Source organism: Streptococcus suis (assembly GCF_016743335.1).
Taxonomy (GTDB): domain Bacteria; phylum Bacillota; class Bacilli; order Lactobacillales; family Streptococcaceae; genus Streptococcus; species Streptococcus suis_Y.
Genome location: NZ_WCJE01000005.1, coordinates 1 through 57,671, shown reverse-complemented (window position 1 = coordinate 57,671; position 57,671 = coordinate 1). Strand labels below are relative to the sequence as shown.

The following is a 57,671-nucleotide window of genomic DNA, read 5'->3' as shown; positions in this document are numbered from 1 at the left end:
ATTGTAGGTTGTAGAGGCAGTGTCTGGACGAACTTGGCTGAAAAATGCATAAGGGTCAGCCTTATATATTTCACGCCCATCGTGTGTGATAATCAGGTATTTATAATCTTCAAGGGATTTTAATCCATCTACATAAAGTTGAAACACTCCATCAATTTCACGCTCCATAGAGTGACTGCGTTGCCACTCGTTAAAGTTGCCAACTAAGAATATTTCTCTGGCATTTGGGGCATAGACACGAAATTGGGTTCCGATAATTTTGTTTCGTTCTTTTATAATGTGAGCACCCATTTTTTCGTAAAGAGTGGTATGCTCACCAGCATTCATATAATATAAATCTAGGTCAGTAAATTCTGTCATAGCAATCTCCTTGTTGAAAAGGAGTGGACCTTGGTCGCACTCCCCTTCAGTTTGTTGTCAAATCTTACCTAGCCACTAATTTCACGGTAGAGCCAGATGTATTTCTCTGCCGAAGCTGTCCAACTAAAATCACGCGTCATAGCTTGTTCAACCATGGCATACCAGTCATCGGGACGGTCATAGTAGGTTTGAAGGGCTAAATCATAGACTTGTCGCATATTGTAAGCGTCACGCCCTCCAAAGCTAAAACCAGTTCCTTCCTTGGTAGACATATTGTATGGTGCTACAGTATCAACCAAGCCACCTGTTTCACGCACTAGAGGGAGTGTTCCGTAGTGCATTGAAATCAACTGGCTAATGCCGCATGGTTCAAACATAGAAGGCATGAGGAAGAGATCGCTTGCTGCATAAATTTGGTGGGCAAGTGGTTCATTGTAACCACGGTAGAATGCAAATTTATCAGGATAGGCGTGTTTAAAGTGATTAAAGGCATTTTCAATGTCTTCCTCACCATTGCCTAAGATAACAAATTGGACATGGGCTTGAAGAAGATGGCCAAGTACCTCGGTCAAGAGATAGAACCCTTTTTGCCATGTCAAGCGAGAGACGATACCTATCAATAGGACATTCTCATCTTGTGGAAGGGCAAATTGTGCTTGCAGGGCCAGTTTATTAGCCTTTTTACTTTCAATCGTTTCAAGACTATAATTTCTCACAAGGTACTGGTCTGTTTGACTATCCCAACTATCATAGTCGATACCATTGACAATGCCAACCAAGTCATATTTGCGCAACTCTAGTACATGTTGCATGTTTTCGCCGAATTCTTCCGTTAGGATTTCGCGAGCATAAGTTTCAGAAACTGTAGTAACCTTGTCAGCGTATAGGATACCAAGCTTCATGAAGCTGATACATTCATCATGAAAACGTGCAATACCATCCAAATAGTAGCTATAGTCCATGCCAAGGGCTGACCAAAGCGCTTGTTTATGGAAAATTCCCTGAAAAGCCAAGTTATGAATAGTGAATACATGCTTGATATTGCGGAATTCTTCGCGGTAGCTATAGAAAGTACGGCAAAGAAATGGAAGGGCAGCAGTGTGCCAGTCATGTGTGTGCATGACATCCGGGAAGAAATGAAGTGCTTCCAACAGACGACATGTAGCATGTTGGAAATAGCCAAAACGCATGGCATCATCGTCATATCCATATAGTTCATCACGTTCAAAGAAATCGCGGTGCTCAATAAAATAGAATGTTACTCCATCAACAACCTGACTGTAAACATTTGCCATAGATTGGATGTCGCCAGCCCGCACATCAAAACTTGATACGTAATCGAAATCAGAGTGATTATTTACTGCAATTTTTTTGTAGAGTGGTAGAACGACTCGGACATCTAAACCCTGTTTTACCAATTCTTTTGGCAAAGAGCCAATAACATCAGCCAATCCGCCAGTCTTGATGAACGGAAGTCCCTCGGATGCTACAAAGAGAACAGATTTTTTTGTCATGTTAGCTCCTAAATGATTTGGTGTGGTTTCAAGTATGAAGGCGAAGTTTCGCTTCCCTTGATGTCAATTGGGTGAATAATTTTAGTTGCTTTATCGATAATTGCATTTTCAATATTCGCCCCACTCTTGATTGTCACGCCATTGAGAATGATTGAGTTTTTGATAACAACACCTTCTTCAATGATAACATCGCGGTCAATGACTGAATTTTCGACTTGACCATTGATATTCGCTCCATTTGAAATTAGGCTACGTTTGACCTCTGCCAATGGACCATACAAACATGGTGAGCTATCACTTGTTTGGGTATGGATTGGCCAATCATGTTTGAAGAGGAGTTTGCGGGTATCTTGGTCAATCAATTCAATTTGAGTATTGAAGTAGGAAGCTGTCGTATTGATACATGCGACATAATCACGATGTGCATAGCCCATAATCTTGTACTGGTCAACTGTATCACGTAAAATATCTTTTAACCAGTAGAGAGACGACACTTTGTTAGCACGTTTAATCAAGTCGATAAATGTAGTCCGTTTCATAATGTAGGCTTCAAGGGAAACGGGACGGTTTTTATATTTACCGTGGTTTTCCTCAAAAGCTACGACACGACGATCTTCACCAAATTTGAGAGTTTGGCAGCCGATGAAATTTTCTTTAGCATCTGAAACGTTTTTATAAAGAACGGTAATATCAGCATCCGTTGCAATATGGTCATCCATGACTTTTGAAAAATCCTGGCTATAGATGAAGTAAGATGGAGCAACTAGCACATAATCTTTTGTAGACTTTTCGATGTAGTGGATGTTTTCTGTGAAGGCATTAATATCGTGACGATAGACACTATTTGGGTCTGTTGCGCTATTGAGCAAGCGAAGGGTACCGCGTTTGCTGTTGATATTATAGTGTTTTCCTGTACCAACGTGCTGAATTGTTGAACGCATTTCGGCAGGCATGTATACTTGGAATTCTGTAATTCCAGAGTTTGACATATTGGATAGAGCAAAGTCAATTAGGCGATAACGACCTAAGAAACCGAAAGCTTGTACGCCACGGTGCTTCATCACGTCACCAAAATGTACGTTGTTTCCTTCAATATTTACAATTCCGAGAGTATTTCTTAGCATAGCAGTCCTTTCTTACTTGGTTACATTCTTGTCGATCAAGAGGATATGGTCGATGTCTCCTGTGAGTTTAACTCCGTCGGCAATTTTAATATTTTCAGCGACGATGACGTAGTCAAGCTCAACACCTTCGCCGATAATAGCACCAGGCAGGACGACAGAATTTTTTACTACGGCATCTTGGTTGACCTGTACATCTGTTGAAATAACAGAATGTTCTACTGTACCATCAATAACTGCTCCTTTATCAATATAGGCAGATTTAACAGTTGCAGTCGCACCAATGACTTGGGCAGGAGAACCCTTGTCCTCTGAATAGATTCTCCATGAGCGATCAGAAAGGTCCAAATCTCCAGCGTGATCAATCAAGTCCATATTGGATTCCCAGAGGCTGTTAACGGTTCCTACGTCTTTCCAATAACCACGGAATGGATGGGCAATGAGAGTGCGGCCATCTTCTAAGTATTTCGGAATGATGTCATGCCCAAAATCGTGAGATGAAGTGTCCAATTTGTCATCTTCTTGAAGGTACTTTTTCAAGGTCTTCCAAGTGAAGATATAGATACCCATTGATGCCAAATTGCTCTTAGGATTTTCTGGTTTTTCTTCGAATTCTTCAATGCGATAATCTTCATCCGTATTCATGATACCAAAGCGAGAAGCCTCTTTGATTGGCACTTCAATAACCGCAATTGTAGCGTCGGCTTTTTTCTGAATATGAGTATCAAGGAGTTTGTCGTAATTCATCTTGTAGATGTGGTCACCTGAAAGAATGAGGACGTATTCTGGATCATGAAGATCGATGAAGTCAATATTTTGAGTGATTGCATCAGCGGTGCCTTTGTAAAGACCAAAACCTTCAATCTTCTCACTTGGTGGCAGGACAAAGATACCAGAACCTTGTACGTCCAATCCCCAACGTTGGGATTGTGCAACATAAGAGTTTAATAATACAGGTTCATACTGGGTCAATACACCGACAATATCGATACCAGAGTTGGCACAGTTACTGAGAGGAAAGTCAATAATGCGGTACTTTCCGCCAAATGCGACTGCTGGTTTGGCGACTTTTTTTGTCAACCCTTCTAAACGCGTACCACGTCCACCAGCAAGAATCATAGCTAACATTTTATTTTGAGCCATCTAACCACTCCTTAATATATATGATATGTGTATTATAGCATAAACTATAAAAAAATGAAAGCGTTTCCTAGAAGAAAAGTGAAATATTCCAAATTTCTTTTCAAAAGCTTTCATAAATATATTATAACATATTGTTTTGTGTATGTCTATATAAGAATAGATTTATTTTTTACCAAATTTTACTTCTTCTAGCAAGTAATTGATAAATTTTTCACCCATGTCCGATAACATGGATTTTTCATGTTGGATATAAACCAATTCAATCTCATCATCAAATTCAAGTGGAATAGATACGATGTTATCCCCATTGAGATTTGAATTTAAGATACCAGTCGCAATTGTATAGCCATCTAGACCAATTAAGAGATTAAAAAGGGTGGCTCGGTCAGAAACAACGATCGATTTTTTATGGTGTTCCTGAGCCAAAATCTCTTCGGCAAAGTAGAAGGAGTTGTGGATACCTTGCTCATAGCTGAGATAGGGGAAATCGGCTAGTTCTTCAAGGCTAATGGATTTCTTACTTGCTAGTGGATTGGTCTTGCTGACAAATACGTGTGGTTTCGCAGTAAATAGATGTGTATAAGATAGGCGGTTATCGTCCAAGAGTTTTAACAAAACATCTCGGTTGAAATGGTTGAGGAAGAGGACACCGATTTCTGAACGGAAGTTCTTAACGTCATCAATGATTTCCCATGTCCGCGTTTCTCGTAGAAATAGTTCGTAATCTTCCAAGTCCGTCTCTTTCAATAGAGAAACGAATGCGTTGACCACAAAGGCATAGTGCTGGGAAGATACACTAAACAGTTGTCGCTTGGCATTTGGGTTTTTATAGCGGTCTTCCAACAGTTCAGTCTGTTCTACGATTTGACGGGCATATGAAAGAAATTCCATACCATCTTTTGTCAATGTAATCCCTTTTGAATTGCGTAGAAAAATTTTGATATTCATCTCTTTTTCCAAGTCTCGAACGGCGTTGGAAAGGCTGGGTTGGGTAATGAAGAGTTGCTTGGCAGCCTCATTCATACTGCCAGTTTCTGCGATTTTGATAATATAGTACAATTGTTGAATTCTCATACTTCTATTGTAACATGATTTGACAAATTATTTTAAAAAATGTATAATTCTAACAATTTATCCTTTAATTGAGTCCAGAGAGGCGAAAAAGGGAACGTGATAAATAGGGCAAATGTTGCCTTCTTTTCGTGTAACCTTGCTAGCCAGCAAGGTTTTTTCTCTTATATCGACTTTCTTGCTTTCTGTGTTTCATAGAATAGGAGAGAAGATGATTTTAAAAGAACAGATGTTGCTAGTTGATCAAGTCCAGCTTGCTCCACGTATTTTTGCCATGACCTTGCAAGGTGAGATGGTTCAGGATATGAAAATGGGTCAGTTTATCCATATTCGTGTTCCTGATGATTCCATGCTCCTGCGAAGACCGATTTCTATTTCAGAGATTGATAAAATCAAATCGCACTGTCGGATTATTTACCGAGTGGAAGGTCAGGGGACGGAAGTCTTTTCAAAAATGCCAAATGGTCACTTTTTGGATGTCATGGGACCGCTTGGGAAAGGGTTTGAAATAGACTTTCTCAAGGAAGGAGACCACATTCTCATCATTGGTGGAGGTATCGGAGTTCCTCCCTTGGTGGAAGTGGCGAAACAGGCGGCGAACCGTGGTGTCAATGTCACGTCAGTCATTGGCTTTGCCACCAAAGAGGCTGTCATTTTGGAAGAAGAATTGGCAAATTATGGCCAAGTCCATGTCACAACGGATGATGGCTCCTATGGGCAGAAAGGCACGGTTGCACGTGTGGTGGAAGAGCTAACAGACGAGTTTGCTGCCATCTATTCATGTGGGGCTCCAGCTATGATGAACTATGTTGACCAACGCTTTCAGGACCATCCTCATGCCCACATCTCCCTGGAAGCCCGCATGGCCTGTGGCATGGGAGCATGCTACGCCTGTGTGGTCAAACCTATAGAGGGCCAGGAGCATGAAAACAAGCGTGTTTGTAAAGAAGGTCCTGTTTTCGCTACTGGCAGTCTGATATTATAGGAGGTTGATATGACAAAACGATTAGCGATTTCCTTACCAGGCTTGGACTTGAAAAATCCCATCATTCCAGCCTCTGGCTGCTTCGGTTTTGGTCAGGAGTATGCGGACTACTATGACCTTAACCAGCTTGGTTCCATTATGATTAAGGCGACTACCCGTCGTGCCCGTTATGGAAATGCGACTCCCCGTGTGGCCGAAACACCAGCAGGTATGCTCAATGCCATTGGACTTCAAAATCCAGGTGTTGATGCCGTCTTATCCGAAAAATTACCATGGCTAGCGCAACATTTTCCAGATTTGCCAATCATTGCCAATGTAGCAGGCTTTTCCAATGAAGAATATGCCTATGTGTCAGGGGAAATGTCAAAGGCTTCAAACGTGAAAGCCATCGAGCTGAATATTTCCTGTCCTAATGTGGACCATGGCAATAATGGTCTTTTGATTGGACAGGTGCCTGAATTGGCTTACCAGGCTGTAAAAGCAGCAGTCGAAGCCTCATCTGTACCTGTTTACGTTAAGTTGACACCAAGTGTGGCAGACATAACCCTGTTGGCCAAGGCTGCTGAGGATGCTGGAGCGACTGGCTTGACGTTGATAAATACTTTGGTTGGTATGCGATTCAATCTTAAAAATCGCCAGCCAATCTTGGCAAATGGTACAGGAGGAATGTCAGGCCCAGCAGTTTTTCCGATTGCTCTCAAACTCATTCGTCAGGTAGCTCAGATGACCAACCTTCCTATCATTGGCATGGGTGGTGTGGATTCGGCTGACAAGGCTTTAGAGATGATGATTGCAGGAGCTTCAGCGATTGGAGTTGGAACGGCCAATTTTACAGACCCATTTGCCTGTCCAACTATTATCAAGGATTTACCCGAACGCATGGATGTTTATGGGATGGACACCCTAGAAAATTTACGCCAAGAAGTTAGAGAAAGCTTGGGTAAGCGTTGACAAAGGTAAAATAAAAGAGTAATATAAAGAAAATATCTCCTTTAACTAAGTCCAGAGAGGCTAGGAAGGTGTCATGTAATATGCTTGAAAGGTGATTTTCAAGCTGAATTCGTGCACATCCCTGACCGATTTGGCAGGGATTTTTGTGTATAATGAAAGGATTTTATGAAAGAAACAAGACCAATTATTGCCCTTGACTTTGCAGGTAAAGAAGAAGTTCAGTCTTTTCTGGAACAGTTCCCACCAGATGAGAAACTCTATGTAAAGGTTGGAATGGAGTTGTATTATGCGGAGGGACCAGGTATTATCAATTATTTGAAAGGCTGCGGTCATAGTATTTTTCTAGATTTGAAACTGCATGATATTCCTAATACCGTCGAGTTTACTATGAAAGTCTTGGCAAAACTCGGTGTGGATATGACCAACGTTCACGCTGCTGGTGGTGTTGAGATGATGCGGGCAGCACGAAGGGGATTGGGTAAGGATGCTGTTTTAATAGCGGTCACTCAGTTGACCTCTACCTCAGAGGAGCAGATGAGAACAGACCAGAATATACAGACTAGTTTGCAGGAAGCGGTTGTTCATTATGCTCAAAGAGCACAAGAAGCTGGTCTTGACGGGGTGGTTTGTTCAGCGCATGAGGTGGCTTTGATTAAAGGTGCTACGAGTTCTGATTTTGTGTGCCTGACGCCAGGGATTCGTCCGACTGGCGGTGAAGTAGGCGATCAGAAACGAGTTATGACACCCGCAGATGCTGCTCGAATCGGTAGTGATTACATTGTGGTAGGTCGCCCGATTACAAAATCAGAACATCCTTACCAGACCTATTTGTCTATTAAAGAGGAATGGAATCGTGGATAAGGTTTATCAGGTTATCATCGATAGACCTATCGGGTATATTGATAAATTTGGCAACCAGTACCCCATCAATTACGGCTACATTCCAAATCTATTGGCTGGAGATGGTGAAGAGCAAGATGTTTACATCATTTCCAAAGATGTTCGGCAGTCTTTGACAGCTTTCGAGGGGAAATTGGTCGCTATTATCCATCGCAGAGATGATGTTGAGGATAAATGGGTTCTGACAGGTCTTGATGAAAAACTTACCGTGACAGAAATAAAAGAGAAAACCGATTTCATTGAACAGTATTTTAATTCATGGATTGAAATGGTGGACTAGGAGAAGTCTGTAAGAATTCAACAGGGATAAATATAGTTTTTTATAGGGTTCATAGATTGAACCAGTACTTTAGGAGTGACAGACTATTCGGCGGGATGGTCATGTTGGAATGGTACGCATTTAGAAGGAGGTCTATTATGACACTAGCAACAGAAATCGCATCACACTTATTGGATATTAAGGCAGTTCATCTGCGCCCTGAAAAGCCGTTTACATGGGCATCAGGTATCAAATCCCCTATCTATACAGATAATCGTATTACACTATCTTATCCTGAAACTCGAAATCTGATTGAAGATGGCTTTGTCCAACGCATTGAAGAAGAATTTCCTGAGGTTGAGGTGATTGCCGGAACGGCCACAGCAGGTATTCCCCATGGTGCTATCATTGCAGATCGGATGAATTTGCCATTTGCTTACATCCGTAGCAAGCCAAAAGACCATGGTGCAGGGAATCAATTAGAGGGGCGCATCGTCAAGGGACAAAAAATGGTTGTCGTTGAAGATCTGATTTCTACTGGAGGGTCTGTTCTAGATGCCGTAGCAGCAGCTGAGCGTGAAGGCGCTGACGTTATTGGTGTTGTGGCAATCTTTACTTATGAATTGCCAAAGGCAGATCGTAATTTTGACAATGCTGGCGTGAAATTGGTGACGCTCAGCAATTATTCAGAGTTAATCAAAGTCGCAAAAGTACAGGGATATATCAATGCAGATGGTTTGAATCTGCTTAAAAAGTTCCGTCAAAATCAAGAAACTTGGCAGGAAGACTAGATTTAAAACGAGCCCACGCACGATTTCTGGGAACTTATCCTGTAAAATGGTATAATAGTCTCCAACGTATTTTGAGAATACAATAATTGACCGTATGAGGAGAAGAACATGATTTCAGTTATCGTGCCTTGTTTTAATGAAGAAGAGGCAATTCCCTATTTTTACGATGCTATGGAGAAAGTTCGTAAGGAGATGGGGGAACAATTTGAGTATATTTTTGTCAATGATGGTTCAAAGGATAGGACATTAACGGTTTTACGCCAATTGTCTGGTCAAGACCGAGCTGTTCGCTATCTTTCCTTTTCAAGGAATTTCGGGAAAGAAGCTGCTCTCTATGCAGGTCTACAAGCTGCGCAAGGGGATCTTGTAACCGTTATGGATGTTGATTTGCAAGATCCACCCGAAATGTTGATGGAAATGAAGGCTATGTTGGATGGAAATCCAGATTTAGATTGCGTTGGAACCCGTCGTGTCAGTCGTGATGGTGAGCCACCGATTCGAAGCTTTTTTGCGAAATTATTCTACAAATTGATGAATAAAATCAGCCAGGTCGAGGTAGTAGACGGTGCCCGTGATTTCCGTCTCATGCGTCGTCACATGGTAGATGCTATTCTATCTGTGTCTGAATACAATCGCTTTTCAAAAGGCATTTTTGCCTGGGTTGGATTTGAGACAGAATACTTGCCATATGAAAATGTTGAGAGGGTTGCTGGTGAAACTAGTTGGTCTTTCTGGAAATTGCTTTCTTATTCTATTGAAGGAATCATCAATTTTTCAGATACACCTTTGAATATTGCCTCCTATACAGGTTTCTTCACCTTCCTATTGTCGCTAGTTCTAATGGTTTTTGTGGTTTTCAAAACCTTGGTGTTCGGAGATCCTACAATTGGCTGGCCGTCGACTATTTGTATCATCCTATTTTTGGGAGGTTTGCAGTTGATGACCATTGGTATTCTCGGTAAATATTTGGCAAAAGTTTTCTTGGAAACGAAGAAACGTCCGATTTATATTGTTAAAGAGAAAAGTTCAAACTAGGAGCAGTTTATGGAACATTCAGCTTGGCACGAATTGATAAAGGCACAGTTGCCAGAGCATTATTTTGGTAAAATCAATCAGTTTTTAGATCATGTTTATTCTGGTGGAACCATTTATCCGCCTCGTGAGAAGGTATTTGCTGCCATTCAAACAACGGATTTGGAAGAGGTTAAAGTAGTTATTTTGGGACAGGATCCCTATCACGGACCTGGTCAGGCACAGGGCTTGTCATTTTCTGTTCCGAACTCGGTACCAGCTCCGCCATCTCTTCAAAACATCTTAAAAGAATTGACGGATGATATTGGCGTCAAACAAGATCATGATTTGACAGCATGGGCGGAACAAGGTGTGCTTTTGCTCAATGCTTGTTTAACTGTGCCAGCAGGTCAGGCAAATGGACATGCAGGGCAAATCTGGGAGCCTTTTACGGACGCTGTTATTAAGGTGGTCAATAGCTTAGACCAGCCTGTTGTCTATATTCTTTGGGGTGCTTATGCTCGCAAGAAAAAGGCGTTGATAACCAATCCAAAACATCTGGTTATCGAATCTGCTCATCCAAGCCCTCTTTCAGCCTATCGAGGTTTCTTCGGAAGCAAGCCCTTTTCACAAGCAAATGCCTACTTGACTTCACAAGGTAGAACAGGAATTGATTGGCTGCGATAGTAGATGGTAATGGCTTTGGTACTACAAAGGAGAATATGAATGTTATTAGTGAAAAATGGTCGTGTATTGGATCCGCAATCTGGTTTAGACAAGGTTTGCGACATCTTGATGGACGGAAGTAAGATTGTTAAGATTGCGGGGTCTATTTCAGAAGAAGTTGAGCAAGAAGTGATTGATGCGACAGGATTAGTCGTTGCTCCTGGTTTGGTCGATGTTCATGTGCATTTTCGGGAGCCTGGTCAGACCCATAAAGAAGATATTCATACAGGAGCTCTTTCTGCAGCAGCGGGTGGTTTTACTTCTGTTGTCATGATGGCTAACACTAATCCGACGATTTCAAATGTTGAAACCTTAAAAGAAGTATTGGATTCCGCTAAAAAAGAAGCTATTCACATTTATAGTGTGGCAACCATTACAGATCATTTCGACGGTCAAAATCTGACCGATTTTCCTGCTTTGCTAGAGGCGGGAGCGGTGGCCTTTTCGGACGACGGTATTCCTTTGACAAATGCTGGCGTGGTTAGAAAAGCTATGAAATTAGCCAAAGAGCAGGGCTGTCTCATCAGTCTGCATGAAGAAGACCCTGACCTGAATGGTGTCTTGGGACTCAACGAGCAAGTAGCTGAAAAACATTTTCATGTTTGTGGAGCAACAGGCGTAGCAGAATACAGTATGGTCGCTCGCGATGTCATGATTGCCTATGAAACGGGAGCGCGTGTTCATATCCAGCATCTATCCAAAGCCGAGTCGGTCAAGGTGGTTGAATTTGTTCAAGGTCTCGGAGCAAACGTCACGGCAGAAGTAGCACCCCAACATTTTTCACGAACTGAGGACTTACTTCTAACAAAAGGTGCCAATGCTAAAATGAATCCGCCATTACGCTTGGAAAGTGACAGATTAGCGGTTATTGAGGGATTGAAATCTGGTGTTATCTCTGTCATTGCGACGGACCATGCACCTCATCATGCAGATGAGAAAAATGTAGAGGATCTTACGCAAGCTCCTTCAGGAATGACAGGCTTGGAAACCTCGCTTTCACTTGGTTTGACGCATCTGGTGGAAGAAGGGCATCTGACCCTCGTGCAATTGTTGGAGAAAATGACTATTAATCCAGCCAAGCTCTATGGTCTTGATGCTGGCTATCTTGCTGAAAATGGCCCAGCTGATCTTGTTATTTTTGACCCAAATGCAAATCGGTTGGTCACAGCAGATTTTGCCTCGAAGTCTGCTAATTCTCCGTTTGTTGGTGATAGTCTGAAAGGACAGGTCCTTTACACCATTGCAAATGGACAAATAGTATTTGGTAAATAGGAAATGGAGGCTGGGCAAAAAGCTTAACCTCGCTTCTCAGGGTTCGTGTCAACATCTCAGCGCAGTGGTTGATTGGGTTTAACAGTCCAGTGGACTGTTAAAGGTTGGAGATAGGATTTGCGAAGCAAATCTCAGCAATTCGTGTTTTACACTCCAAATCTGACCTCTACGACTGATGCGAACAGAGTTCGCCTTATCTCCAACCTCAAACTGTCTCCCAGACAGTTTTGTAGCGAACTCTGTTCGCTCTATCTCCGACCTCCAAAGGTTCCCCAAACCTTTGGAGCTATGCGGGGGTGGGAGTTTAAAAGGTCTGGGAGACCTTTTAAAGTGGGAGATATAAGCTGACGGCAGTCAGCTCACATAAATTGATGTCTGGGGATAGACTGTTTTAGCTCAACAACTAGAAATAAAGACTTGTTGACGAACTCTTTTTTGACCAGTCGAGTTCTTTTCTGCTCCCTTATTTCGAACCTTTTTGGCATGTAAGCGATTTTAATGTTTTTGTTTTTTGATAAAAAGTGTATAATAGAGATATAAAAAATGCCGAAGAAAGGTCTATTTATGAAAAAGAAAAAAATCTTGTTGCCTGTAATGTCCACACTCTTGTTGGCGCCATTTGTTTTAGCTCAACAAGTACAAGCTGCTGAGACAACGACTGCAGCTACCACAACCAATCAGCCAGCAACGTCAGTTGAAAATGTAGCAACGGAGGAAACTGTTGTTCCTGCTGCGGAAGAAACAGTAGAGGCAGTCATTATCCACACAAACGACGTTCACGGTCGCATTCTTGAAGAAAAGAATGTCATCGGTGACGCTAAGGCTGCAGCAGTCATTGAAGAAGAACGTGCCAAAGTAGAAAATACAATTGTAGTAGATGCTGGTGATGCCTTCCAAGGACTTCCAATTTCCAACTCTACAAAAGGTGAAGACCGCGCCAATATCATGAACCAAGTCGGCTATGATGCAATGGCTGTTGGTAACCATGAATTTGACTTTGGGATGGATCAAGCAATCAAGTACAAGGAAACTTTGAACTTCCCGCTATTGAGTGCTAACACTTACGTTAATGGTGCTCGTGTTTTTGAAGCTTCAACTATTGTCGATAAAACTCCAACTGTTGTAGGCGATGAATTTGTAGTTATCGGTGTAACAACACCTGAAACTGCTACAAAAACCCATCCGAAAAATGTTGAGGGAGTAACGTTTACCGACCCAGTCACAGAAGTCAATAAAGTGATTGACGAAGTGGAAGCGCGTGCTCTAGCAGATAATCGTGTTTACAAGAACTATATCATTCTAGCTCACCTAGGTGTCGATTCTACAACACCTGTTGAATGGAGAGGTTCAACTCTTGCTGAAGCACTTTCTAAAAATAGTAAATTAGCTGGTAAACGTGTTATTGTTATTGATGGTCATTCCCACACGGTAGAAGCGACTACCTATGGAGATAACGTTACTTATAATCAAACAGGCTCTTACTTGAACAATATTGGTAAAGTAACCTTGAAATCCGATAAATTATTGGGTGAAGCTAGTTTGATTTCTGCTGAGGATACTAAGAACGTGACGCCAAATGCTAAAATCGCAGCCTTGGTTGATGAAATTAAAGCAAAATATGAAGCTGAAAATGCTCAAGTAGTTATTGAAAATAACCCAGTGGAATTAAACGGAGACCGCTCAAACGTGCGTGTTCGTGAAACCAACTTGGGGAATGCAGTGACGGATGCGATCTATGCCTATGGTCAAACAGGATTTTCAAACAAAACTAGCCTTGCTGTGACTAACGGTGGTGGTCTACGTGCAACAATTGCTAAAGATCAGCCTGTTACAAAAGGTGATATTATTGCAGTCTTGCCATTTGGTAACATTGTTTCTCAAATCACTGTGACTGGTCAGCAAATTTATGATATGTTTACCAAGTCTTTATCATCTACATTGCAAGTGAATCCAGAAACTGGCGAGATGCTTTTAGATGAAAATGGTATGCCGCTCTTTGAAGCTAGTGGTGGATTCCTACACATTTCAGGAGCAAATGTATTCTACGATCCAACTCTTCCTGTAGAAGAACGTGTTCTTCTTATCGGTATTCTTAATCCAGAGACTGGCGAATATGACGCCTTGGATCTTGAAAAAACGTACTATTTAGCAACAAATGACTTCCTTGCTGCTGGTGGTGATGGCTACACAATGCTTGGCGGAGCACGTGAAGAAGGTCCTTCAATGGACAGCGTCTTTGCTGAATACCTAAAGACAGCTGACTTATCAGCTTATGAGGTTGTCAACCCATATTCACGTATCATTCCTGTAAATTCAAGCATTGATACGGATGAAGATGGCTACCCAGACTTTATCGAAATTTTATTGGATACTGATCCAGAAAATCCAGCCTCAAATCCAGAAACTGTTCCAGCCGAAAATACGGATTCACCATCTAATCAAGTACAAAATACTTCAGCAACGGACAAGAAGGCCCCAGTTGATTCTCCGAAAGTAGGAGATAAAAAACCAGAAGTAGCAAGTCCAGTAAAAACTACAAAAGCAGGAGTCTTGCCAAATACTGGTGATCAGATGAATCTGACGCTCAGCCTGTTTGGTTTAGGTCTTGCAGGACTGGCCATGGCAGTAGGTCGTAGAAAAGAAAATTAATCAATCTTCTGAAAACAGGGTCTTCGGACTCTGTTTTTGACTGGAGGAAACATGCAAACTGTATTTCAATATCAAAAAGAGGGGGATCGTGAGCAGATTAGTTCTTACGTTCTGCTTAGTAACTCCCCGCGTCGTAAACAATTATTGGGATTTTTACAACCACAAATTGCATCAGTTGAAGTGGATGAGCGTGGTATCGAAAAACATTTTATGAAACAATTCGCTACAGATGATTTTCTCACTCGAGCTGCAAAAACCTGTTGTGAAATTTCCAAAGCCAAATCGGACATGGATTTGGTAACTGGTCATCTCTACATTTCTGCGGATACAATCGTCGTGTCAGATGGGCAAATTTTTAACAAGCCTCAAGATTTGACAGAATCCGAAACCATATTACGTTCCTATTTTGGAAAGAGTCATCACGTTGTTACATCTGTCTGCCTACGGACAAGACACTCACTGGATGTTTTTTATACGGTTGCCCAGATTGATTTTGTTGACTATTATCCAGCCCTTGAAGAGGTTATTCAATCATATATTCGTGAAAAGCAGCCACTGGATAAGGCCGGTGCCTACGGTATTCAGGAGCTGGATCCACGCTTTGTAGCAGGTATTTCTGGGGATATTCACACCATTATTGGTCTGCCCGTAGCCGAAGTTTCCCGCAGGATTTTTTCTGAAGAAGGTTTTGAAAAATAGCAGAGCTCAATAGCTAGTTTGTGGTATAATAGTGGTCGAAAAGGAGAGTTTATGACCGTCGACATTGAAAGATACAAGCAATTGGCCCAGCAGAAGCAAGGAGAACATCGAAAATTTCTAGCAAATTTGAAGAAAAAAGCACCTAAAAATTTGGATAGAATTGTTCAAGATATTCATGCCGAAGTATTTTCTGAAATCGACTGTACAGAGTGTGCCAACTGTTGCAAAACGTTGGGACCGCTCTTTACAGAAGCAGATATTACCCGAATTGCCAAGCATTTGCGCATGAAACTTCCAGTTTTTGAGGATATGTATTTGCGTGTGGATGAGGACGGAGATAAGGTATTTCAATCCATGCCCTGTCCCTTCCTTGGAGGCGATAATCTATGTAGTATCTATGATGCTCGTCCCAAAGCCTGTCGAGAATTTCCGCATACTGACCGCAAGAAGATTTATCAAATCAACAATTTAACAATAAAAAATACTCTGATTTGTCCCGCAGCCTATCTCTTTGTCGAAAAGTTACGGGAGAGAATTTAGGAGGAACAAGTAAGACAAAATATTGATTTTCTGCTATAATAATAAAAAAATAAGCCGTTTTTACAGCTTCAGAACGTAGACAAACTCCTAAAAATATAAAAACTTGAAGAAGTTTGCGAAAGATAGCAAGTTATTAAACTCTTAGAAACATTGATATTTCGGCGTTTCTGAGAGTTTTTAATTTTCAACACAAAGAAAAAAGATTGAAAAAAATTGTCCAAAATGGGCTTTTTCTTCAATCTAAAGCCGTTTTTACGGCTTTTTTCAATGAATCATATTTAGGAGGACCCCATGGCAATTATTCAATGGTTGAATTATTACCATGGTTTGAGTGAAAAAGTAAATCAACGATAAAATAGAGTTGCTAACCATGTAAAGCCTTGATTAATAAGGCTTTTTCTAATTTTTAATACAATTCTATTTTTTATGATATTTTTCTTTGCTATGCAATAATGTGCAATGATAATCAAAATTTGCCCAAAATTTTGCCCAATTGAAGATTAAAATAAAAGATGTATTGTAAACTGCAATACATCATACTTAACCTATTCAGTAAATTTATAAATTATATACTTTTTATGATCTATTTTTTTCCATCTATCGAGTATTATTTTTTCAATGGTAGTGCTTTTAGTTCTCGAAGAGAGAAGGTCGTTATAGATAGCTATCCTTGTCTTGTTGTTAAATGGTTTTAGAGATATTACTTTCATTCCCACATCATTGAAATTTTGATTGGCAGTTGTTGATTGAATTTCGTCACAGTAGATGTAGCAGTTCATAATTTTTAATATTATTAAGGTTTGCCACGTTATCATTTTTGAAAGTATGTACTTCTTGTCTTTACTTTGAATAATGCATTCATTAATCAATTGTCTTCTAATCCTACTTTTATTTTTAGGAGATTTGATAAACGGTAGTTTTAAATGACAAAAAATTTCCTCATCTAAAGCAATTGCCATTGATTTTTCTAATGCAGGAGTTAGAATACCAGAGAAAAAACGATGAATATAATCACGATTGCCAAACTCTTTAAAATAGTAATTCAATGTCTTGTCAGTTAATTGTACAGATTTTTTTATTTCATGAATGAGATTGATAACAGCTAGATTGATCTGCTCATTAAAAAAATTTTTTATGGTTTCGTCTGTAATATCAGATAGGATTCGTGATCCAAGCAACTCAGTAATTTTCCCTCTTTTTATTACAAATTCAAGTCTATAAATTCTATAACCATGATTTTTAATATTCTCTAAGTGATTGTCCGATTGTGCTTTTGCTGATTTATCATATAAAACTATCGAATAGTTGTATCCTAATTTTGCTGAAATAATGTGATGATCAAATGGATCGTCTTCTATTCCCACATACCTGGATTTATTTGGCTGTTCAACTTTTGAGAATATTCTTAGTAGAAGTAGTCTTGTTTGATATGAAATTTTTTCTAACGTAGAAAAGGTGTATGCAATCTCAATTCCTTGAATTATGATATCTTCTTCAGTTGGATGTATAATGTCAATATTTGAAAAGATAGTTATACAGGTTAATACGTTTTTCAATTTTGACATTATTTGTTTCATTGTAGAAGTTTTTACATTTAAATCACCTAAAATAAGTCGAACGAAACATTTGCACTTCATATCAAAATTAGAATTATTAAAACGAAAAACAATTTTCCCAAAATTTGGAGATAGTATTTCAATTTCTTTTATTCTGCCATTTTTATTATAAGATGAATTGATATCTAATTCAAAAAAGTTATCAGCAAAAGTAGTAATCGAAATACTATCGACGATAGTTACTTCCGTCTCAAATTTTATGTCAATTCCATCTATACTTAAAAATCCAGGATTTTCTTGAAAACATTGTCTGATGATTGTTTCATTCCTAGTATATTTTTCTGAAATATTATTAAGCATTGTTTACTCTTTTCTTTTCTCAAAGTATATTATGACAGAATATGACATCGTAAAGAGTATTTTTGGTCGATTATATGTATATCATCTGATTATTCCAAAATATTATTTACTGTTCATTATAAAATGTAATTAGTGACCGTAACAGATAAACGCCAATGTGATAAATTCAAAACGGATACAGCCATTAAAGCAAGTCGGTTATACTCAATTGGCATTCCAGAAGCAACTGCTTTTGATTTATTTGAGCCACGTAAAATATATGCTTCATCTCTTAAATCAAAAATAAAATTTCTACGCTGTCTTTCGTATTTGCTTTGTGATTCCTTTTTCAATTTTTGATGGCCTTCTTCCCATCGTGTAATTAATAAATGTGAGAGTGCGTGTCTCATTTTTGGATTAGCTTGAATTTTTTCTAGATAATAGAAATAGCTATCGCGAGAATGTTGAGCGCGTAATGCATGTAAATTGATTTGATTGTTCATCTCGTTGTCTGAGAAGACAGGTTCATTTTCTCCTATTCCATAAAAAGTCTGTCTTACCAACTCGATGTCTTTCGGCAGAATATATTGCATTTGTTTTTTACCGCCTTTGCCCCGCTTTACGTGAATATAGCAATTCCCATATTCATCGAATTTCAAATCTTTTCCTGTTAAATTCTTTAATTCGTTTCGACGAATACCAACTACTTTCTGAAATGCGATTAGGCGAGAGAAGCGAGAGTTCAATTCTTGATTTTTCCCTTGTGCATTTGCCTCTTGTTTTCGTCCGCGGATTATTTTATCGCTTGTCCTTTTTTGTTTTCGAATTCGGTTTAAATTAATTCCTGCTGCTTTACAAATTGGTGCAAGGTATGTATGAATTGTTGCTGCTGTGTATTGTTTAGGATCTTGTTGAAGATTATTATGATATTGTTGAAGAACTTCTTCTGTGATTTCCGAAATTTTCTTTATTCCGTTGATCTTAGCCCATTTTGAAAATCGAGTTGCGGATCTTTTGTAAGAAGTACGTGAGGTATTATTTGTAACATCTTTTGTTGCTGCGACGAAGATATCGTGCTTTAATGAGTTCTTTTTTCGTGGCATTTTCTTTCTCCTTTCTTTGATAGAATGCATATTACTGGTAAACTGCCTCCCACCCTTTTTAGATGAGCTGGGTATGCTCTGATATTACCCGTCGAGGCTTTCTCATAGAGAATAACGTTTGTAAAGAAATTCAGTTGGCACCGTTTTTCTTCTTTGGTAAAATCAAATGTCATTGAACTGATTACTTTTTAAACCTATATACACTATTTTTACCACTGTTAAACACTTTTTTCTGTACTATATTTTTTGATAAATGGTTATTCTGTACTTCATATTATTCAGCAGAATAACCATTTACTTCATTCTTGTTTCGATCTCTTTTCATAAGTCAATGACACCTCACAAAAAGAGTCTATTATCAGTTGAACTTTCTTTTTCACCGTGTCCAGTGTGAAAATACAATCGATAATGAGCTTATCACCTTCTTTCTCTAGTAATTCAATTTTTTTCAATAGTATTATGTCGCTTTTTCACAAAAATAAAAAACGATTAGATATCATTTGCTAGCTTGAAGAATTCTCTACACGATTTTTTTTGTTTTGAAAAAAGTGGCATACTAATCTTTGAAAGAGAGAGGAGGTAAATCTATGAAATAATATATTTTCTATTAATCTAAACTAAATAAAAAAAGAAAGGAGAAAGATTTTATGATTAATGAATATTTAATTGAAAACTTTGTGTCAATCATTGTTGATTTAGAAATGAAATGCAAAAAAATCTTAATGATAAACGGTAATGGTATTGATCTTGTTAGTGATTATTATTACACAGATGAAGATTTTGCGACGATTTCTTTTTCAAGAAATAATGATAAATTGACCATTAGATTTGAGAATCAACAATGTTTTGTCATTGTAGAAAATGAATTACATGCTGAAACTTCGGAGTTAATTGAAGAAGATATTGAGCTTCAAATTGAAATTTTAGTTAAACAGCTCTTATTAGGTAAATGGCAAAAATTTTTGTATGATGCAAATAATAGTTCACTACTTGATGCTATCCAATTACACGGATTTGATGACTACTCAAATGGTCCTGATGCTGTAATCTATTACTAGCACAATTAACAACAAGCTAGAAGAAAATACAGTGCAATTTGAAAAATACTCAAAAAAAGACGAATTAATAAAAATAGATTAATAGAAAAACGCGTAAATCCTAAAAAGTTGGATTTATGCGTTTTGTTTTGTATGAATATTTAACAAGTGAGACCCTATTTCATATCAGTAATAGTCTAGTAGATAAAAATGATATGAGAAATAATGGATTATTATAGAGCTTCTAAAACAAAAATTGAAACAATTAAAAGAATCTAGGAAAAGTCAAGAATTACGATTTTTCTAGATTCTTTTAAATTTTGGCTTTGAGTTGATACTAGTATGTAGTCGTAGGCTCTTAACGAATGCAATTCTTTAGAATGACTGTCTCGCTATAAAGTTTGTACCAATGTAAAATTGTTGTTTGTTACAGGGGTCTTCAATGACCTCCAAAATCTGATTCAAAGCAGTTTGTGCCATTAAATGCTTTGATACATTAATAGTTGATAATTCAGGAGTCAGCACACTACTTTCTCTAATATTATCAAAACCAATTACAGCTATATCTTCTGGAACTTTTATTGAAAAAGCATTTAATGTTTTGATTAGGCTAATCGCGATATAATCGTTGTCGCAAAAAATGACTTGTGGTTGATTAGGTTTGATAAATTGTTCTCTCCTCATCGTTTCATCGATTTCAATTTTTGTTGGTGAGAATGTAAAAATATTTTCCTCAATTATTGATAACTCGTTTTCACTAAGAGCTTTGAATAGTCCTTTTTTTCTTTCTTCGAAATTATATATTCGAGTCTCAGATTGAGCATATCCAATAGAATTGTATTGACGTTTACAAATCTGTTTTCCTGCTAGGTATCCTCCTTGAAAATTATTTATTGTAACAAAATTAATATTACATTCAGGCACACAAGTATCAAGTAAAACTAAAGGGATGTGTAATTCTTCGATTGACTTGATTTCATTGGTTTCTAAACTTGTAGCTAATAAAATGATACCATCCATTTTATTTTCTTTATAAAGATTCAGAATATTATCTCGGATATTCAGATGGTCAATCGTACGTAGAGCAAGGGAGATATTCCCTTTTTTTCTTGCTTCTGTAGCAATCGCTGTTAACAATTCATCAAAAAACGGCTGATTTTGATAACTTTGTGTAACAATGTCTTCACTTTGGCAGGCTACAAAATAAATAATTTTAGGTTCAAATTCCTGTTCTGATATTTGGTGTTTTTTCTTTTGTCTTAGTGGAGTATAATTTGCCTCCCGTGCTATTTCCAAAACTTTTTTTCGAGTCTCCTCGCTCACACCAGATTTATTATTTAATGCTAATGAAGCAGCGCCTTTGGAGACCCCAGCTAATTTTGCAATATCTTCTAATTTCATAATGTTTTCCTTTATGTTATTCAGTTTTATTTTACCACATTTACTAAATTAAACAAAGTTTAGCTAAAATTTTGTTTTTTTGAACTAAAACATTGACTGATTTAGCTAAAAATAGTAAACTAAATATAAAGAAAGCGCATTCTTTACTAAAATAAAACTAAACTAGGAGCAATTATGGATTTAATGAGTTTAGAAAGAAAATCTTTAGAAATAAGAAAAGATTTTCTGAAATTGATTTATGAAGCTGGAACGGGTCATACTGGATCTGACTTATCTTGTACAGATATCTTGGTTGCACTATATTATCATGTTTTGAGAGTAGATTCTAAAAAGCCCAAAGATGACAATCGAGATCGCTACATCCAAAGTAAAGGACATGCTGTCGAGGTCCTTTGGGCAATTCTAGCTGATAAAGTTTTTTTTCCAAAAGAAGAACTAAATTCATTTTCACGTTTTCAGTCACGTTTGCTTGGGCATCCTAATAACAAGGTTCCGGGAGTGGAGATGAATACAGGATCTTTAGGTCACGGACTGCCGATAGCAGTTGGGTCTGCACTCGCCGCAAAAATTGATAAGAAAATGTACAAGACCTATGTGTTAATGGGAGATGGTGAATTAGCAGAAGGTTCCGTATGGGAAGGAGCTATGGCTGCAGCACATTATAAACTGGATAATCTGATTGCAATTATTGATCGGAATAAACTACAAATTACTGGTTCAACAGAAGATGTCATGCATTTAGATTCGCTTCATCAAAAGTGGGAGTCTTTTGGCTGGAATGTCATTGATGTGAAGGACGGAAATAATATGGAACAGCTACTAAATGCACTTTCTTGTAAACCTGTTTCTGAAAAACCAACTGTGATTATTGCAAATACCTTGAAAGGGAAAGGCGTAGCTGAGGCAGAAGGAAAGGCGAATTGGCATCACCATGTGTTAACAACTGAGGAGTATGAACGAGCTATTGCTGATTTAGATAAAAAATTGGAGGATTATAATGGTAGTAAATACAATCGCTAATCGTGCAGTGATGTGCAAAACTCTGATTGAAGCAGCTAAACATGATAAAGATTTGGTGGTGCTTACAAGCGATTCTAGAGGTTCAGCATCTTTAGTAGATTTTTTCAAAGCTTTTCCTGAAAGAATGATAGAAACGGGAATTGCTGAACAAAACCTCGTTGGAATTTCAGCGGGCCTAGCTTTAAATGGAAAACACCCATTTGTTGCATCTCCAGCATGTTTTTTGAGTATGCGTAGTATTGAGCAAGTAAAAGTTGATGTAGCATATTCAAATAAAAATGTGAAATTAGTTGGTATCAGTGGTGGAGTTAGTTACGGAGCACTTGGCGCTAGTCATCACTCGCTTCAAGATATTGCGGTAACTCGTGCAATTCCAAATTTAGAAGTATTGATTCCTGCTGATAGACATGAAACAAAAGCTGTTTTTGAATACCTAGTTCATTCTGACAAACCTGCTTATGTACGATTGGGAAGAAATCCAGTTGAGGATTGTTTTACAGAAGAAAATGTTCAATTTGAAATAGGAAAAGCCTCCGTCATGGTTGAAGGAACTGATATAACCATAGCTGCTGTAGGGGAGACTGTTCGAGTTGCGATGGATGCTGCTAATGCTTTGAAAATGGATGGAGTTTCGGTCCGTGTCTTAAATTTTACAAGTTTAAAACCATTTGATAGTGAGGCAGTGCGTAAAGCTGTGAGGGAGACAAAAGGTATTGTTTCAGTAGAAGAACATAGTATTAATGGGGGACTAGGCTCTGCGGTAGCATCAGTTGTTGCAGAGGAAGGAGGCCGCTTGAAAATAATGGGTATCCCTGATGAAAATGTTGTTACAGGGGTTATACAAGAAGTATTTGCCTACTATGGAATTACAGCAGATGGTATTAAAAATGAAATAAATAAACTCTTATCAAAGTAAATTGGAGGAAACAATGGATAATATTACACTTGGTTTTGCACCAACTCGTCGGAATTTATTTAGTGCAGATGCAGCAATAGAATATGCAAATTATACTCGTGAAAAATTGCAATCTTGGGGAATAAATTATGTAGATATTCTAGACATCAATGCTGATGGACTTATCTACGATGATGAGAGTGTTGAGCGTGCAGCTGAAAAATTTAGAGCAGCAAAAATTGATGGTTTATTTATTGCAAATGAAAACTTTGGAACTGAATATGCTGTTGCAAGATTGGCAAAAAAACTGGATGTACCGGTTTTGCTATGGGGGCCGAAAGATGAAACTCCAGCAGAAGACGGATCTCGTTTAAGGGATAGCCAATGTGGGTTATTTGCAATAGGTAAAGTATTACGTCGTTTCAAAGTACCTTTTACTTATATTAAAAATTCAGAACTTGATGATCCAGTTTTTGAACGTGGGGTTAAAGATTTTGTAAAAGTGTGCAATGTAGTCAAAACGTTTCGTAACACTCGTATCTTGCAAGTGGGTCCGAGACCATTCGATTTCTGGACTGTTATTTGTAATGAGGGTGAACTGTTAGAGAAATTTGGCATTCAAATATCTCCAGTCCCAATTCATGAATTAGTGGAGGAAATTCATCGTGTAAAAAATGAAGAAGTTGATAAAATTTTAGCGTGTGAAAGGTGGTTTTATGAGAATACAGAAGTTCAGATTAAAACTGAAGAATTAAATATGGTTGCTGCTCTAAAAGTAGCACTTGAAGAACTGTGTCATAAGTATGGTTGTAATTCTGGGGTAATTCAATGTTGGACAGCACTTCAAGATGAAATTGGCATATTACCTTACGCTTCATTGTCTCTTCTTCAAGAAGAAGGAATTCCATTTGTTTGTGAAACGGATGTTCATGGTGTCATTTCAGAGTTGTTGATTGAAGCTGCCTCTCTAGGTGAAAAACGCGCTGTTTTTGCAGACGTTAATTGTCGTCATCCAGAAAATCCTAATGGAGAGTTGTTACAGCACCTTGGTGTATTTGCGTATCAAACTGCAGATACGAAACCAATTTTGGCACCAAGCCACTTTGTATTTAATTATCCAGGATCTGTTTGGTTCAGAGCTAAAAAGACAGAATATACTTTCTGTCGTTTTGATGGAGATAATGGAGAGTATTCGTTATTGATGGGAAATGCCAAAGGTATTGATGGACCATACAACCAAGGGACATATTTCTATGTTGAATTTGAAAACCTTAACCGATTGGAATCAAAATTGGTCTATGGTCCGTATATCCATCATGTGGCAGGTGTGCAAGACGATCTTGTTCCAATATTGTATGAAGCATGTAAATACATTGGAATAAAGGCAGATTTTTATGATCCTATTGAAGAGGAAGTAAAGGCGTATCTTGCAGGAGATGAAGCAAGTTATTTCAGACCAAACAAAGGATAGAATTATGGTGTACGTGATAGGTATAGATCAGAGTACGCAAGGGACAAAAGTGATATTATATGATGCGAATGGCAAAATCGTTAAAAAGTTATATAAAAGTCATGAGCAAATGATTAATGAATTAGGTTGGGTATCACATGATCCGGAAGAAATTTATCAAAATGTCATTTCTTTAGTGAGAGAAGTTATTAATGGAATTGATACCTCTCTCATCGCCTCAGTTGGTATTACAAATCAGCGAGAAACGGCTCTTGCATGGAATAAAGAAACTGCTTTGCCTGCCGAAAACGCGATAGTATGGCAATGTAATCGTGCTAAAGAAATTACTGATAGTATGAATATGTCAGTTGCTTCGTTGGTAAAGAGAAAAACTGGATTGCCATTATCACCATATTTTTCTGCAGCAAAATTTACTTGGTTTTTGAATCGTTATCAAGGCGAGAAAGGCGCTTTACTTTTGGGGACTATTGATACTTGGTTGGTCTATAAATTAACGAATGGGAGATCTTATAAGACAGATGTTTCTAATGCAAGTAGAACTCAACTGATGTCATTGGAGACACTGGATTGGGATGGCGAATTATTAAACTTATTTGGTATCGCAAGAACCAACTTGCCAGAAATTCAACATTCGGATAGTTTATTTGGTTATACAGATTTTGAAGGAATATTGCCAGCTCCTATAGCCATTCATGCTGTTATGGGGGATTCTCATGCAGCTTTGTTTGCTCATAAAGGTTTTGAACCAGGTTCCGTTAAAGCAACTTATGGTACAGGTTCGTCGATTATGATGAATATCGGTCGCACTGTTTCAATTATGCCTGAAAACTTAGCTGTTTCTGTTGGATGGGCTTCGGAAGGAGTTTGCCATTATGTTCTTGAGGGAAATGTTCATTATGCTGGTGCTGTAATAAGTTGGATGAAGGATCAATTGGAATTTTTCTCTGATGTAAATGAAATAGAATCTATGGTTGCTAAAGCAAATTTTCAGGATCAAACCTATTTAATTCCAGCATTTACTGGTATTGGAGCTCCCTATTTTAGAGATGATATAAAGGCTTCCTTTGTCGGAATGACCCGAACAACTGGAAAATGCGAATTGGTTCGTGCAGGGTTAGAAAGTATTGCTTATCAAATCAATGCTGTTATCTCTGCTATGAAGTCAGTTTCAAGTCTTGAATTAAAAAATATAAGTGTCGATGGCGGTCCAACTCGAAATAATTATCTAATGCAATTTCAAAGTAATTTGGCAAACGCAGAAATTGATATCTCAGAAGTTGAGGAGGCTTCCTGTACAGGTGTTGCTTATATGGCAGGGATTGCTTCGGGATGTTACGGTTGTGATATTTTGGATTCAATTCAAAAGAAAACAGTGTTTCCAGAAACTGAATTTAAAAACAAACGTTTAGATAAGATTGCAGGCTGGGAAAGAGCCGTTTCATATTTTTTATAACAAGTGAGTATGAATGAGGTGAGGGTATGAACTATTTTGAAAAAAAATTGAGCATTGATGGTTCTTATGCAAAATACTATTTTCAAGAGGCTAATGAAGAAATTGATAGCGCACGAAAATATCCAACAATTGTTATTTGTCCTGGTGGTGCTTATCTTTGGACATCTTTTCGTGAAGATGAATCAGTAGCCTTAAGGTTTTTGGCTGAAGGATTTCATGTTGTAGTGGTACATTATGCAACAGAAGGTAGGGAAGTTATGTCAGTAAGTGATAGTGAAAAACTTCCCGTTAAGCCAGTAAGTATGTTTCCGAATCCGCTTGTCAGTTTAGCTGAGGCAGTAGCTTTTTTAAGAGAAAATTCAGAGCAATTTGCTGTTGATACGGATTATATTATTGTAGGAGGATTTTCAGCTGGTGGGAATGTGGCAGGATTATTAGGTACGAGATGGCATGAAGAATGGTTAGAAAAGTTAGTTGGGAAAGATAGAAGTCTTTACAGGCCAACTCATTTGCTTCTGGCATATGCTGCTTATGATTTGAAACCTAAAACAGCAAATTCTACATCCATAGACAATGTTATTTATGCTGCGACAGGAGATGTTAATCCAAGCGAAGCTACTATAAAAGAGTTAAATTTAATAAATAATGTTTCATCTTTGACGCCACCAACATTTATTTGGCACACAAGAGAAGATGTTTTGACTCCCTCAATAGGTGCGTTGGAATTCAGCCTTGAATTAGAAAAAGCAGGGATACCTTATGAATTGCATTTATTTGATAAAGGGAAACATGGTTTAGTTCTTGGAGATTTGCGTACGGGAACAAAGGCTAGTAATATGAATGCACAAGTCTATAAATGGATTGATTTATTTCTCGAATGGATCGTTCCGTTTAAAACACGAAATGGAGGTTTTTATCATCCAATTGAAAATTAATACTATGTAAAAATCAATGCAATCTGTTGACAACTCGAATTGATCAGCTTCAGTTTAAAATGGGTCTCATTTCTGAGAGGAATCTTGATTTTCATTGTGTAAAACTCAGAGCTAGATTGACCTTTCAATCTAGCTCTGAGTTTTTTCTATATGATGCAGGGGTCATGTGAAAGGCTTTCTTAAAATCACTGTAATATTGGGTGAGATTTGAATATCCCACTTCATGAGCAATTTCCTGTATTGATTTAGTTGATATTGTCAATAGTTCACGACTGACCTCAAGCCGCTTTTTTTGTAGTAATTTTTTGAAATTCTGTCCAGAAATCGTTTTTATTAGATGACTAAAATAACTTGTATTATAACCGAAGGCGTTTGCGCAAGACTCTAAGGTAATTGAAGCATATTCTTGATTTATATATTCCAGTACATTTAATAGAAGTTGAAGTTTATGGCTATCGTCACTAGTTCCGTTTACTTCAACCGAAAACGATCTTATTAATTCTAAAAGGATTAACTGAAAGTAATGATTTTTTACTTGGAGGCTTAAGAGTTTCGGTTCAACTTCCTCCATTAGCAGTTGTTGAAAAAGAAGGTGAAGTTGTGGAGAGGATTGTTGGCGATATAAGAGGTATTGATTGGTATTTTGGCTATCTGAGATAGCGTGATAAAGAAATTTAACTAATGGGGACGAGCTGCTGAGTTGGTTGAGAAAATGGTCTTTGAAATAATCGGGATTGATATTTATACTGATAATAATATCCTCATAGTTTGGACTTTCAACTGCATGAGTAGTATTTGTATCAATCAAAATTAAGTCACCTTCTTGCAGAATAATTTTTTGTCCATTTATATAGTGTGTACTATTACCATGATAAACATAGTTTAGTTCAATCGCATCCGTTATATGTGTAGGTACAGGCGCGAATCTACTCTGTTTCCGAATGAAAAACTGCCCTCCATTTTGACTTTCAATAACTTCCTTTAACGAAAATTGATAAACAATATCTTTATCTCGTTGTATTGTTTTGTTAGCATTCGAATAATCAAAATATATTTTTTTTAGATAGAGTTCCTCGGATTTTGTCAAGGTATATAAATAATTTTTTAGTTTAGTTTCGTTCATAATATAATCCAAAAAAATGTTATAAATAGTATAAATTATTGATATTTAAATTATAATATGAAAGCGCTATAATTACAAGTGTAAAAGTAACCAGACTTGAATTTGTCGTGATAAAAAAATGTTACTAAAATATCGTGAAAGGGTTAAAATGTTAGAAATTTCCGAAACTAAAAAAAACTTTATAAAAGACAATAAGCCTTGGTTCTATTTAGCCGATACCTGTTGGAGCGCTTTTACCAATATCAGTGAAGAAGCCTGGGAATACTATCTGGATACACGTAGAATGCAAGGATTTAATGTCATTCAGGTAAATATGCTTTGGCAATGGGATTCCAGTACGACCAATTTAAACTATTTGCCTTTTCATGTAAATGAAAATGGTGAATTTGATTTTAGCCAACCTAATCAAGAATATTTTGATCGAGCGGAACGAATGGTTGCTACAGCTAGAGATAAGGGAATAGTAATTGCTTTAGTATTATTATGGTGTAATTATTTACCAAATACTTGGGCAAGTGATCTAAAGATTAGACAAGTTGGCTTATTCCCAAAAGAAGAAGTTGAAGCTTATACACGAATGGTAGTTAATCGATTTGATCAATATAATCCTATATATATCATTAGCGGAGATACGGACTTTCAGACAGAGGAAGTTATTAATGAGTACTATTCAATTTGTTTAAATACAGTGAAATTATTATCTCCAAACGCTTTGACAACTTTACATATACGCGGTAGAGAAAAGGATTTACCGAAACAATTAGAAGAGAATCCGAATCTGGATTTCTATATGTACCAGTCTGGTCACAACCAGCTCTATCCATCTATGTGCTACGAGTTGGGAGAATACTTTGCTAATAAAGAGCCTAAGAAACCAGTTTTGAATTCAGAACCATGTTATGAAATGATGGGCTTTAGTCGAAATGCTTATGGTCGTTTTTCACGAGAAGATGTACGGAAAGTGGCATGGCAAAGTATCTTATCTGGAGCTCAGGCTGGAATAACCTATGGTGCTCATGGAATTTGGTCTTGGCATGACGAACGTATGGAGTTTGATTCATCAATTGGAGAGTCATTTGAAACACCATATGATTGGCATCAGGCTTTGACATTCAAAGGTGCGTCAGATTATGGTTATTTAAAATCGTTCATGGAAAAGCATCATTTTGAACAACTAGTTCCCAATCAAACGATTATTCAAAATGGTCTTAATGAGAACTCAAGTGTTTTTCAACAGGGATTAAATTCAATCCCAAATTGTTACCAAGCTGTTAAGGAAATTCGTGCTGCAGAGACAGAGACAGAATGGATTATCTATGTACCTTCTAATATTAAATTACAATTAAAGGGGGATTTGTCTTCGAAAGATATGTTATATATTAGCTTAGATGATCATAAACAAGAAATTGTTTCCGCTATATATATTGAACAGTTCAATAAAACAGTCGTCAATATGCATCATTTTATGAAAGATGCAGTCTTAATTATAAAAAAATAAGGAGAAGAAAAATGACGTATGAATTAATGTCTCAAGAAATTCTTTCTGCTGTTGGTGGAAAGGAAAATATATCACGAGCTACACATTGTGCAACTCGTTTACGTTTGGTACTCAAAGATGAGTCCTTGGTGGATAAGAATAAAGTTGATACTATCGAAAAAGTTGCTGGTTCAGTGTTTTCAGGCGGTCAGTACCAGATTATCATTGGTTTAAATGTTCCTGATGTATATGAAACTTTTATGAAACAAATCGGGTTACCAACAACCGACGAGGAAACAAGTAGTGAAAAAGTAGAAGGCAACTTATTTAATAGATTCTTTAAATCTATCGTTGGAATTATGACACCTACATTTGGTGTTATGGGTGCTGCGGGTATTATCAAAGGGTTGCTCACAATTGCAGTTGTTGCCGGTTGGTTAAAAGAGACAGATGGGGCATATCAAATATGGTATTCTGTTTCTCAAGCGTTCTTCTACTATTTGCCTATCTGGGTTGGTTATAACGCAAGTAAGGTCTATGGAGGAAATCCGTTTATTGGTGCAATGCTTGGTGCAGGATTAGTGTTCCCTGATGTTGTAACTGCGTATAGCGAAGGAACTGCGATGACTTTCTTTGGAATTCCTATTGTGTTGGTCAATTATACTCAATCGCTCTTTCCTGCAATGATTGCATCATATGTGGCAGCAAAAATTGAAAATTTTGTTAAACCGAAACTTCATGAATCTATTCGAATGATGTTTGCGCCTCTTCTGACTGTTCTGATCACAGCTCCACTAGCCTTTTTAGTGCTAGGTCCCGTTATGACGTGGGTTTCAAACGGACTTGCATCAATTGTAATGGCGATTTATGGTTTTAGCCCTCTATTATTTGGCATTATTGGTGGTGCATTCTGGCAAATTGTTGTTATATTTGGTCTTCACTACGCATTTATTCCAGTTCTTATTAATAATATCACCAGTCTGGGTCAAGATCCTATTAATGCAGTCTTCCAAGTAACCGTCTTTGCTCTTGCAGGTTCTGCAATTGGATTTGCATTAAAATCGAAAAATCAAAAAGAAAAAGCTACTGGATTTTCAACTGGAGTTACAGGTTTGGTAGGGATTACTGAACCAATCATTTATAGTGTGGCTCTACCATATCGTCGACAATTTATTTATGCGTTCATTGGTGGTGGCTTAGCCGGAGCGGTACAAGGCTTTAATGGAGCATTGATATATGGTTTTGGTGGTGCCGGACTTCTCTCATATCCGTTCTTCGTTTCACCGGATGGTAATTTATCTAGCTTATATTCATATATTTTTGCTACAATTATTGCCTTTTTCGTTCCATTAATCTTAAGTATTGTCTTTGGACCAGGAAAAAAAGCTGAGTAATTTATGGTTGTACAAACTATACTATTTTAAAATAAGTCTATATTGTGATAAATTCATTCCAATATTTGATTAATTATCGAATAAATTATTTAAAAATCCTACCTTTACCTAATATTGGTAGGATTTTATCTATTGTATGTTTTTGGAGGTATTTTTATGAATCAAGTGGTAGAAAATCATCTTTTTCCCTTTTTCTGGCAACATGGTGAGGAAGAAGATATTCTAGTAGAATATGTTGAAAAAATTTATAATTCAGGTATGAAAGCACTCTGCATTGAATCTCGTCCGCATCCAGATTTTGTTGGTGAAAAATGGTGGAAAGATGTACACATCATATTGCGAGAATGTCAAAAGCGTGACATGAAAGTTTGGATACTAGACGATTCACATTTTCCAACAGGTTTTGCAAATGGAAAAATAAAAGAATCTTATCCTGAATTGAAAAAACAATACCTGACAATGAGACGGTATGATATTGTAGGGCCATTTGAAGGTGCTAGAATTGATGCCAGTCAATTAAAAGGACGTCCGTGGGAAGTAGGACAAACTGAAATGATTGATATTCTCGGTGTATATCTAGCTCAGAGAGAAATCTCAACGACAGTAGATGGGGATCCAATCATTGCAGATACTTTGATAGATGTAAGTCATCAGTTTAAAAACGACACGATTTACTTAGATATTCCAGTTGGTGATTGGTCTGTTTTTGTTGTTTTTTCAACCCATGAAGGTGGAGAAGAGGCAACTAAAGATTATCTAAATCCACTACAAGCTGAAGCAACGCAAGTATTAGTGAGTGAAGTGTATGAAAAACACTATGAGCATGTTGGTGAATTTTTTGGTTCAACAATTACAGGGTTCTTCTCGGATGAACCGCGCTTTGGTAATATGAAAGGTACGGAGGCATGGATTGGTAAAACAGATATGGTCTTGCCTTGGAAAAAAGATTTTGAAAATATACTCGATTTTCCAAATACCTCTCTTCCGTTGCTTTGGGTATCGGATATCGATGGCAAAGAGAGAGAAGTTCGATATGAATTTATGAATAAAGTGACACTTGCCTATAATGAAAATTTTGTGAAAGTACTTGCTGATTGGTGTCAAGAACACGGAGTGGATTATTTAGGTCATAATATCGAAGATAATGGAGCTCATGCAAGACTAGGCTATGGGGCTGGCCATTTTTTCCGTGGACAAGAGGCACAGCATTATTCAGGAATTGATGTGATTGGTGGTCAAATTGTTCCTGGCATGCCATATCATCATGATGCTTATCAGACAGGTGGAAGTGATGGTCAATTTTATCACTATGCTCTTGCTAAATTAGGGGCATCTGCTTCTCAATTGTATCCACATAAAAAAGGTCGTGCTATGTGTGAAGCTTTTGGGGCCTATGGTTGGAACGAAGGATTAAAAACAATGAAATGGATTGCAGATCATTTAATTGTTCGCGGTATTAACTATATTGTTCCCCATGCCTTTAGTCCAAAAGCTTATCCAGATTTTGATTGTCCACCCCATTTTTATGCACATGGTAATAATCCGCAGTTTCCGTATATGTCATATTTGACCAATTATATGAACCGCTTGATGTCACTATTTAGTGGTGGAAATCATAAGTCAAACATTGCTTTATTTTATCCAGCAGAATTTGAGTGGGCTTCAAGAAATTACATGCCAGTAGAAGTGCCTGCACGTATACTGACTCAAGCCCAACTCGACTTTGAAATTGTTCCTTATGATTTGTTGAAGTTAGCAGAGGTGAGTGGAGGAAATCTTGTTATTAATCATCAGGAATTTAAAACAATAGTGATTCCTTATACAGACTATATTCCTAACGAAATTTTAAAGACATTTAAAAAATTAGAAACTCAAGGGATTGATCTTGTTTTCATAGATGGAAGAATAGAAAGTACGAATCATTCTATTCCAGGTCGTATAGTTACGCTGGATGATTTAGCTACAGCAGTAGAAAAAAGTGCGGAAATCAAATTAAGTAATCCATGTAAGGATTTGGTCTATTACCACTATCAAAAAGATGGGTTAGATTATTGGATGTTTTTCAATGAAAGTTTACATAAAGTAGTAGATACGCATATTCATTTTGTAAATGAACATAGGAACCCAGTGGCATATGATGCTTATATGGATAAATACTATCAAGTCACTTCAAATACCTTAAAATTAAAACCATTTGAAACCATTATTTGGATATTTGGAGAAGAACGAGATGCTAACCCTGAGGTAGACATTCAAAAGACTGAGGTCATACATTCTGACTGGAAAATGAGTTACTTTAAAGCAGGTAGTACGACACATTTTGTTGATATTGACGAGTCTTCAGTAATAAGACCATTAAATACTATGGAAGGTTTTGATAGAGTTTCTGGTACTGTAGCCTATGAAACTTCCATAGAAATATCGGATTTTGAAACCGTATTTGGAATTGATCTTGGCTGTGCTTATGAGGTAGCCGAGGTATTTATTAATGGCAAATCCATCGGAGTGCGTATAGCTCCACCGTATATTTATGAGATTAAAGATTGGTTGAGAACTGGTGAAAATTCAATACGAATTGAAGTGACGAATACACTAGGAACGCAATTTCGAGGGGGATTAAATCAGTATTTACTGGTTGAACCGTTTGGACTTACAGGAGAAGTGAAATTACTGTATAAATAATTTGAAATAATTGTTTAGTACATGTAAGCTAGCAAAACAATATATTTTGTAGAATACAGCATAAATAAGGGAAACAGATAGTCTTTAAATGAAACAGAGATACCTGTTTTACTTTTTTGAGAGAGTTTATGTAGTTAAGTTTTTAGTTAAAAATCTTGTTTTGATTCTTTCTGTCTCTGTTTTGTTTGATGATGTCAAGGAAAACTATGCAAATTTTTGTGTCCCTTCAACGAATCATTTTCCTACAGGGTTCACACATAAAAACGCTCAACTTGGTACGGTTTATCTAAACGATGCACCTAGTAATGATATTGATTGTTAAATAAGAAAGGTTCCTCCCTTGCTCTGATTGTGCAAGAAACCCATGACGAGGTGGTGCCTTATCAATATGCTGTTGAGGCCAATCAATTGATTCCATCATCGTATTTTGTGACTGTAGAGGGCAGGGTACAATGGATTGACAATAACTTCAATCAAGTTTCCATTCCAGCAATTGAGCATTTTTTCACGAAATAATTTTTAGTTAGATTTGTATTCAATTCTCAACATCTAAAGTATTTGAGAACTATCTGTATATTTGTTACAAAAATGGTATAGAATTGTTCTATCTAAAACGATACTTTTATCATATAATTTGTTTATAAATTCACAAATACAAGGAGGTTGTCTATGGCAACATTTTACGTCCCAGCGGTCAACTTGATTGGTCGCGGTTGTGTCAACGAAATTGGTGGCTATGTCAAAGAATTGGGCTACAAAAAGGCTCTGCTTGTGACGGATGAATTTCTGCTGACAAGTGACATTCTACCAAAAGTGACCAAGCCACTTGATGAAGTAGGTGTGGACTATGTGGTCTTTAGCCATGTGGATCCCAACCCAACTTGTAAAAATGTTTACGACGGACTAGCTGTTCTGCAGGAAAATGACTGTGATTTCATCATCTCAGTTGGTGGTGGCTCTCCTCAGGATGCGGCAAGCTGTATTTCCATTATGGCGACAAACGGTGGCAAACCTCAAGACTACGAAGGGCTTCATAAGTCAGAGAGAAAAGGGCTGCCAGTCGTTGCTATTAACACAACAGCAGGTACCTCAGCTGAGATTACCATTAACTATGTGATTACAGACGAAGAACGCAAGGTCAAAATGGTGATGGTGGACAAAAACAGTCTAGCTGTGATGTCTGTCAACGACCCTGAACTGATGTTATCCAAGCCAGCAGCTTTAACGGCGGCAACGGGTATGGATGCTCTGACCCACGCTATTGAGGCCTTGGTAACTCCAGGTGCTTACGGTGTGACTAAGAAGTTGTCTATGGGCGCAATCGAGCTGATCAAGGAATATCTGCCACGAGCGGTTGAGAATGGTCAGGATATCGAAGCGCGTGAGGCTATGGTTCATGCTATATTCCTTGGCGGTATGAGTTTCAATAATGCTGGTCTAGGTTATGTGCACTCTATGGCTCATCAGTTGGGAGCTGTTTATGACCTACCACATGGTGTCTGTTGTGCGATGATTTTGCCAATCATTGAACGTGAAAACGCTAAACGCGTACCAGCAGCCTTCCGTGATGTCGCAAAAGCGTTAGGACTTGATATTGCAGGCAAGTCTAATGAGGAATGTGCAGACTACGCCATCGCACAAATTGAAGAATTGTCCGCCAAAGTCGGTATTCCGAAAAAATTGACAGAGTTGGAAATCAAGGAAGAAGACTTTGACTTTGAATACCTGTCTAAGAACGCCTTGATTGATGCATGTGCACCAGGAAATCCATTCATGCCAACTTTGGAAGAAACCATCGCTTTCTATAAAGAGTTGTTTTAGAAAGTAATGAAGTCAAAAAACTACTTACAATTCAGTTTCAAAACTAGAATTGTAAGTAGTTTTTTTATTTTTAAAAGAATGAATTTACTATGAAAAGGTATTTTTCTTAGAATTTTGTAAATTTTTTTCATAAACGTTAATTTGTCAAGCTAGTCCTGCAGACTCTTGCTAGACATACAATTGCGTCATTTAATACATACAATCCAGCAAGATTTCCTGTATTCAATGTGGCGGTAGCCTCATTTGAAAAATGTTGAGCATGAATATCAAAAGTGACGCTTTCATTTCTCGTTTTTGCAGTAAATCGCTTAAAAGTTGATCCATGTTCTAACATTACTATCTCTGGTAAATCAGTGATTGTACCTACTAAATCTTTTTTAGAAATATCTAAAACCTTTATGAATTTATAAACATTGTAGCCTATATCTGCTTTTTCAATAAGGAGAGCTCCATAATGGGAGGAAGTGATGGTTACAGCGATTCCAAAAATCCCCTTATTTAACGTAGTCTTCTGTGTATTTACCTCTAGTGAAAGTAATTCCTGGGGTTCCGTTTGGCGTAAACCAATAAAACTTGGTGTACCAATATCGGAAAGTTGAGTCTCAGATCCTATTAGAGTAAGTTGACCCGAGGAGTGTGTAAGACGGTTATTTATACTGTTACGGAGAGTAGTCCATTCTGGATGGAGAGTATTTGAAGTAAAAGTGTCAATAAATGGAGTTAGTTTCTGGGGTGAAAGTATCTTAGCGTGGTATGGAAAGTCTTGTAAGTCCACGGTTTCAGAGGGGATTCCATTATAGATTATAGGCCACTCACTAGACCAGTCAACTGGGTAAAGCAAAGTTTCACGACCTATTGATGTAATTTGAATATGGTTAATAGTTGCTGGTCTAGTTCCTAGGCAGACAAGCCACCAGTTTTCATTTTGATCTTGAAATAAATCTGCGTGTCCGATATTTTGTAGCGGTTCATTTGCTCGATCCCTATTAGTAAATATTGGATTTTTCGGAGCACCTTCAAAAGGTCCCCAAAGAGATTTACTTCGAAACATTGTAATCATGTGACCTTGTCCAGTTCCACCTTCGGCAGCTAAAAGATAGTACCAATTTTTGTATTTGATGATATGAGGCCCTTCAATATCTCTTCCTCCCGTACCTTGACTTATTATTTTTGGTCCCTTAAGAATAGTTCCGCACTCAATATCAATTTCAACTTGTTGAATAGCTTTTGTTCCCTTATCATTAATAAATCCGGTAAATTGGACATAAGTTCTATCATTTTCAAAGAATAAATCTGGATCTATCCCATAGATATTGACTTCAATACGCTTGTCTTCCCATATGATTTCCTGGCCGTCAGGACTCAATCTTCCTTTGATAATAAAGTTCTTGAATTCCGCAAAGTTGGTTGTGATGACATAAAATTGCTCTTTATAATAGCGAATACAAACTGCGAATATACCTTCGTTGGATTTTGATTGACTTAAATCTGCTTGATTTTTGTTTTGAATAATTCCAGGTAATTTTGTCCAGTTTAATAAGTCTTTGGATGTAGAAAGTGCAATACCAGGAAAGTATTCAAAAGTGGAATTTACCATATAAAATGTATCTCCTACGCGTACAATAGAAGGATCAGGATACATACCACGTAGGATTGGATTTTTGTAGGATGTAACAACCATTTTTATTCTCCTTGTCTTTCCCAATTTGAAATAATTTCAGGTAGATTAATGCACGCTGTAGTACGGAATCGTAAATTAGCGTGATCTAATTCTTTGCCACCGATTGCGACGGAGTAAATACCAGCAGCATTGATAGCTGTTACACCCGCAACTGAATCTTCAAAGCCGATACAGTCAGAAGGAGAGAGTCCGAGTCCCGCAGCAGCGACAAGGAAAATGTCAGGTGCCGGTTTTCCTTTGGTCACTTTTGCCGGGTCGGCAATGACATCAAAAGCATCTGATAGTCCAAGTTTTTCAAGGATGATTGGTCCGTTTTTTGATGCAGAAGCCAAGGCTAGCTTGATACCGCTTGAACGAAGTTTAGTAATCAATTCTAAAATACCAGGTAGAATATTTTCGGAATTTAGGACATCCAGTGCTTCAATATAAGCTTGATTTTTTTCAATACATAGCTCATTAAAACAATCAGCCGAAACAGTAATGTCTAAGTAATCCAATATGATTTTAAGCGAGTCTTCACGACTGACTCCCTTAGTTTTCTCCTCGAGCTTATCTGGAAGTTCCGTTTGAAAATATTTTCTAATAAGATTTTTCCAAGCTGAAAAGTGAAAAGCTGCTGTGTCAGCAATAACACCATCTAGATCAAATAATGCACCTTTAAACATAAGATTCCCTTTCTAAAGGAGATTAGGACTAAAGATTACGGATTGCAATTTTCAGTCCCTTACTCGAAATGTGAGAGCTAATTTTCTTTCGTCTAACGTTGAGTGATAACAATGGTATTCATTAAGATATCTTCGACTTTTTTGAGGTTTTCATCCGAAATTGTAATAAATGGCAAGATGCTATTTACTTTAGCCAATGACATTTTTCCTAGGCCGCCTTGTACGGCATCAGGATCATTTTTAAAGAAGGTTAAAATTGGATTCTCGGTGTCAATTTCGTCTATCTTCTCGACTAATAAAGGATCAGACATAATTTCAGAAACGCTTGTATCTTTATTATATCGTTCGATGTAATCGTGGCTAGGGATGTAGCTGATAGTATAGTTTCCGCCAGATAGCTCAAAATGGCCATTGTTATAGTTATTTCCATTTACAGAAACATTTGTCTGCTCCGAACGTGGAAGATGAACATGGGCAGTGCTTCCAAATGGAACAGTAAGATGTATCTTTATAGTATGATTTTCATCACATTCTATTTGGTAGTTTACAGAAATTTTCCCATATGGAGAATCAAAGTAAGATTCTATCTTATCTAGGCGATAGTCAAATTCTGGCGAGAAGTCAAATTCTTTATAGCCAGCTTTTGGATTTCGGATACCCACAACATATTTGTAACCCCATTCCATGATAGCCCCGATTGAATAGTGATTAAGAGAATTCATGCCTTCAGGATTCATGCTACCGGCAGGTTCGACAGAATTCCAACGTTCCCACACAGTTGTAGCACCTAAGTTGACAGCGTAGAGCCAACTAGGGAGGTCTTCATGCAAGAAGATCTTACTTGCCAACTTGTGATGTCCAAATTTAGAAAGAACTTGATTGATATAAGGTGTACCAACAAAACCTGTTTTGAGATGGTCATCGTCCTTATGAAGACGAGACACTAGGTCGTTGGTTACACGATCACGTTGGTCTTCTGGCACGAGGTTAAATTGTAAGGCAAGTGCGTAAGCTGTTTGTGTATCAATTGTCAACTTACCATTTTTAGATATGTACTCATCACGGATAGCTGTTAGGATCCTATCAGATAATTGACTATATATTTCAGCGTCAGTGGTATTACCTAAGAGTTTAGCGGTTTCAGCAATAATGTAAGACGAGTAGTGGTAGTAGATGGAGGCAATGAAGTCTTCATCTGTTTTACCGGTTGGCATAGCCGGATTTTCACCATCGAGAGCTAGCCAATCTCCGAATTGAAAACAGTCGGTCCAAAGATTTGGCGTTTGGGTATTGCTACTAATCCAATTCACCCAAGCTTTCATATCATCATAGTGCTCTAGTAGAAGACTGGCATCGCCAGTTGCCTGATAGCAGTTCCAGGGGATAAAGGTCACTGCATCGCCCCAAATAGCTCCACCTCCATCAGGATTTCTGAATGATGGAGCGTACATTGGTGCGCGTCCATCGTTTAATTGTTGTTCAATTGACAAATCTCGTAGGTATTTGCGGTAGAAGGGATAAACATCCATATTGAAAAGAGCTGTATTTGAGAAAACATTAGCATCTCCTGACCAGCCAAGGCGTTCATCACGTTGTGGGCAATCAGTTGGAACATCAAAGAAGTTACTTTTTTGTCCCCAAATGACGTTTTGGAAGAGACGATTTACTTTGGGATTATTTGTTTCTATCTGCCCTGTTGTTCTCATGTCAGAATATATAACATCCGCTTTAAAGTCGTCCTGGCTGATATTCTCAATCCCCTCTACTTTCAAATATCGATAGCCATAATATGTAAATTTTGGTTGGACCCATTTCTCAACACCGTCTGAAATATACTCGAAACCAGCGCGTGCAGAACGTAGATTTCCATTGTAAAAATTATCTTCTTGTAAAATTTCCCCGACCTGGAGATAGATTTTAGTACCTTTTGGTGTTCTGTTATAAAATCGGAAAATGCCTGCGTGATTTTGTCCAAAGTCTAATACTGTCTCACCAGCAGGTGTATTGAGAACTTCAACAACATCTAAAGTTTCTTTAACTAGGAGTGGTAAACTAAGGCGATCAGTCAGTACTCTGAAGTTACCTTCAACGATGCTAACAGGTTCCCAATCAGTAATTTCGAAGGTGTCATCACGGTCTTCTCCATAGTAGAGTGAAGACTTGGTCACTTGCCCTGCAGTTGTTTCCCAATTTTCATCCGTCACGATGAGGTCAGTCGTTCCATCTTCATATTCTATGTGGTACTCTGCTAAAGCCCTGTGATGATCGCCATAAATACAGTCCATACCCTCGATAAATCCATAGGCTCCCTTAAACCAGCCGTCAGCAGTTGAGATGAGGAGTTCATGAAGCCCTAAGTTTAGATATTCAGTAATATCATAAGTTTGAATTTGTACCCATTGATCATAGGCAGTTTGACCAGGTGCCAAGAATTCATTTCCAACTTTTTTGCCATTGATATAAGTCTCATAAACACCCAGTGCAGTCATGTAAAGGCGAGCATTCTTAACGGGCTTTCCAATTTTAATAGTAGATCGGAAAAGTGTGTTCTGAATGTCTTTATTTAGGTTTGCAATCCATTTCGCTTTAAAAGGTTCTTTCATTTTTCCTGTTTCAAAGAAAGTGTCTGCAGAAACGGTTTCAGTTGCTGATTTGAGGGTAACGGTCACTTCATAGCGTGTGCGAGGAGCTAGTTCTATATCAATGTCAAAAGTATTGTCGTCAAACAAAATATAGTCAGTTTCATAGACTGTCTTCCCAGAAGTTGTAATACGAATCTGTTTTTCGACTTTTTCATATGTATCAGCTTTTACTTTGAAATTTACACGTAAGCTTTTAAGTTCAAAGCCAATTGGTTGTTCCATGTGATTAATTGTTATTGATGTAATATTCATGTTTACCTCTAAATAATTATTGGATTACTTTACAGTTTGGCTACGAAATCCCCACAAAATGGGTCTACTGGGCTAATACCTTCAAATACTTCCTGTCCGCTTATTTTTTTCAAAACGGCACTAACTGTTTCAGGATTGCCAGTATAAGCATTTATAAATGTAGATAGGAAGGGAACATCGTACAGATGATAAGGGTTAGCGGTTGAAACGAAGACAGTTGGAATACTTTTTGCAAACCAAGGCGCATTTGCGGCCATCAATTGAATCCAATTTAATCGAGTTGTTGTTTGGTTAGATGCTGTTTCAATATTTGCGACATAAAAAGCTAAGTCAAACTTAGATTCTAAATCTTCAATGCCTTCTTGGAAAATTTCATGAAAATCCATTTGAAATAGTGTTACTTCAAATCCAAGTTTTTTCAATCCAGCTTCAAACAGGTTGCCGACTTTTCCTCCTTCCTTAAATCCACCTTCGTCAGAATCTCCGAGAACTACTAGTCGAATACGAGGAGTCTTGACAGGCGAAAGTGGAAGAAGTCCCTCTCTATCTTTGACTAGTGTAATAGATTTTTTTGCGATATTAGCAGTTATTACACCATGTTCATCTGTTTTTAATTCAAGTCTGTCTGGAATAGCGATACCCAGGGAATTTTCTAATGTCAACAGATTTTGGGAAACTTTTGTAGCAATTATTCGAGTGACAGCTTCATCCAACCTCTCTTGAGAAATAATTCCAGTCTGCACTGCCCTTGCAATAGCTTCGTAATCTTCATCAATATTCTTATTGAAAAGAATCATATCAATACCTGCATTTATGGTCTCTGGAAGTAGCTCCTGACGCGGAAGTATCACATTATATCCGACCATGGCAGTAGCATCTGTAATTGCTAAACCGTTGAACCCTAATTCTTTACGTAATAGGCCATCAATTAGGAGTTTTGATGCAGATGCAGGACGTAGGTCGGTATCTGATATTTCGGGATTTATTTTTCTTTCCCAAGCTGGTTGGTAAATGTGACCAATCATAATACTTGGTATTCCATCATCAATCATGGCGTTGTATATTTTTCCATAGGAATTTGACCAATCTTCTGCTGAAAGGCTATTGATTGTTGAGAGAAGGTGTTGATCACGATCGTCTACACCATCTCCAGGAAAGTGTTTGATGACTGGGATAACTTTGTTTTCAGATAAACCCTTGGCTTGTTCCTGGGCCATTTTTAGAACTCGATACGGGTCAGAACCAAATGTACGAGTATTAGTAATAGGATTTTTAAAATTATAGTCAATGTCAACAATAGGGGAAAAACTCATATTGCACCCCACTTGGTTGGCTTCATAACTTGCAACTTTTCCAAGTTGATAAGCAGCTTCTGTATCATTCGTTGCTGCTATTTGAAGTGGATTTCCAATCCAAGTTCCTTCACTAATTATTCCATTTCCTCCAGATTCTAAGTTAGCTGCAAAGAAAAGTGGGATTTTAGAGATTCTTTGTATATCTAAAATTTGTTGTTTAATATCCTCAGCACGACCAGGTCTATACATCATACCACCAGGTTTATATTTATTTATAAACTCTTGTAAATTATTGTCCTGACCGATGACAAAGAAGAGCTGGCCAATTTTTTCTTCTATTGACAGATTGGCTACCGTTTGTTTGACAAATGCAACTTGTTCTGGTTTTAGATTATAAGGTTGCTTGGATAAATCTATCATAAATACCTCCATAAATAAATGAAATTGGATAAGTAAAGTTTAGCATATCTCTATTTATAAACAATGGTGGAAAGATATCCTTTATATGTTCATTTCATAGATTCTATCTTGACGATTTAATATAAAATTGTATAATAGAAAAATTAGGAGGGAATTATGGATAGCGCAATACTAGAAATATTAAAAAAACATATTTTTCAACGAAATTGGGAAGATATTGTTGAAAACTTTAAACCTATTCCCGTCACAAGTATTAATGGGGAGCCGGTTTATGAATTTTTTATGAATTTGGATGATAAGTTAGAAATGAATATTCAGCCGGTGGCTTTGTCAGTGAACCCAATAAAGTCATTTGTACCCTATCACTTTCATAATTATGTTGAAATTATAGTAGTTCTCGAGGGTAAGATGATTATTGAACTTGAATCTGGACATCTTCATTTGACTAGAGGGGATATTTTCGTTGCGGGACCACAATTAATTCATAAAAATCGAGAGATAGATGATGATACGTTTGTCTTGAATATTGCTTTAAAAAAGACTGCATTTTCAAATAGTGATTTAGAATATCTGAGAAGAAGTGAGTCTGGGGGCTATTTAACTGATATTTTATTTTTTCTTTCTGATAAGCAAGATCGAGGATATTATACAGTTTTTCACTCAAAAGATTCTGATGGGGTGATGATTACTGTTGCAAATATTATCTATGAGTATTATGAAAAAAATGATATACATTCGAGCCAAATCATTCGTCATGAATTATTAGTTTTATTTGCAAAATTATTAAGATTGGCAGCAAAAAGTACAGACAATATGACCTCGAATAGACAACATGGATTAGAACTTTTGTCATTTCTTCAATATATTGAACAACATTATGCCTCCATTACTTTAGAGGAAATGGGAATACACTTTGGTTTTAATCCAAGTTATTTGTCAACTTACTTAAAGAAGCATACAGGGAAATCCTTTATAAAGCTTGTTCATTTACAACGAGTGAATGTAGCTGCTGACTATCTTTTGTATACAGAAGCACCAATTGAAAAAATTTCTTATCAAATTGGATATGAAAACCCTTCCTACTTTTATCGAATTTTCAAGAAAATAATGGGAACTTCACCAGCAGAGTATCGTCAAGAAAAGCAAAGTATTAACAAAACAAAAGTTGATAGTTAGTTAAAAAAGATGTGGTACAACCTTTCATATGGTAAACAGTTATCTATGAAATGAACATAAGATTTCATGAAATAGAATATAGTTTAAGTTTTTCCAATTGATTATACTGTGTATATAAAAAACGAAACAAGGAGACTTACTTATGGCTAATTTACCACCACAAGAAAAGTTTGACCGCAAATTTGCTTTTTTCCATGCAACATCTGTAAATGGTACTGCGATGATGATAGCTGCTATACTTGCAAGTTATTTTAGTCTACATCTTACAGATACAGTTGGATTAAGTCCGCAATCAGTTGCAGGATTGATGGCAATCTCTACGTTGTGGGATGCAATTGATGATCCACTTATTGGTGTTTTAGCAGATAGAACCAAAACAAAATGGGGGCGATATCGTCCGTACTTTATTCCGGCACCAATTTTATTAACGATTTTCTCGGTTATGCTTTGGCTCAATCCAGGTCTAGGACAATCAGGGAATTGGTGGTATTTCTTACTTGTGTATGTTGGATATCAAATTACAAGTACAATCTATACCATGCCTCAAATGTCAATCCTTCCTGCTCATGTAAAGAGTGATGAGTTTAGAAATAAGATTATTGGTTACGGAGCAGCCTGTACTGCAATAATGTTCACTTTGGGTTCATCATATGCAAACTCAATCAAAAATTTTTTAGGAAATATCTTAGGTATCGAAAATGGATGGATTCCATTGATGTTGATATTAGGTGCACTTTCGTGTGTATCATTCTGGGGGCTATTCAAAACATCAAAAGAAAAATACATTGAGCCGGTACCCGATCGTCCATTAAAGCAAGATTTGGTACGAATTTTGAAACACAAGGAATTATTACCATTCATCATAGTTTGGATTATGGCATCTCTTGGCTATGGCCTTATGTTTGCAACGTCTGTATACTATGTCATGTACTATTTGGCACGTCCTGATTTGATTGAAACTTATATGTTAGTTGTTTCGATGGGGGCTCTCGTATCTATGGTTGTTCTCTTGCCAATCTTCCTACGTGTATTTAAAACAGGTCAGAAGGCGTTAATGGCATCAGTAATTAGTTCGTCCATTTGCTATCTAATTCTTTTCTTCTTCGGAAAATCTAATTTTGTATTCCTCTGCGTTTTGACATTCATTGCGACTGCTTTGGCATCCATGCAAAATGCACTTGTTAATGTGCTAGTAAACGATGCAATCGACTACATTCAGTTTACCGAAGGGATTTCTGCAAATGGTGTGATTTCTTCAATTAAGGGATTTGCTCAGAAAATGGGGAACACAGTTTCCAACTCACTACCATTATTCTTACTAGGATTAGTCGGCTATGTCGCTGGTGCTATTGGCCAACAAAATGAAGGGACATTATTTGTATTGAACTTTATGCGATTCGGTGGTCCGATTGTAACAGGTGCTGTAATGCTACTTTGTTTGCGTTTTAATCCTGTTGAGAAACATTATACTGATATTCAAACTATGAAATCGATGATTCGTGACCATTCTGGCGATAACCACGAAACTTGATTATATTCAACGGCGATTATATCAATTATATAGCGGCAACGACTCGCTTGAATTTAATCAGCTGAGTCGTTTTTCATTCGATAGAAAGAGGAACTATATGAAACAGCAACTATTTAATGATGACTGGTATTTTTGGAAGGGCGGAGACTCCTTTGCCTTGGTTTGGGATGTTCCTGAATCAGCTAGAAAAATATGCTTACCACATGATGCGATGATTGAAGAAAAAGCCTACTCTGGCTGTAGAAATGGGAGCAATACTGGCTTTCGTGATGGTGGTAATTATGTCTATCTCAAAACGCTTACCGTAACAGAAAAAGAACTCTCTGAACACTCTATCTTGAAATTCGAAGGTTCATACATGAATACCTTTGTTTATGTAAATGGGCAACTGGCAGGAAAACATCACTTTGGCTATACAACATTTTACGTACCTATTCACGAATTTCTGCACATTGGAGAAAATGAAATCCGCGTTCAAGTACGTAATGGTGCTATGAGTAACAGTCGTTGGTATTCAGGTAGCGGACTCTATCGTGATGTTTATCTTTTGACAAGTCCTGCTCTCCATATAACACAAACTGGTGTTCAGGTAAAAACGATTGAGCTTGACAATAAGTTTGCTTTAGTTGAAGTAGCTACCCCTATTGAAAATCTAACTGAAAAATCTAGTCAGGTTGATTTAGATATCGAAATTCTAGATCCAAATGGAAATCTAATTCAGGCAGAAAGCAGACCGTTATTTGTTAGGTCAGGAGAAAGGGATACTTTCAGAATTCAGTTGGTGATTGCCCAACCAAAAACTTGGACAGCAGAGTGTCCTAACTTATACCATTTAAAAGTAAGAATTGTTCAAGGTGGAGATACCATTGATTCAGACAGTACAAATTTTGGTATTCGTACCATTAATGTGGATAGTAAGCGTGGATTCCGTATTAATGGTCAAACTATTAAGCTTCGTGGTGCTTGTGTCCATCATGATAGCGGTCTGCTTGGTGCAACAACCTATGAAGCTGCTCACCGCCGACAGATTACCATTTTAAAAGATGCTGGCTTTAATGCTATTCGTATGGCTCATCATCCAGCAGCACCAGCACTTTTAAAGATTTGTGATGAATTAGGTATGTATGTCATGGATGAGACATTTGACATGTGGACGCGTTTTAAGGGTGACTTTGATTACAGCTTGTTTTTTGAAGAAAGCTGGCGTAAGGATGTAACCGCAATGGTAAATTCCGATTTTAATCATCCATCAGTTGTAATGTATTCAATTGGTAATGAAATTCCTGAAATCGCAACACAACACGGTAGTCGCCTTGCTAAAGAAATCCATGACCATATCAAATCTCTTGATAATAGTCGACCGACTTTAGCAGGAATTAATGGGGTATTTGCGTCAGGTGATAGCATTCCCCAAATCATGATGGATGTGGTTGCTGAGAATGTGCGACAAGGTAAGAAAATAGAAGGGAATGTCAATAACTTTATGACACTCCTCGATAGCCATCTAGATCAAATCGTAAATCATCCAATTATTAGTAAAAATTTAGAAATCGCAACAGCCAGTACTGATATTGCAGGTTATAACTATATGACCGCTCGTTACGAAAATGACAGTAAGATATATCCAAACCGTATTATAGTTGGGTCAGAAACCTACCCACCAGAGATTGCTCGAAATTGGGAATTGATAAAAAAATTACCCAACCTTATTGGTGATTTTACTTGGACAGGATGGGATTATATAGGAGAAGCTGGTGTTGGAATTCCTGCCTATAAAGGGGGAGAAGGAGGTTTTGGTGCTAACTTCCCATGCCAATTAGCTTATACAGGTGATATAGACATTACTGGTTTCCGTCGTCCTCTATCATACTATAGAGAAATTGTCTTCGGACTTAGAAAAGAACCTTATATCGCAGTCCAAAATCCACACTATTACGGTAAACATTTGATTAAAACCCCATGGGTATTGTCTGATACTGTTTCATCTTGGACCTGGTCAGGAGTTAATGGAAAGCCAGTTATAGTTGAAGTGTATGCACCTGGCGATGAAGTTGCACTTTATTTAAATGATAAATTGATTGCTAAAAAAGCAATCGGTGAGTCAATTGGTTATAGAACGCTATTCGAAACGATCTATCAGCCAGGTGTGTTAAAAGCAGTTAATTACCAAGGTGGAGAAGTTATTTCAGAAACTACACTTAAAACCGTAGATTTTGAGTCATTGAAACTTGTCAATCGTGTTACAAATTGGGGGGATTTGACCTATATTGATCTTTCATTTGAAGACGCTTTTGGAAATACTCTCAATGATAAAGAACACTCATTAACAGTTAGTCTTGAAGGGGCTAACCTAATTGGTTTTGGCAGTGGAAACCCCAAATCATTAGACAATTACCAAAATGTGACTACAAGAACATACAATGGTCGAGCACTTGCAATTGTAAGAAAAGTTTCTGTTTATTCCACACTTACAGTTGTTAGTGAAAATGAGACAATTTTTATTGATTTATAAAGGTGAAAACAATGGACAAACTTGAAATATTTGCTGATTACTCCGCTTATCAACTAAAAGAAGGAACTTGGGTCATAAATTTTATGAGTGGCAGTCAGAATATCTACCTGCTTGAAGGATCCGAGAGAGCGATGTTGTTAGATACTGGCTATGGTTCGGGAACGCTTCGAGACTTCGTAAGGACCTTAACTGACAAGCCGCTCATCTGTGCAAACACTCATTTTCATCCAGACCATTCAGGTGGAAATGGTGAGTTTGAGGAAGTTTACGTTTCTGTAGGGTACCGAATCGATGACCTTTCTGTGTCAGAAAATAAGGGACCTTTTGATATTAAATCTCTCCCATTTCCAAATTATAAGAAAATTATCTTGAATCCTGGCGATACGGTTGATTTAGGAAACCGAGTGATTGAATTGTTAGATGTTAAGCCAGCACATTGTAATTCCTCGTTATTTTTCTTTGATGCCCAAGAACGTCTTATGTTCTGTGGGGATGAAATGGAGGCGGCTCAGGTTATCCTCTATGAGAATTCTCGTAATCCTGAAGAAGAAAAACGTTACGATGTTAAGCAACGCCTTTTGAATTTTATGTATAATACTGAGTTATTGAAAGCATATTCAGAAAAATATGACTATCTTTTGCCGAATCATAATGGGGCGCCTATCGCTAAATCATATTTAGATGACTACATCGGTTTGATTGATGGCATTTTTGAAGGTAGAGCGATTCTAGAAGATCAGTTAAATCATCGTTTTATCGAAATGGATCCACGAGCGAGTAATTTCTGTAGGATCCGAAATGGCCAAGGTTCTATCATAATAGCCAAAAATGAGGTATTAAAAGTGTATGGGAAGGGATACTAGGTGATGTCTGTGAAACCACGTACAATTGTAACAACGGATGGTGAGATTGATGATTTCAACTCATTTATACGATTATTGCTTTACACAAACGATATAGACCTAGAAGGAATTATTCTTACGAGTTCTAAGTTTCATTATCGTGGAACTTCAAATAAACCAGCCCATAGATGGACTGGAACAAGATGGATACCTGAATTGATTGATAATTATGCTAAGGTTTATCCTAATCTGATTAAACATGATGCGAATTATCCAAGTCCAGAATATTTGCATAGTATCTATAAAATTGGCAATATTTCAGATGCTGGTGAGATGGAAATTGTGACTGAAGGTTCGGAGCATATTGTTCAACTGCTGTTAGATGAGGATCCGCGACCGATTTTAATTCAGACTTGGGGTGGGACCAATACTACAGCACGTGCCTTGAAAAGTATCCAAGAACGCTTTGAAGGAACATCGGAATGGAATAGGATTAGAGAAAAAGTCGAGACAAAGGTAATTTTATATATCATACTCAATCAAGACGAAACTTTCGATGAATATATTTTTCAGAATTGGAAATTAAGGGTAATAAACGACTCGTCAAATTTCGGCTATTTTGCATATGTTTGGAAATCCCTTCCGAAAGAAATTCGAACAGTTTTGGAACCAGAATGGTTTTTATCAAATATAAAGGGAAAAGGAGCATTATTGGATAAATATGCTCTGATTGGTGATGGTCATTATCTTTCTGGTGAGGAAGAACGGTTTCAATTTGGTAGACAATCTTATCTAGATAGCCATCCTGATATTCGACGCTATGAATTCATTTCAGAAGGAGATTCACCTTCATATTTTTATCTCCTGTCCCTAGGACTTAGAAAAATTGAAGATCCAACAAGTGGTGGTTGGGGAGGTCGATTTATAAAATCTACTGATGGAATATATGAGAATATTTGCGCAGACTACAATCCTTTGACACAGCAATTTGAAATAGAATACGGATTTACACGCTGGATTAATGATATTCAAGCAGATTTTGCTGCTCGTGCAGAATGGTGTGTCGCAGATGATTTTAAACAAGCAACGCACTACCCAAAAATACATGCGGAGAAAACTCATTTATCTGTAAAACCTGGTCAGGTTATTACATTGACTGCTCCTTCCTGTGACCCAAATGGGCTAGAATTATCTTATAAATGGTATTGTTATTTTGAAGCTTCATCCTATTGGGATTTCCATAAAATCGATTTACAACCTGTCTTCAGCAAACTAGGTGACATGGAAATACAAATTAGTAAACATTCAAAGAAAATGTCCTTACCTGCTGAACTTCATATTAGCGGAGTAACTACAGATACAGTTTCAATGACAATTCCTAGTGACGCAGAAGTTGGAGATGATTTCCATATTATTCTAGAAGTTCAAAATGATGCTGCGAAACCACTAAAATCTTACCAACGGTATATTTTGAAAGTTGAATAAATTTATTTTGACTATTCATTTTCAATAAGAAAGAATCTAAAACATCTGCATATATTAACGAGCAACACCGTTTCGGAATTGCTCGTTAATATTTCTTTATAATAGTTATATTCGATACGAAAGTACTGTGTTCCAATTAATTTTATAATAAATGAAACTAATGTTAGATTGAAATTCAAAAAATACTAATTTCAACTATACAATTCACAATTTTTTTGATGATTTTATTACGACCTTTGTTTCAAGTATCCATTAAACCATTTCCAGACTTTATAGTGTTAATAATAAATTTTTTTGAACTTTATTCCACCATCAACTTTCGATAATGGCTTGGTGTGATTTGATATTGTTTCTTAAAAATTCGATAAAAATGACTTTCACTAGAATAACCAATTTGGTCAGCGATTTCATTGATGGCTAAATCGGTAGTGGCTAATAAACGCTGTGCAAGCCTCAGTTTCTCTTCCGTAATGTGCTCAGAAATTGTTCTTCCTGTTGTTTTTTTTATATGTCTGGAGAGGTAGCTTGAGCTATATGATAATGCTTGAGCGATTTGTTTTTGGGTGATTGTAGAAGCATTTAATCTGATGAAATTTAAACAGGCACTTGTCAACGGATCAATTGGATTTGTTGACTTTTTCTTTTCAATTTGATTGAGACTAGCTAGAAATTGAATCAAACTTCCTAAGATATTTAGATTGGTTTCACACCTTGCTTGGACAAATTCATCTAGAAAATTAGTTAATGTTTGTTCAACTGAGTAACTCTCAGATGGATGGTTAAAATGAAAATGTGTCGCTTTTTCAAAAATAGATAGAGGTTCTGTTAGTAGGTTTAGTTTTTGAATAAGATCTGGATGAAACAAAAAATCAATTACAACTGGCTTTTTGTCCTCGAAAGGTGCTAGCAAATGTTCATCACCGACAGGAATGACACTGAGATCTCCAGCCGACATAATAATTGGTTCATGATTAATAATGTGTACTAATCTACCTTCCACAATGTAACAAATCTCTAAATAGTCATGAAAATGGAGTTTTGCAGGGGCATTTAAAGAATGATAAACTAGGGAAAAGGCGGTGTTTGAAGGCATTCCTATTCCTGACAATATATCATTCAACGCAAAAAAAGTGCAGATTCTCTTAGTTTGACAAATGGTTGAAAATCCTTATCTTGATAAACATAACGACTGTCCACCACATCTTCGTCAAAATGTGGAAGATTACTCAAAATTGTATTAGAAATCATATACACCTCACAATGTCATAATATCACAGTTTTTGGCAAAAATCTACCATTGTTAGCGGTTGCTATTAGGTATATGATAGCAGTGTAAATAAAACGCGTTGAACTTACCAAAAATGATTTATACAAATAAGGAGAATGTATCATGAATACAAGAACCAAAATAGGGGTAGTCAGTATGGTCTCCCTCAATCTTTCTGGTGTTGTTGCAGGTTCTGCAATTGCATCAATCGCACAATCTTTCCCAGATACTCCAATATCAACTGTACAACTCTTGATGACTCTTCCAGGGCTGGGTTCATTATTTGTTACTCTTATAGCTGGGCAACTCGCCATGAAAATTTCTAAAAAAACACTATCTTTGCTTGGCATCGCTCTTATTACAATAGGTGGTCTACTACCTTCAATATTTAATCAATCTATTTACGGAATGATGCTTTGCTCAATCGTTTTAGGGGCTGGTTTGGGCTTTGTCACTACAATAAATCCGATGCTGGTTTCAGAGTACTTTGACGGTGAAGAACGCTCTAGTGTAATGGGCATGAGTACCGGTGCGACTTCTTTGGGAGGTATGATTTTGATGGCATTAGGTGGCGTACTTGGTGCTTCAAATTGGCGTCATCTTTATTGGGTATATAGTATTGGTGTTCTGGTATTTCTTATTATCTTGTTTTGTCTACCTAAGGATAAGCCTCGTCTAAATAATCCAGATGTCCAAGTTAAGAAACAATCTGCGATCAAAATGATAAAAGAATTAAATCCTTATACACTTGTCATCTATGTAGCTATTTTTGTGATGGTTGTTGCTTATAATGCTTATATGGCTAACCTCTCCTTGGTGGTGTTTGAAAAGCAAATTGGTGATACTGCTCTTGTTGGGCTCATCAATGCTGTTGGGACTGTTGGTGGCATTCTGGCAGGATTTGGCTTTGCAGTTATTCGAAAATTAACCAAGCCAAATACACTAGCTTTTGGCTTTATCTGCACTGGTTTATCATTGTTAATTACGTACTTGGGTCAATACATTGTCTTCCTCATCATTGGCGCTATTTTATCTGGGATTGGAATGGTTGCAGTGATGGCAAGCTCCCCATTTTTGCTTTCCATGTTATCAAACCCCCACCATATTCCGATTGTCATGACTATTTATGCTTTCGTGAATGGTTTTGCTGGGGCATTCGCACCGACAATTATCAGTAGTCTCGGTGTTGCTGTCGGAGGTCCATCTTTATTCTTTGGATTTGTAATCGCGACTGTCACAGGACTTGTTTTATTCATTCTTCAATTTGGAAAACGAACAGAAAGCGGGCAATTATTACAACCTACGACAATTAACGAGAAAGTGTGATGGATATGAAAAATAAAAAAGAATTATGGGTTGGTCGATGGATATCTGCACCTCATGCAACTGTATCGGAAGAGCCAGAATTCACATTAGAAGAAATGTTTTCAGGAAAACTTCGGCCTCAAAAACCTGTTGAAGAACGGCTACATCCAACAGTCTATTTTAAAAAAACATTTGAAATTGTATCGGACATCAAACAAGCTACTCTCAGTATTACAAGTCAGGGTATTTATCAGGCATACATCAATGGGTCAAAAACGACTGATGCAATTTTTACACCTGATTATACAGAGTATAATGAATTTTTAATGTACCAAACCTATGATGTTACATCCTATCTAAAAAGTGGTTGGAATGTTCTAGCTGTTGAAGTTGCTGACGGTTGGTACGCTGGTAGAATCAGTGTACAGGGAGGAAGTGCTCAATTTGGGAATCAATTAGCCCTATTATGTGAATTAAAAATCACCTTACAAAATGGGCATGTACTTCAAATTGGCTCTGATCAATCTTTTTCTACAGGTACAGGTAAACATGTCTACGCTGATATACAAATTGGTGAAAAACAAGACCTTCGGCTTGAATCGAACTGGCAAACAGATTTACAAGCACTTCCTAAGCAGGCTTTTGAAATTGATGCAGACTATTCTCGACTAACCAAACAGGAAGGGCCAATGGTCTACCGTCAAGAAGTCTTTCCAGGTCAAAAAATATGGGTAGAGGATGATGGTTTAGTGGTAGATTTTGGACAAGTCATCGCAGGTCGTACTCAACTTAAAACCTACTTGGCTGATGGACAAAAAATTGAATTAATTCACGCTGAGACTCTTACTGAAGATGGCTTGTTCTTTAAGAATATCGTTGGGCGTAATAAAGACGCTACTGACGTATTTGTTGGCCGTGGACAGGTTGAATTATTGGAACCTGATTTTACTTTCCATGGTTTTAGATATGTAAAGATAATCGGCTTAGAAACGATTGATTTGAATAATATCCAAGCTGTTGCAATCTACTCGAGTATGAAAGAGACAGGTTCATTCACCACAAGTAATGAAAAAGTCAATCAACTCTTATCCAATATTTTATGGAGTCAAAAGGGGAATATGCTTTCCATCCCAACCGATTGTCCACAACGTGAGCGGGTTGGTTGGACAGGGGATATGCAAGTATTTGCTCCAGCCTCAACATTCTACCTTGATACAAACCGATTTATTGAACGTTGGCTAAAAAATGTCAGAATTTCACAGCGTGAAAATGGAGAAATTGTTGATTATTCTCCAACGCCCAAAGATGCAAAAAACAATGCATTTACAGGAAGCTATTCTTCAGCCGGTTGGGGTGATGCAATTATTATGGTCCCATGGACATTATATCAACGGTATGGGAATAAAACTGTTCTCGAAGAAAACTATGATTCTATGTTGAAATGGTTCAACTATGAACGAAGGAGTGCTGCAGGAAACAAGACAGGAGATGACCAATTTATCTGGGATACACAGTTTCATTATGGAGATTGGATGTTTCCTAGTTTTATGATGTCGAACCCTAATCCCATGAAAACTGCGGAGGTAACGAAAGATTTGGTAGCCACTGCATTTTTAGCACATTCCGCTGAGCTATTAGCAGAAATAGCAGAAATACTTGGAAAAGAAAGTTCAGATTTTCTACAATATGCTGAGAATGTGAAACGAGCATTTACGAAACGATTTGTCACAAGTGATGGAAAATTATCTGCAGATTATCAAGGGTGTTATGTTCTTGCTCTTGCATTCAATTTGGTTCCAGCCAACCTTGAAGCCAGTCTCGTTTCTGAGCTTGTTCGAAAAATTAAAGAGAATGGCAATAAACTTGATACAGGATTTTTATCTGTTCCTTACCTTCTAGATGTCTTATGTGAACACAGTCAGCAGGAATTAGCAAAGTTAGTCTTTTACCAAGAGTCTTGTCCGTCATGGTTTTATGAAGTCAATCAAGGTGCCACAACCATTTGGGAATCCTGGGCAGCCATTCAACCAGATGGAAAAGTAGGAACATTCTCCTTTAATCATTATGCTTTTGGTTGCGTACTTGATTGGATCATACGAGAAACTGTAGGGCTTAAAGCAATAGAACCAGGATATAAAGCTATTCTGATACAACCTTCAGTAGAAATTGTTGAGTCGTTTACATTATCATTTGATTCAATATCTGGTCCAATTCAAATTTCAAAACACAAAAATGAATGGAGTATTTCGACTCCAGAAAATGTGGAGCTTACAGTAGATTTAAGCAAAGTAAATGGTGTTGTAAAAATAGAAGAAAATACATCTAATTAGTAATATGAGAATTAAAAAACTAGCAGCTTCCCAAAACTGCTAGTTTTTTCTTTCCTCCTTCGGTCCATGGCCGAAGGTTTCTTTGTATTTGTCGTAAAAATAGGTTTTATTACTGAAACCAACGCAAAGAGCAATTTCTTGGATTGGTAATTGCGTCGTTTTCAATAATAGTTGAGCCTTCATCAGTTTGCGTTGATTCACTAATTGTGTAAAGGTTTGACCAGATTCTGTCTTGATGAGATTGCTCAGATAGTTTTTATTAAAATTTAAGCGTTGAGCCAGTTCAGCTAATCCAATCGAGGCATATTCACGGTCGATAATCTTTAATACTTGAGCGTAAGTTGACTCCTCTAATTGTAAATCAACGGTTTTTTCAACGGTTGGCAATAGCCGAGCCAAGTGATAGAAAAAGAGGGGCAGGTAATGTTTTAACATTTGTTGTGAAAAGTCTTGTGGCAAAAAATATTCGGTCATCATTTCCAGTACAATTTGGCGGACAGGGGAATCTTCCTCAGTATGTAGAAGTAGGAAATTATTCCGCTTAAAATGTTGAGAAGAGTCGGATAGTAAAAATTGGTAGAGAAGACTGTTTTCGCCTTGGAGCTGTTTGAGCCAATTGATGGACACGCCCTTATTTTGAAACAGTATATTGATCAAGATATCTTCATCTCCGAGCGCCTCAATCGAGTGCCGACTCTCCACATCCATGAGAAGTATATCCCCTTCTTTTAAATCAAATAGTTGATCGTTGATTCGTTGGCGACAATGGCCTTTATAGACATAATTAATCTCCAAAAATTGATGGGTATGCTCAGGGTAAGGTGCATAACGACTGTGCTTGCTCATGAAAATATCTTTATTTTGAAAGAAGAATTGTTGAGATACTTTGGGCGTATGGCTGGCGGATTGGATATCCAAATAATCTGCCACAAATCCCTGTTTCTCCTGAAGCAATTCATGATCCGTTTTAGCAAATAATAGTTGGTCTAATTGATTCATATCCTTATCCCCTGAACTGTATATTTGATACGTTTTCTATGTTATACCGATATTGTACCATAAATCAAAATAAGGTTAAATAGAAGTATCAAAAAACAAAGGAGAATTCTCATGACTTACCATGTTGCAATTGATATTGGGGCATCCAGTGGGCGTGTCATGTTGGCCAAAAAAGATGAAGGGTTACGCTTAGAAGAAATCCACCGCTTCAAAAATGGGTTTACTAAGGTAGATGGGCATGACAGATGGGATATTGATCAGCTAGTTAAGAATGTATTGATTGGTCTTGAAAAAGTGAAACAGCGAGGGGTTGAGACCTGTACAATTGGTATTGATACCTGGGCTGTGGACTATGTTCTTCTTGATGACAAGGGAGAGCTTTTAGGACAGCCAGTTGCCTACCGTGATGCTAGAACTCAAGAGGCGATGGATCAAGTCTTCCAACAGATTCCTAAGGAAACCATTTACAAGAAAACTGGCATCCAATTTCTCAACTTTAATACACTCTACCAGTTATTTGTAGAAGATGAAAATTTATTGGGAAAAACAGAGAAAATCCTCATGATTCCTGACTATATCGCCTACAAATTGACAGGCAGAATGGCAGGGGAAGTCACCAACTGGTCAACGACCCAATTTTTAAATCTAGGAAGTCGAACATATGACAGGGATTTGTTGGAAATGTTACACATCGATACCAGCAAGTTTCCTGATTTGATTGAGGCTGGTGAGGTTATTGGAGCCCTCCAAGTAACTGGTTATGATGTGCCAGAAGCACAAGTCATCGCCGTCGGTACGCATGATACGGCCTCAGCTGTTGTAGGTGTACCCGCTACCAGCAAAAACTGGGCTTACATCAGTTCAGGCACCTGGTCTTTAATCGGTGTTGAAACCAAAGAGCCTATCGTCAATCAGGCCAGTTATAGAGCCAACTACACAAACGAATGGGGAGCTTACCAAACCTACCGTTTCCTAAAGAATATCACAGGCATGTGGTGTGTTCAGGAAATTGCCCGTCTCACTAACTATCAGTATTCATTTAAGGAAATGGCAGAGCAGGCGGCACAAGTTGAGCCATTCTTGCAAGAGATTGATCTAAATGACGATCGATTCACCAATCCAGAAAATATGATTGAAGAAATCCAAGAGTCATGTCGTGAAACAGGTCAGATTGTACCTGAAAGTATGGGAGAGTTGGTCATGGCTGTTTATTCTAACCTTGCCAAAGCCTACGGACGAGAATTGAAACAGCTGGAGGAATTGACAGGACAATCAATTGACTGTCTACATAGCGTGGGCGGTGGCTCCAATGTCACCCTTCTCAATCAACTAACTGCTAATGTTATCGATAAGGAAGTGATTGCAGGACCAGGAGAGGCAACCGCAATTGGCAATATTCTTGTCCAAATGATTGCGACAGGAGAGTTTGAAAATCTCAGTCAAGCTAGAATCTGGTTAGAAAACACATCATGTTTTGAATGTTGTATTCCGCAAAAATAAAGGAGAAAAATAAATGAAAGCAGAACAAATAAAACAGGCTTATCAAGTCGCTAAAGAACGCTATGCAGCT

The 57,671-nt window shown here is 37.5% G+C and carries 46 protein-coding genes (1 of these 46 running past the window's edge); 30 read left to right on the top strand and 16 right to left on the bottom strand.

Going from position 1 to position 57,671, the window contains the following annotated elements:
- From glgB to F9856_RS02830, 5 genes are all read right to left on the bottom strand, one after another.
- Positions 1-360, bottom strand: the start of a protein-coding gene (gene glgB / locus F9856_RS02850; RefSeq protein ID WP_202105667.1) for a 1,4-alpha-glucan branching protein GlgB. The gene continues 1,479 nt to the left of window position 1, outside the view; the window shows 360 of its 1,839 coding nt (coding positions 1-360); the start codon lies at positions 358-360; its stop codon lies beyond the left edge, outside the window.
- Between the two features lie 68 nt (positions 361-428).
- Positions 429-1,874, bottom strand: a complete 1,446-nt coding sequence (glgA, locus tag F9856_RS02845) for a glycogen synthase GlgA (RefSeq protein ID WP_202105666.1) — start codon at positions 1,872-1,874, stop codon at positions 429-431.
- 8 nt (positions 1,875-1,882) lie between these two features.
- Positions 1,883-2,998, bottom strand: a complete 1,116-nt coding sequence (glgD, locus tag F9856_RS02840) for a glucose-1-phosphate adenylyltransferase subunit GlgD (RefSeq protein WP_002935157.1) — start codon at positions 2,996-2,998, stop codon at positions 1,883-1,885.
- 12 nt (positions 2,999-3,010) lie between these two features.
- Positions 3,011-4,138 carry a glucose-1-phosphate adenylyltransferase gene (locus tag F9856_RS02835; protein WP_202105665.1) on the bottom strand — a complete coding sequence of 376 codons (1,128 nt, stop codon included), beginning with the start codon at positions 4,136-4,138 and terminating at the stop codon, positions 3,011-3,013.
- A 162-nt stretch (positions 4,139-4,300) separates the two neighbouring features.
- The gene (locus tag F9856_RS02830) at positions 4,301-5,212 is read right to left on the bottom strand and encodes a LysR family transcriptional regulator (RefSeq protein ID WP_202105664.1); all 912 of its coding nucleotides are present in this window, start codon (positions 5,210-5,212) and stop codon (positions 4,301-4,303) included.
- Positions 5,213-5,420: 208 nt separating this feature from the next.
- Here F9856_RS02830 and F9856_RS02825 point away from each other — a divergent pair, with 208 nt between their 5' ends.
- The 11 genes from F9856_RS02825 (at position 5,421) to F9856_RS02775 (ending at position 15,992) form a co-directional block, all read left to right on the top strand.
- Entirely contained in the window at positions 5,421-6,194 is a 774-nt protein-coding gene (locus tag F9856_RS02825) for a dihydroorotate dehydrogenase electron transfer subunit (protein ID WP_236659528.1), read from the top strand.
- A gap of 9 nt (positions 6,195-6,203) precedes the next feature.
- Positions 6,204-7,145: a dihydroorotate dehydrogenase gene (locus F9856_RS02820; protein WP_202105662.1), complete on the top strand. Its 942-nt coding sequence runs from the start codon at positions 6,204-6,206 to the stop codon at positions 7,143-7,145.
- Between the two features lie 165 nt (positions 7,146-7,310).
- Positions 7,311-8,006, top strand: a complete 696-nt coding sequence (gene pyrF, locus F9856_RS02815; RefSeq protein WP_202105661.1) for an orotidine-5'-phosphate decarboxylase — start codon at positions 7,311-7,313, stop codon at positions 8,004-8,006.
- Positions 7,999-8,325: an inorganic diphosphatase gene (locus tag F9856_RS02810; RefSeq protein WP_202105660.1), complete on the top strand. Its 327-nt coding sequence runs from the start codon at positions 7,999-8,001 to the stop codon at positions 8,323-8,325. The genes pyrF and F9856_RS02810 overlap by 8 nt, the downstream gene beginning before the upstream one ends.
- A 137-nt stretch (positions 8,326-8,462) precedes the next feature.
- Positions 8,463-9,095, top strand: a complete 633-nt coding sequence (pyrE, locus tag F9856_RS02805; RefSeq protein ID WP_014637891.1) for an orotate phosphoribosyltransferase — start codon at positions 8,463-8,465, stop codon at positions 9,093-9,095.
- A 108-nt stretch (positions 9,096-9,203) separates the two neighbouring features.
- Positions 9,204-10,130 (top strand): glycosyltransferase family 2 protein, encoded by a 927-nt coding sequence (locus F9856_RS02800; protein WP_202105659.1) that lies wholly within the window; start codon positions 9,204-9,206, stop codon positions 10,128-10,130.
- A 9-nt stretch (positions 10,131-10,139) separates the two neighbouring features.
- On the top strand, positions 10,140-10,793 hold the full coding sequence (locus F9856_RS02795) for a uracil-DNA glycosylase (RefSeq protein WP_024417311.1): 654 nt from the start codon (positions 10,140-10,142) through the stop codon (positions 10,791-10,793).
- A gap of 39 nt (positions 10,794-10,832) precedes the next feature.
- A complete protein-coding gene (locus F9856_RS02790; RefSeq protein WP_202105658.1) occupies positions 10,833-12,104 on the top strand; it encodes a dihydroorotase in 1,272 nt (423 codons plus the stop codon).
- A gap of 564 nt (positions 12,105-12,668) precedes the next feature.
- Positions 12,669-14,753, top strand: coding sequence for a cell surface ecto-5'-nucleotidase Nt5e (nt5e, locus tag F9856_RS02785; protein WP_202105657.1), 2,085 nt, complete (start codon positions 12,669-12,671; stop codon positions 14,751-14,753).
- A gap of 51 nt (positions 14,754-14,804) precedes the next feature.
- Positions 14,805-15,452 (top strand): Maf family protein, encoded by a 648-nt coding sequence (locus F9856_RS02780; protein ID WP_044683274.1) that lies wholly within the window; start codon positions 14,805-14,807, stop codon positions 15,450-15,452.
- Positions 15,453-15,503: 51 nt separating this feature from the next.
- A complete protein-coding gene (locus tag F9856_RS02775; RefSeq protein WP_002936504.1) occupies positions 15,504-15,992 on the top strand; it encodes a YkgJ family cysteine cluster protein in 489 nt (162 codons plus the stop codon).
- A 545-nt stretch (positions 15,993-16,537) separates the two neighbouring features.
- Here F9856_RS02775 and F9856_RS02770 read toward each other — a convergent pair.
- Complete coding sequence (locus F9856_RS02770) at positions 16,538-17,908, bottom strand: hypothetical protein (RefSeq protein WP_202105656.1); 1,371 nt, start codon at positions 17,906-17,908, stop codon at positions 16,538-16,540.
- Positions 17,909-18,024: 116 nt separating this feature from the next.
- A complete protein-coding gene (locus F9856_RS02765) occupies positions 18,025-18,990 on the bottom strand; it encodes a site-specific integrase (protein ID WP_105137200.1) in 966 nt (321 codons plus the stop codon).
- 647 nt (positions 18,991-19,637) lie between these two features.
- On the opposite strand from F9856_RS02765, the gene F9856_RS02760 reads away from it, so the two are divergent.
- Positions 19,638-20,048 (top strand): hypothetical protein, encoded by a 411-nt coding sequence (locus F9856_RS02760; protein ID WP_105137199.1) that lies wholly within the window; start codon positions 19,638-19,640, stop codon positions 20,046-20,048.
- A gap of 354 nt (positions 20,049-20,402) precedes the next feature.
- Here F9856_RS02760 and F9856_RS02755 read toward each other — a convergent pair whose 3' ends face one another.
- Positions 20,403-21,428 carry a LacI family DNA-binding transcriptional regulator gene (locus F9856_RS02755; protein WP_105137198.1) on the bottom strand — a complete coding sequence of 342 codons (1,026 nt, stop codon included), beginning with the start codon at positions 21,426-21,428 and terminating at the stop codon, positions 20,403-20,405.
- Positions 21,429-21,602: 174 nt separating this feature from the next.
- Here F9856_RS02755 and F9856_RS02750 point away from each other — a divergent pair, with 174 nt between their 5' ends.
- Genes F9856_RS02750 through F9856_RS02730 form a run of 5 tightly spaced genes read left to right on the top strand, consistent with a single transcriptional unit; the run spans position 21,603 to position 27,202 of the window.
- Entirely contained in the window at positions 21,603-22,448 is an 846-nt protein-coding gene (locus F9856_RS02750; protein ID WP_202105655.1) for a transketolase, read from the top strand.
- Positions 22,426-23,364 (top strand): transketolase family protein, encoded by a 939-nt coding sequence (locus F9856_RS02745; protein WP_202105654.1) that lies wholly within the window; start codon positions 22,426-22,428, stop codon positions 23,362-23,364. Before F9856_RS02750 ends, F9856_RS02745 begins: the two co-directional genes overlap by 23 nt.
- Positions 23,365-23,377: 13 nt before the next feature.
- Positions 23,378-24,814, top strand: a complete 1,437-nt coding sequence (locus tag F9856_RS02740; protein WP_202105653.1) for an L-fucose/L-arabinose isomerase family protein — start codon at positions 23,378-23,380, stop codon at positions 24,812-24,814.
- Positions 24,780-26,267 (top strand): FGGY-family carbohydrate kinase, encoded by a 1,488-nt coding sequence (locus F9856_RS02735; protein ID WP_202105652.1) that lies wholly within the window; start codon positions 24,780-24,782, stop codon positions 26,265-26,267. The genes F9856_RS02740 and F9856_RS02735 overlap by 35 nt, the downstream gene beginning before the upstream one ends.
- A gap of 26 nt (positions 26,268-26,293) precedes the next feature.
- Positions 26,294-27,202, top strand: coding sequence for an alpha/beta hydrolase (locus F9856_RS02730; protein WP_105137914.1), 909 nt, complete (start codon positions 26,294-26,296; stop codon positions 27,200-27,202).
- Between the two features lie 124 nt (positions 27,203-27,326).
- Here F9856_RS02730 and F9856_RS02725 read toward each other — a convergent pair whose 3' ends face one another.
- Positions 27,327-28,325: an AraC family transcriptional regulator gene (locus F9856_RS02725; protein ID WP_202105651.1), complete on the bottom strand. Its 999-nt coding sequence runs from the start codon at positions 28,323-28,325 to the stop codon at positions 27,327-27,329.
- 118 nt (positions 28,326-28,443) lie between these two features.
- On the opposite strand from F9856_RS02725, the gene F9856_RS02720 reads away from it, so the two are divergent.
- The 5 genes from F9856_RS02720 (at position 28,444) to F9856_RS02700 (ending at position 35,699) form a co-directional block, all read left to right on the top strand.
- On the top strand, positions 28,444-29,823 hold the full coding sequence (locus F9856_RS02720) for a DUF4038 domain-containing protein (protein WP_236659527.1): 1,380 nt from the start codon (positions 28,444-28,446) through the stop codon (positions 29,821-29,823).
- 11 nt (positions 29,824-29,834) lie between these two features.
- Positions 29,835-31,196 (top strand): PTS transporter subunit EIIC, encoded by a 1,362-nt coding sequence (locus tag F9856_RS02715; RefSeq protein WP_105137911.1) that lies wholly within the window; start codon positions 29,835-29,837, stop codon positions 31,194-31,196.
- Between the two features lie 156 nt (positions 31,197-31,352).
- Entirely contained in the window at positions 31,353-33,878 is a 2,526-nt protein-coding gene (locus tag F9856_RS02710; protein ID WP_202105650.1) for a glycoside hydrolase family 2, read from the top strand.
- A 315-nt stretch (positions 33,879-34,193) separates the two neighbouring features.
- Positions 34,194-34,394 (top strand): alpha/beta hydrolase, encoded by a 201-nt coding sequence (locus F9856_RS02705; RefSeq protein WP_202105649.1) that lies wholly within the window; start codon positions 34,194-34,196, stop codon positions 34,392-34,394.
- A 153-nt stretch (positions 34,395-34,547) separates the two neighbouring features.
- Positions 34,548-35,699 carry an iron-containing alcohol dehydrogenase gene (locus F9856_RS02700; protein ID WP_202105648.1) on the top strand — a complete coding sequence of 384 codons (1,152 nt, stop codon included), beginning with the start codon at positions 34,548-34,550 and terminating at the stop codon, positions 35,697-35,699.
- 136 nt (positions 35,700-35,835) lie between these two features.
- Here F9856_RS02700 and F9856_RS02695 read toward each other — a convergent pair whose 3' ends face one another.
- From F9856_RS02695 to F9856_RS02680, 4 genes are all read right to left on the bottom strand, one after another.
- Positions 35,836-37,380, bottom strand: a complete 1,545-nt coding sequence (locus tag F9856_RS02695; protein WP_202105647.1) for a glycoside hydrolase family 43 protein — start codon at positions 37,378-37,380, stop codon at positions 35,836-35,838.
- 2 nt (positions 37,381-37,382) lie between these two features.
- A complete protein-coding gene (gene pgmB, locus F9856_RS02690; RefSeq protein WP_202105646.1) occupies positions 37,383-38,045 on the bottom strand; it encodes a beta-phosphoglucomutase in 663 nt (220 codons plus the stop codon).
- 92 nt (positions 38,046-38,137) lie between these two features.
- Complete coding sequence (locus F9856_RS02685; RefSeq protein ID WP_202105645.1) at positions 38,138-40,939, bottom strand: alpha-L-rhamnosidase; 2,802 nt, start codon at positions 40,937-40,939, stop codon at positions 38,138-38,140.
- A 29-nt stretch (positions 40,940-40,968) separates the two neighbouring features.
- Positions 40,969-42,654, bottom strand: coding sequence for a glycoside hydrolase family 3 protein (locus F9856_RS02680; RefSeq protein WP_202105644.1), 1,686 nt, complete (start codon positions 42,652-42,654; stop codon positions 40,969-40,971).
- A 156-nt stretch (positions 42,655-42,810) separates the two neighbouring features.
- On the opposite strand from F9856_RS02680, the gene F9856_RS02675 reads away from it, so the two are divergent.
- The 5 genes from F9856_RS02675 to F9856_RS02655 all read left to right on the top strand — a co-directional run bounded on the left by F9856_RS02675 (position 42,811) and on the right by F9856_RS02655 (position 50,200).
- Complete coding sequence (locus F9856_RS02675) at positions 42,811-43,830, top strand: helix-turn-helix domain-containing protein (protein WP_202105643.1); 1,020 nt, start codon at positions 42,811-42,813, stop codon at positions 43,828-43,830.
- 142 nt (positions 43,831-43,972) lie between these two features.
- A complete protein-coding gene (locus F9856_RS02670; protein WP_202105642.1) occupies positions 43,973-45,361 on the top strand; it encodes an MFS transporter in 1,389 nt (462 codons plus the stop codon).
- A 97-nt stretch (positions 45,362-45,458) separates the two neighbouring features.
- Positions 45,459-47,873 carry a glycoside hydrolase family 2 TIM barrel-domain containing protein gene (locus F9856_RS02665; protein ID WP_202105641.1) on the top strand — a complete coding sequence of 805 codons (2,415 nt, stop codon included), beginning with the start codon at positions 45,459-45,461 and terminating at the stop codon, positions 47,871-47,873.
- An 11-nt stretch (positions 47,874-47,884) separates the two neighbouring features.
- On the top strand, positions 47,885-48,736 hold the full coding sequence (locus F9856_RS02660) for an MBL fold metallo-hydrolase (protein WP_202105640.1): 852 nt from the start codon (positions 47,885-47,887) through the stop codon (positions 48,734-48,736).
- 3 nt (positions 48,737-48,739) lie between these two features.
- A complete protein-coding gene (locus tag F9856_RS02655; protein WP_202105679.1) occupies positions 48,740-50,200 on the top strand; it encodes a DUF1593 domain-containing protein in 1,461 nt (486 codons plus the stop codon).
- A 301-nt stretch (positions 50,201-50,501) separates the two neighbouring features.
- Here the strand turns inward: F9856_RS02655 and F9856_RS02650 are convergent, their stop codons facing one another.
- Entirely contained in the window at positions 50,502-51,320 is an 819-nt protein-coding gene (locus F9856_RS02650) for a helix-turn-helix transcriptional regulator (protein WP_202105639.1), read from the bottom strand.
- Positions 51,317-51,448: a hypothetical protein gene (locus F9856_RS12275; RefSeq protein ID WP_268933440.1), complete on the bottom strand. Its 132-nt coding sequence runs from the start codon at positions 51,446-51,448 to the stop codon at positions 51,317-51,319. The genes F9856_RS02650 and F9856_RS12275 overlap by 4 nt, the downstream gene beginning before the upstream one ends.
- A 142-nt stretch (positions 51,449-51,590) precedes the next feature.
- On the opposite strand from F9856_RS12275, the gene F9856_RS02645 reads away from it, so the two are divergent.
- Both F9856_RS02645 and F9856_RS02640 read left to right on the top strand, forming a co-directional pair.
- Entirely contained in the window at positions 51,591-52,793 is a 1,203-nt protein-coding gene (locus tag F9856_RS02645) for an MFS transporter (RefSeq protein WP_202105638.1), read from the top strand.
- A gap of 5 nt (positions 52,794-52,798) precedes the next feature.
- On the top strand, positions 52,799-55,102 hold the full coding sequence (locus F9856_RS02640) for an alpha-L-rhamnosidase (protein WP_202105678.1): 2,304 nt from the start codon (positions 52,799-52,801) through the stop codon (positions 55,100-55,102).
- A gap of 39 nt (positions 55,103-55,141) precedes the next feature.
- On the opposite strand, the gene F9856_RS02635 is transcribed toward F9856_RS02640, so the two are convergent.
- Positions 55,142-56,101, bottom strand: coding sequence for an AraC family transcriptional regulator (locus F9856_RS02635; protein ID WP_202105637.1), 960 nt, complete (start codon positions 56,099-56,101; stop codon positions 55,142-55,144).
- A gap of 111 nt (positions 56,102-56,212) precedes the next feature.
- On the opposite strand from F9856_RS02635, the gene rhaB reads away from it, so the two are divergent.
- A complete protein-coding gene (gene rhaB, locus F9856_RS02630) occupies positions 56,213-57,601 on the top strand; it encodes a rhamnulokinase (protein WP_202105636.1) in 1,389 nt (462 codons plus the stop codon).
- Positions 57,602-57,671 lie beyond the last annotated feature (70 nt).

Excerpts from the sequence above, each read along its gene's own strand:
- glgA (WP_202105666.1), bottom strand. The coding sequence starts at position 1,874 with ATGACAAAAAAATCTGTTCTCTTTGTAGCATCCGAGGGACTTCCGTTC.
- glgD (WP_002935157.1), bottom strand. The coding sequence starts at position 2,998 with ATGCTAAGAAATACTCTCGGAATTGTAAATATTGAAGGAAACAACGTA.
- F9856_RS02835 (WP_202105665.1), bottom strand. The coding sequence starts at position 4,138 with ATGGCTCAAAATAAAATGTTAGCTATGATTCTTGCTGGTGGACGTGGT.
- F9856_RS02830 (WP_202105664.1), bottom strand. The coding sequence starts at position 5,212 with ATGAGAATTCAACAATTGTACTATATTATCAAAATCGCAGAAACTGGC.
- F9856_RS02825 (WP_236659528.1), top strand. The coding sequence starts at position 5,421 with ATGATTTTAAAAGAACAGATGTTGCTAGTTGATCAAGTCCAGCTTGCT.
- F9856_RS02820 (WP_202105662.1), top strand. The coding sequence starts at position 6,204 with ATGACAAAACGATTAGCGATTTCCTTACCAGGCTTGGACTTGAAAAAT.
- pyrF (WP_202105661.1), top strand. The coding sequence starts at position 7,311 with ATGAAAGAAACAAGACCAATTATTGCCCTTGACTTTGCAGGTAAAGAA.
- pyrE (WP_014637891.1), top strand. The coding sequence starts at position 8,463 with ATGACACTAGCAACAGAAATCGCATCACACTTATTGGATATTAAGGCA.
- F9856_RS02800 (WP_202105659.1), top strand. The coding sequence starts at position 9,204 with ATGATTTCAGTTATCGTGCCTTGTTTTAATGAAGAAGAGGCAATTCCC.
- F9856_RS02795 (WP_024417311.1), top strand. The coding sequence starts at position 10,140 with ATGGAACATTCAGCTTGGCACGAATTGATAAAGGCACAGTTGCCAGAG.
- F9856_RS02790 (WP_202105658.1), top strand. The coding sequence starts at position 10,833 with ATGTTATTAGTGAAAAATGGTCGTGTATTGGATCCGCAATCTGGTTTA.
- nt5e (WP_202105657.1), top strand. The coding sequence starts at position 12,669 with ATGAAAAAGAAAAAAATCTTGTTGCCTGTAATGTCCACACTCTTGTTG.
- F9856_RS02780 (WP_044683274.1), top strand. The coding sequence starts at position 14,805 with ATGCAAACTGTATTTCAATATCAAAAAGAGGGGGATCGTGAGCAGATT.
- F9856_RS02775 (WP_002936504.1), top strand. The coding sequence starts at position 15,504 with ATGACCGTCGACATTGAAAGATACAAGCAATTGGCCCAGCAGAAGCAA.
- F9856_RS02770 (WP_202105656.1), bottom strand. The coding sequence starts at position 17,908 with ATGCTTAATAATATTTCAGAAAAATATACTAGGAATGAAACAATCATC.
- F9856_RS02765 (WP_105137200.1), bottom strand. The coding sequence starts at position 18,990 with ATGCCACGAAAAAAGAACTCATTAAAGCACGATATCTTCGTCGCAGCA.
- F9856_RS02760 (WP_105137199.1), top strand. The coding sequence starts at position 19,638 with ATGATTAATGAATATTTAATTGAAAACTTTGTGTCAATCATTGTTGAT.
- F9856_RS02755 (WP_105137198.1), bottom strand. The coding sequence starts at position 21,428 with ATGAAATTAGAAGATATTGCAAAATTAGCTGGGGTCTCCAAAGGCGCT.
- F9856_RS02750 (WP_202105655.1), top strand. The coding sequence starts at position 21,603 with ATGGATTTAATGAGTTTAGAAAGAAAATCTTTAGAAATAAGAAAAGAT.
- F9856_RS02745 (WP_202105654.1), top strand. The coding sequence starts at position 22,426 with ATGGTAGTAAATACAATCGCTAATCGTGCAGTGATGTGCAAAACTCTG.
- F9856_RS02740 (WP_202105653.1), top strand. The coding sequence starts at position 23,378 with ATGGATAATATTACACTTGGTTTTGCACCAACTCGTCGGAATTTATTT.
- F9856_RS02735 (WP_202105652.1), top strand. The coding sequence starts at position 24,780 with ATGAAGCAAGTTATTTCAGACCAAACAAAGGATAGAATTATGGTGTAC.
- F9856_RS02730 (WP_105137914.1), top strand. The coding sequence starts at position 26,294 with ATGAACTATTTTGAAAAAAAATTGAGCATTGATGGTTCTTATGCAAAA.
- F9856_RS02725 (WP_202105651.1), bottom strand. The coding sequence starts at position 28,325 with ATGAACGAAACTAAACTAAAAAATTATTTATATACCTTGACAAAATCC.
- F9856_RS02720 (WP_236659527.1), top strand. The coding sequence starts at position 28,444 with ATGTTACTAAAATATCGTGAAAGGGTTAAAATGTTAGAAATTTCCGAA.
- F9856_RS02715 (WP_105137911.1), top strand. The coding sequence starts at position 29,835 with ATGACGTATGAATTAATGTCTCAAGAAATTCTTTCTGCTGTTGGTGGA.
- F9856_RS02710 (WP_202105650.1), top strand. The coding sequence starts at position 31,353 with ATGAATCAAGTGGTAGAAAATCATCTTTTTCCCTTTTTCTGGCAACAT.
- F9856_RS02700 (WP_202105648.1), top strand. The coding sequence starts at position 34,548 with ATGGCAACATTTTACGTCCCAGCGGTCAACTTGATTGGTCGCGGTTGT.
- F9856_RS02695 (WP_202105647.1), bottom strand. The coding sequence starts at position 37,380 with ATGGTTGTTACATCCTACAAAAATCCAATCCTACGTGGTATGTATCCT.
- pgmB (WP_202105646.1), bottom strand. The coding sequence starts at position 38,045 with ATGTTTAAAGGTGCATTATTTGATCTAGATGGTGTTATTGCTGACACA.
- F9856_RS02685 (WP_202105645.1), bottom strand. The coding sequence starts at position 40,939 with ATGAATATTACATCAATAACAATTAATCACATGGAACAACCAATTGGC.
- F9856_RS02680 (WP_202105644.1), bottom strand. The coding sequence starts at position 42,654 with ATGATAGATTTATCCAAGCAACCTTATAATCTAAAACCAGAACAAGTT.
- F9856_RS02675 (WP_202105643.1), top strand. The coding sequence starts at position 42,811 with ATGGATAGCGCAATACTAGAAATATTAAAAAAACATATTTTTCAACGA.
- F9856_RS02670 (WP_202105642.1), top strand. The coding sequence starts at position 43,973 with ATGGCTAATTTACCACCACAAGAAAAGTTTGACCGCAAATTTGCTTTT.
- F9856_RS02665 (WP_202105641.1), top strand. The coding sequence starts at position 45,459 with ATGAAACAGCAACTATTTAATGATGACTGGTATTTTTGGAAGGGCGGA.
- F9856_RS02660 (WP_202105640.1), top strand. The coding sequence starts at position 47,885 with ATGGACAAACTTGAAATATTTGCTGATTACTCCGCTTATCAACTAAAA.
- F9856_RS02655 (WP_202105679.1), top strand. The coding sequence starts at position 48,740 with ATGTCTGTGAAACCACGTACAATTGTAACAACGGATGGTGAGATTGAT.
- F9856_RS12275 (WP_268933440.1), bottom strand. The coding sequence starts at position 51,448 with ATGATTTCTAATACAATTTTGAGTAATCTTCCACATTTTGACGAAGAT.
- F9856_RS02645 (WP_202105638.1), top strand. The coding sequence starts at position 51,591 with ATGAATACAAGAACCAAAATAGGGGTAGTCAGTATGGTCTCCCTCAAT.
- F9856_RS02640 (WP_202105678.1), top strand. The coding sequence starts at position 52,799 with ATGAAAAATAAAAAAGAATTATGGGTTGGTCGATGGATATCTGCACCT.
- F9856_RS02635 (WP_202105637.1), bottom strand. The coding sequence starts at position 56,101 with ATGAATCAATTAGACCAACTATTATTTGCTAAAACGGATCATGAATTG.
- rhaB (WP_202105636.1), top strand. The coding sequence starts at position 56,213 with ATGACTTACCATGTTGCAATTGATATTGGGGCATCCAGTGGGCGTGTC.